The sequence below is a fragment of the Thalassoroseus sp. genome (assembly GCF_984380535.1).
Genome location: NZ_CFHRBF010000027.1, coordinates 1 through 55,000, shown reverse-complemented (window position 1 = coordinate 55,000; position 55,000 = coordinate 1). Strand labels below are relative to the sequence as shown.

General features: G+C 54.1%; 49 protein-coding genes and 1 pseudogene (1 of these 50 cut by a window edge). 30 read left to right on the top strand and 20 right to left on the bottom strand.

Annotated elements, in window-relative coordinates:
* From AC5DDB_RS28110 to AC5DDB_RS28100, 3 genes are all read right to left on the bottom strand, one after another.
* A protein-coding gene (locus AC5DDB_RS28110) for a DUF6655 family protein (RefSeq protein ID WP_491743096.1) crosses the window boundary here: on the bottom strand, positions 1-240 show its 5' portion. It extends 657 nt beyond the left edge of the window; 240 of the gene's 897 nt are visible here — the first part of the coding sequence; its start codon is at positions 238-240; its stop codon lies beyond the left edge, outside the window.
* 176 nt (positions 241-416) lie between these two features.
* A complete protein-coding gene (locus AC5DDB_RS28105) occupies positions 417-947 on the bottom strand; it encodes a tetratricopeptide repeat protein (RefSeq protein WP_491743095.1) in 531 nt (176 codons plus the stop codon).
* 264 nt (positions 948-1,211) lie between these two features.
* Positions 1,212-2,108 carry an FAD-dependent oxidoreductase gene (locus AC5DDB_RS28100; protein ID WP_491743094.1) on the bottom strand — a complete coding sequence of 299 codons (897 nt, stop codon included), beginning with the start codon at positions 2,106-2,108 and terminating at the stop codon, positions 1,212-1,214.
* A 313-nt stretch (positions 2,109-2,421) separates the two neighbouring features.
* On the opposite strand from AC5DDB_RS28100, the gene AC5DDB_RS28095 reads away from it, so the two are divergent.
* Together AC5DDB_RS28095 and AC5DDB_RS28090 are read left to right on the top strand one after the other, a co-directional pair.
* Positions 2,422-3,510 (top strand): FG-GAP repeat domain-containing protein, encoded by a 1,089-nt coding sequence (locus AC5DDB_RS28095; RefSeq protein ID WP_491743093.1) that lies wholly within the window; start codon positions 2,422-2,424, stop codon positions 3,508-3,510.
* 80 nt (positions 3,511-3,590) lie between these two features.
* Positions 3,591-5,084: a DUF1501 domain-containing protein gene (locus tag AC5DDB_RS28090; RefSeq protein WP_491743092.1), complete on the top strand. Its 1,494-nt coding sequence runs from the start codon at positions 3,591-3,593 to the stop codon at positions 5,082-5,084.
* A 57-nt stretch (positions 5,085-5,141) separates the two neighbouring features.
* Here the strand turns inward: AC5DDB_RS28090 and AC5DDB_RS28085 are convergent, their stop codons facing one another.
* Positions 5,142-6,407 (bottom strand): hypothetical protein, encoded by a 1,266-nt coding sequence (locus AC5DDB_RS28085; protein ID WP_491743091.1) that lies wholly within the window; start codon positions 6,405-6,407, stop codon positions 5,142-5,144.
* Positions 6,408-7,191: 784 nt separating this feature from the next.
* On the opposite strand from AC5DDB_RS28085, the gene AC5DDB_RS28080 reads away from it, so the two are divergent.
* The gene (locus tag AC5DDB_RS28080) at positions 7,192-7,875 is read left to right on the top strand and encodes a hypothetical protein (RefSeq protein ID WP_491743097.1); all 684 of its coding nucleotides are present in this window, start codon (positions 7,192-7,194) and stop codon (positions 7,873-7,875) included.
* 291 nt (positions 7,876-8,166) lie between these two features.
* Here the strand turns inward: AC5DDB_RS28080 and AC5DDB_RS28075 are convergent, their stop codons facing one another.
* Together AC5DDB_RS28075 and AC5DDB_RS28070 are read right to left on the bottom strand one after the other, a co-directional pair.
* On the bottom strand, positions 8,167-8,688 hold the full coding sequence (locus AC5DDB_RS28075) for a hypothetical protein (protein WP_491743090.1): 522 nt from the start codon (positions 8,686-8,688) through the stop codon (positions 8,167-8,169).
* A gap of 244 nt (positions 8,689-8,932) precedes the next feature.
* On the bottom strand, positions 8,933-10,231 hold the full coding sequence (locus AC5DDB_RS28070; RefSeq protein WP_491743089.1) for an MFS transporter: 1,299 nt from the start codon (positions 10,229-10,231) through the stop codon (positions 8,933-8,935).
* A gap of 300 nt (positions 10,232-10,531) precedes the next feature.
* Here AC5DDB_RS28070 and AC5DDB_RS28065 point away from each other — a divergent pair, with 300 nt between their 5' ends.
* The 5 genes from AC5DDB_RS28065 (at position 10,532) to AC5DDB_RS28045 (ending at position 15,311) form a co-directional block, all read left to right on the top strand.
* Complete coding sequence (locus AC5DDB_RS28065) at positions 10,532-11,548, top strand: DUF1559 domain-containing protein (RefSeq protein WP_491743088.1); 1,017 nt, start codon at positions 10,532-10,534, stop codon at positions 11,546-11,548.
* 400 nt (positions 11,549-11,948) lie between these two features.
* Positions 11,949-12,359: a hypothetical protein gene (locus AC5DDB_RS28060; RefSeq protein ID WP_491743087.1), complete on the top strand. Its 411-nt coding sequence runs from the start codon at positions 11,949-11,951 to the stop codon at positions 12,357-12,359.
* Positions 12,360-12,505: 146 nt separating this feature from the next.
* A complete protein-coding gene (locus tag AC5DDB_RS28055) occupies positions 12,506-13,465 on the top strand; it encodes an alpha/beta hydrolase family protein (RefSeq protein WP_491743086.1) in 960 nt (319 codons plus the stop codon).
* A 268-nt stretch (positions 13,466-13,733) separates the two neighbouring features.
* Positions 13,734-14,675: a DUF1559 domain-containing protein gene (locus AC5DDB_RS28050; RefSeq protein ID WP_491743085.1), complete on the top strand. Its 942-nt coding sequence runs from the start codon at positions 13,734-13,736 to the stop codon at positions 14,673-14,675.
* A gap of 219 nt (positions 14,676-14,894) precedes the next feature.
* Positions 14,895-15,311: a hypothetical protein gene (locus AC5DDB_RS28045; protein ID WP_491743084.1), complete on the top strand. Its 417-nt coding sequence runs from the start codon at positions 14,895-14,897 to the stop codon at positions 15,309-15,311.
* Positions 15,312-15,468: 157 nt separating this feature from the next.
* On the opposite strand, the gene AC5DDB_RS28040 is transcribed toward AC5DDB_RS28045, so the two are convergent.
* Positions 15,469-16,803, bottom strand: a complete 1,335-nt coding sequence (locus AC5DDB_RS28040) for a Gfo/Idh/MocA family protein (protein ID WP_491743083.1) — start codon at positions 16,801-16,803, stop codon at positions 15,469-15,471.
* A 166-nt stretch (positions 16,804-16,969) separates the two neighbouring features.
* Between AC5DDB_RS28040 and AC5DDB_RS28035 the strand changes: the two genes are divergently transcribed.
* The 4 genes from AC5DDB_RS28035 to ispH all read left to right on the top strand — a co-directional run bounded on the left by AC5DDB_RS28035 (position 16,970) and on the right by ispH (position 21,255).
* Positions 16,970-18,148, top strand: coding sequence for a THUMP domain-containing class I SAM-dependent RNA methyltransferase (locus tag AC5DDB_RS28035; RefSeq protein ID WP_491743082.1), 1,179 nt, complete (start codon positions 16,970-16,972; stop codon positions 18,146-18,148).
* The gene (locus tag AC5DDB_RS28030) at positions 18,145-19,215 is read left to right on the top strand and encodes an alkaline phosphatase D family protein (RefSeq protein ID WP_491743081.1); all 1,071 of its coding nucleotides are present in this window, start codon (positions 18,145-18,147) and stop codon (positions 19,213-19,215) included. Before AC5DDB_RS28035 ends, AC5DDB_RS28030 begins: the two co-directional genes overlap by 4 nt.
* Before the next feature lie 10 nt (positions 19,216-19,225).
* Positions 19,226-20,152, top strand: a complete 927-nt coding sequence (gene yegS / locus AC5DDB_RS28025) for a lipid kinase YegS (RefSeq protein ID WP_491743080.1) — start codon at positions 19,226-19,228, stop codon at positions 20,150-20,152.
* Positions 20,153-20,316: 164 nt separating this feature from the next.
* Entirely contained in the window at positions 20,317-21,255 is a 939-nt protein-coding gene (ispH, locus tag AC5DDB_RS28020) for a 4-hydroxy-3-methylbut-2-enyl diphosphate reductase (RefSeq protein ID WP_491743079.1), read from the top strand.
* Between the two features lie 301 nt (positions 21,256-21,556).
* Here the strand turns inward: ispH and AC5DDB_RS28015 are convergent, their stop codons facing one another.
* Complete coding sequence (locus AC5DDB_RS28015; protein WP_491743078.1) at positions 21,557-21,811, bottom strand: GlsB/YeaQ/YmgE family stress response membrane protein; 255 nt, start codon at positions 21,809-21,811, stop codon at positions 21,557-21,559.
* Between the two features lie 216 nt (positions 21,812-22,027).
* On the opposite strand from AC5DDB_RS28015, the gene AC5DDB_RS28010 reads away from it, so the two are divergent.
* The 4 genes from AC5DDB_RS28010 to AC5DDB_RS27995 all read left to right on the top strand — a co-directional run bounded on the left by AC5DDB_RS28010 (position 22,028) and on the right by AC5DDB_RS27995 (position 27,192).
* Entirely contained in the window at positions 22,028-23,206 is a 1,179-nt protein-coding gene (locus AC5DDB_RS28010; protein WP_491743077.1) for an N-acetylglucosamine-6-phosphate deacetylase, read from the top strand.
* Between the two features lie 156 nt (positions 23,207-23,362).
* Positions 23,363-24,382 (top strand): leucine-rich repeat domain-containing protein, encoded by a 1,020-nt coding sequence (locus tag AC5DDB_RS28005; RefSeq protein ID WP_491743076.1) that lies wholly within the window; start codon positions 23,363-23,365, stop codon positions 24,380-24,382.
* A gap of 170 nt (positions 24,383-24,552) precedes the next feature.
* Entirely contained in the window at positions 24,553-25,353 is an 801-nt protein-coding gene (locus tag AC5DDB_RS28000) for a sialate O-acetylesterase (protein ID WP_491743075.1), read from the top strand.
* A 225-nt stretch (positions 25,354-25,578) separates the two neighbouring features.
* The gene (locus AC5DDB_RS27995) at positions 25,579-27,192 is read left to right on the top strand and encodes a DUF1254 domain-containing protein (protein ID WP_491743074.1); all 1,614 of its coding nucleotides are present in this window, start codon (positions 25,579-25,581) and stop codon (positions 27,190-27,192) included.
* Positions 27,193-27,285: 93 nt separating this feature from the next.
* On the opposite strand, the gene AC5DDB_RS27990 is transcribed toward AC5DDB_RS27995, so the two are convergent.
* On the bottom strand, positions 27,286-28,599 hold the full coding sequence (locus AC5DDB_RS27990; protein WP_491743072.1) for a PQQ-binding-like beta-propeller repeat protein: 1,314 nt from the start codon (positions 28,597-28,599) through the stop codon (positions 27,286-27,288).
* 12 nt (positions 28,600-28,611) lie between these two features.
* Between AC5DDB_RS27990 and AC5DDB_RS27985 the strand changes: the two genes are divergently transcribed.
* Positions 28,612-28,734, top strand: a complete 123-nt coding sequence (locus AC5DDB_RS27985) for a hypothetical protein (protein ID WP_491743073.1) — start codon at positions 28,612-28,614, stop codon at positions 28,732-28,734.
* A gap of 117 nt (positions 28,735-28,851) precedes the next feature.
* A pseudogene (locus AC5DDB_RS27980) lies at positions 28,852-29,217 on the top strand (DUF1214 domain-containing protein); the annotation flags it as partial.
* A gap of 93 nt (positions 29,218-29,310) precedes the next feature.
* On the opposite strand, the gene AC5DDB_RS27975 reads toward AC5DDB_RS27980, so the two are convergent.
* The 3 genes from AC5DDB_RS27975 to AC5DDB_RS27965 all read right to left on the bottom strand — a co-directional run bounded on the left by AC5DDB_RS27975 (position 29,311) and on the right by AC5DDB_RS27965 (position 31,968).
* On the bottom strand, positions 29,311-30,624 hold the full coding sequence (locus tag AC5DDB_RS27975) for a PQQ-binding-like beta-propeller repeat protein (RefSeq protein WP_491743072.1): 1,314 nt from the start codon (positions 30,622-30,624) through the stop codon (positions 29,311-29,313).
* Positions 30,625-30,759: 135 nt separating this feature from the next.
* Positions 30,760-31,317, bottom strand: a complete 558-nt coding sequence (locus AC5DDB_RS27970) for a hypothetical protein (protein WP_491743071.1) — start codon at positions 31,315-31,317, stop codon at positions 30,760-30,762.
* Positions 31,318-31,419: 102 nt separating this feature from the next.
* Positions 31,420-31,968 carry a hypothetical protein gene (locus AC5DDB_RS27965; RefSeq protein WP_491743070.1) on the bottom strand — a complete coding sequence of 183 codons (549 nt, stop codon included), beginning with the start codon at positions 31,966-31,968 and terminating at the stop codon, positions 31,420-31,422.
* Positions 31,969-32,183: 215 nt separating this feature from the next.
* Here AC5DDB_RS27965 and AC5DDB_RS27960 point away from each other — a divergent pair, with 215 nt between their 5' ends.
* From AC5DDB_RS27960 to AC5DDB_RS27945, 4 genes are all read left to right on the top strand, one after another.
* Entirely contained in the window at positions 32,184-33,233 is a 1,050-nt protein-coding gene (locus tag AC5DDB_RS27960) for a rod shape-determining protein (protein WP_491743069.1), read from the top strand.
* A gap of 125 nt (positions 33,234-33,358) precedes the next feature.
* Positions 33,359-34,303: a rod shape-determining protein MreC gene (mreC, locus tag AC5DDB_RS27955; RefSeq protein WP_491743068.1), complete on the top strand. Its 945-nt coding sequence runs from the start codon at positions 33,359-33,361 to the stop codon at positions 34,301-34,303.
* A 78-nt stretch (positions 34,304-34,381) separates the two neighbouring features.
* Positions 34,382-34,888: a rod shape-determining protein MreD gene (mreD, locus tag AC5DDB_RS27950; RefSeq protein ID WP_491743067.1), complete on the top strand. Its 507-nt coding sequence runs from the start codon at positions 34,382-34,384 to the stop codon at positions 34,886-34,888.
* A gap of 2 nt (positions 34,889-34,890) precedes the next feature.
* Positions 34,891-37,053: a peptidoglycan D,D-transpeptidase FtsI family protein gene (locus AC5DDB_RS27945; protein ID WP_491743066.1), complete on the top strand. Its 2,163-nt coding sequence runs from the start codon at positions 34,891-34,893 to the stop codon at positions 37,051-37,053.
* A gap of 65 nt (positions 37,054-37,118) precedes the next feature.
* On the opposite strand, the gene AC5DDB_RS27940 is transcribed toward AC5DDB_RS27945, so the two are convergent.
* The gene (locus tag AC5DDB_RS27940) at positions 37,119-37,592 is read right to left on the bottom strand and encodes an HD domain-containing protein (protein ID WP_491743065.1); all 474 of its coding nucleotides are present in this window, start codon (positions 37,590-37,592) and stop codon (positions 37,119-37,121) included.
* A 127-nt stretch (positions 37,593-37,719) separates the two neighbouring features.
* On the opposite strand from AC5DDB_RS27940, the gene AC5DDB_RS27935 reads away from it, so the two are divergent.
* Entirely contained in the window at positions 37,720-38,577 is an 858-nt protein-coding gene (locus AC5DDB_RS27935; RefSeq protein ID WP_491743064.1) for a MerR family transcriptional regulator, read from the top strand.
* Between the two features lie 88 nt (positions 38,578-38,665).
* Here the strand turns inward: AC5DDB_RS27935 and AC5DDB_RS27930 are convergent, their stop codons facing one another.
* On the bottom strand, positions 38,666-39,550 hold the full coding sequence (locus tag AC5DDB_RS27930) for an alpha/beta hydrolase (RefSeq protein ID WP_491743063.1): 885 nt from the start codon (positions 39,548-39,550) through the stop codon (positions 38,666-38,668).
* A 191-nt stretch (positions 39,551-39,741) separates the two neighbouring features.
* Entirely contained in the window at positions 39,742-41,373 is a 1,632-nt protein-coding gene (locus tag AC5DDB_RS27925) for a DUF4153 domain-containing protein (protein WP_491743062.1), read from the bottom strand.
* A gap of 322 nt (positions 41,374-41,695) precedes the next feature.
* On the opposite strand from AC5DDB_RS27925, the gene AC5DDB_RS27920 reads away from it, so the two are divergent.
* Both AC5DDB_RS27920 and AC5DDB_RS27915 read left to right on the top strand, forming a co-directional pair.
* Entirely contained in the window at positions 41,696-42,685 is a 990-nt protein-coding gene (locus AC5DDB_RS27920) for a DUF1559 domain-containing protein (RefSeq protein WP_491743061.1), read from the top strand.
* Between the two features lie 127 nt (positions 42,686-42,812).
* Positions 42,813-43,247: a carboxypeptidase regulatory-like domain-containing protein gene (locus AC5DDB_RS27915; RefSeq protein WP_491743060.1), complete on the top strand. Its 435-nt coding sequence runs from the start codon at positions 42,813-42,815 to the stop codon at positions 43,245-43,247.
* Positions 43,248-43,309: 62 nt separating this feature from the next.
* Here the strand turns inward: AC5DDB_RS27915 and AC5DDB_RS27910 are convergent, their stop codons facing one another.
* Together AC5DDB_RS27910 and AC5DDB_RS27905 are read right to left on the bottom strand one after the other, a co-directional pair.
* Entirely contained in the window at positions 43,310-44,842 is a 1,533-nt protein-coding gene (locus AC5DDB_RS27910; RefSeq protein WP_491743059.1) for an HTTM domain-containing protein, read from the bottom strand.
* 120 nt (positions 44,843-44,962) lie between these two features.
* Entirely contained in the window at positions 44,963-45,610 is a 648-nt protein-coding gene (locus AC5DDB_RS27905; RefSeq protein WP_491743058.1) for a hypothetical protein, read from the bottom strand.
* 447 nt (positions 45,611-46,057) lie between these two features.
* Between AC5DDB_RS27905 and AC5DDB_RS27900 the strand changes: the two genes are divergently transcribed.
* Both AC5DDB_RS27900 and AC5DDB_RS27895 read left to right on the top strand, forming a co-directional pair.
* Positions 46,058-47,008, top strand: a complete 951-nt coding sequence (locus AC5DDB_RS27900) for a sugar phosphate isomerase/epimerase family protein (protein ID WP_491743057.1) — start codon at positions 46,058-46,060, stop codon at positions 47,006-47,008.
* Between the two features lie 90 nt (positions 47,009-47,098).
* A complete protein-coding gene (locus AC5DDB_RS27895; RefSeq protein WP_491743056.1) occupies positions 47,099-48,229 on the top strand; it encodes a dienelactone hydrolase family protein in 1,131 nt (376 codons plus the stop codon).
* 9 nt (positions 48,230-48,238) lie between these two features.
* On the opposite strand, the gene AC5DDB_RS27890 is transcribed toward AC5DDB_RS27895, so the two are convergent.
* Entirely contained in the window at positions 48,239-48,742 is a 504-nt protein-coding gene (locus AC5DDB_RS27890) for a hypothetical protein (RefSeq protein WP_491743055.1), read from the bottom strand.
* A gap of 125 nt (positions 48,743-48,867) precedes the next feature.
* Between AC5DDB_RS27890 and AC5DDB_RS27885 the strand changes: the two genes are divergently transcribed.
* Positions 48,868-50,085 (top strand): 2,3-bisphosphoglycerate-independent phosphoglycerate mutase, encoded by a 1,218-nt coding sequence (locus AC5DDB_RS27885; RefSeq protein WP_491743054.1) that lies wholly within the window; start codon positions 48,868-48,870, stop codon positions 50,083-50,085.
* Between the two features lie 102 nt (positions 50,086-50,187).
* Here the strand turns inward: AC5DDB_RS27885 and kdsB are convergent, their stop codons facing one another.
* Both kdsB and AC5DDB_RS27875 read right to left on the bottom strand, forming a co-directional pair.
* Positions 50,188-50,946 (bottom strand): 3-deoxy-manno-octulosonate cytidylyltransferase, encoded by a 759-nt coding sequence (gene kdsB, locus AC5DDB_RS27880; RefSeq protein WP_491743053.1) that lies wholly within the window; start codon positions 50,944-50,946, stop codon positions 50,188-50,190.
* Between the two features lie 202 nt (positions 50,947-51,148).
* Complete coding sequence (locus AC5DDB_RS27875) at positions 51,149-51,403, bottom strand: hypothetical protein (protein ID WP_491743052.1); 255 nt, start codon at positions 51,401-51,403, stop codon at positions 51,149-51,151.
* Positions 51,404-51,418: 15 nt separating this feature from the next.
* On the opposite strand from AC5DDB_RS27875, the gene AC5DDB_RS27870 reads away from it, so the two are divergent.
* Both AC5DDB_RS27870 and AC5DDB_RS27865 read left to right on the top strand, forming a co-directional pair.
* Positions 51,419-52,915, top strand: coding sequence for a hypothetical protein (locus tag AC5DDB_RS27870; protein WP_491743051.1), 1,497 nt, complete (start codon positions 51,419-51,421; stop codon positions 52,913-52,915).
* Positions 52,916-53,023: 108 nt separating this feature from the next.
* Positions 53,024-54,754 carry an Nramp family divalent metal transporter gene (locus AC5DDB_RS27865; protein WP_491743050.1) on the top strand — a complete coding sequence of 577 codons (1,731 nt, stop codon included), beginning with the start codon at positions 53,024-53,026 and terminating at the stop codon, positions 54,752-54,754.
* Positions 54,755-55,000: the final 246 nt, after the last annotated feature.

Here is a 55,000-nt window from a genome sequence, read left to right as displayed (position 1 = left end):
TTTGAGCAGACAACGGGCAGCAACTAACTGCTGGCGGATCGAACTGATAATGTAATCCGCATTAACAAAACCCGTTCCTTTGACGTTATTCAGGTAGGTCGTGTCAAAGTAGACCGATTGTCCCGCGAGATCGGTAAAGTCGAACCCGGATACTGTTTGGTCGACAGCATCGGACGTGAGCAATTGCTCGGTCGCGGTGCGTTGCAAGCTATTGCCGCACCCAAGAATTACACACAACATCAACCCGAGGCCCGTCCTTTGGACTCTGGTTCGGATTGTGTGATGTTGGACATTCAACCGGCCCACCGCCTATCTCCTCCGTGAGTTGAGGACTTCAAATACGGCGGGTTTATAGCGAATTGCCGATATCGGCGGAATGCGAGTTCAACAGCGACAGTCATGGAAACGGACAAGACTTAGAATCGCGGCTTTTTCGCAGGCTTCACGTTGTCGATCGAATCCAGGCAAGCATCGAGCGACCAATCTTCCAAACCAGCTTGCCATTCGGTGACGTCAAACTCGATGGTTTCTTCGGTGTCATCGATTTCGTCTTCGGAGTCGAACAGTGACTCGTTTTCGACCAGTTCGGGATTCATTTCCGCAAACATTTCAGCGACTTCCGCCAAAACGGGTTGCCCGTCTCGTCGAAAACACTCACCTAACGACGACCAAACCGTGCGATTGAACGGTGCCGGCATGGTCCGGGCGGCTTCGTGAAGCGAATTGATTGCATCTGGGAAAAGTCCGAGGTCTTTGAACGACTCACCAGTGAGGTAATGCACGTACGGCTGAAGTTCGTTCGTTTCTTCCGTTTGTGGGATACATTCCAACTCAGCCAGGGCTCGCTGAGGAAGTTCCAGTTCCAAATACCCTTCGGCAGCCACGAGATGTCGAACGGCTTTTTGGGCGACGGACCAGTTCAGGGTGTTCATATCGGAGAATCGCATGGGTCGAACCTTGGTGATGGAGATGAAGTTGAACAGGAACGACTGGCAGCAAAGCAACCACCGTGCCAAACCTGATCCGACCGAGACACCGAAAAACACCAAACGCCATAACCTAATACAATCAAACGACTAACGTCGCCATTTTTTCAGAGGCCTCAACTCGAAATGCTCCGTCTTCCGAGAAAAAAACGCCTTGAGAATTGCCGATTCGACAATCCTTAAGGCGCTAACTCATTCAATGCGATCGTTTCGAGAACAGCTGATTCAGTCCGCTTTGACCCGGACGGTTTCGAGCATTTCCCCCGCAAACAAACGCAAGTGAGGCGTCGGAACATGGGGATGCTTGACGGGCTTTCCAGCCATCCGTCGCACGAACCGATTGATATCGGTCTCATGTCGCATCGTCTCCGGATAACCGACCACCGATCCGATGGCGAATACCGACGACTCCCAAGTTTGTCCGTGAGGATCGCACCACAAACGACCCCGCTCGTCTGCCATCAGTCCGATTTGCTCAAGATTCAGCATTTCGATGTTGCCCACGCGTCCCACGGCGACAACAACAACTTCTGAGCGAATCGGCAACTGATTGCGAACATACACAGACACTCCCCGCCCTTTTTGCGAGCGGATTCCAACCACCTCGCTTTCGAACAGACAATCCACACCGGCAATCTGGGCTTTCCGAGCCAACTCGGTCGCCCCCCTCGAGAGCCACCGCTGTGGATGCTGTTCCAAAACCTTCACCGTACATCCTGCTTTGGTCCAGTCTTGAGCGATTTCCAACCCGGTTTGGCTGGCCCCGATGATAATCGCCGACCGCGGAGGTAAATCCTGCCGCGCTTCGTTTGCATCAAGCACTGTCGTTCCATCAAAGGGAATCCCCTGCGGACGCAGTGGACGTGAACCAGTCGCGATGACAATGCGTGCGGAATCGAGAACTACCCGATCCTTGCCCTGCCCAATCGCAACTTGATTCGCCGAGATGAACTCGGCATTTCCCCAGAAGTGATCGATTCGGGCATCTGCCGTCATCGAATCGGACCAATCGTTCAGGTCGTTCTTGTGAACTAATGCTGTCCACAATCCCTGTCGAGCCGCTTCCAGGGCGACTTGCGGCGCGATCGGGTCGCCACCAATGACAATTAGATCATGAGACATCTCACCAAACCCCGCAAAAGTTTCACATGAATTCCCAAACCACCTAATTGTCATCGTCCACCAAGACGACCACACAAAAGGCAAAGGCTAGAGAAGATTGGAAACCCAGCAAGACCTCGCAAGATGTAGTAACTTATCCCAATTTACCGATTGCCGCGATTATCGGGAGCAGTAAGAATGCGTATGTTCTTTGAAGTCACGTGTTGAATCCGACTTGCGATCACGTCTAATTCAATAGATAACCTCGGGAAGTGCCACCGGCTTCGTTTGCCAGGCGCCATAAATTGATTCAAATCAAACCACGGAAATTGACATGTTTAACCATCTGCGACAGTCTTGGGATCGTTTAACCTCCACTTCACCGTCGCGTCGTCGGAAGACACGTCTTCCAATGGCGGCGGAAGTCTTGGAAAGTCGGGTGCTGCTTTCGGCAGATGGACTAACCACGATCAACACCAATCCAGTGCCGACCGATCTGATTGGCAATAACATCTATCTCGGAGTGATTTCCGGCGACTTCAACGGCAACGGTTCCGCGGACTTGATCTTCTGGGATCCGCCGAGTGGACGGAACTTGTTGTATACAGACTCCGGCGCTGTGACCGTCAATCCCATCGCTCCGACAGCGATCAATGGCAATGCCTACACGCTGTTTGCCGCCGGCAATTTCAATGGTGATGGCATTGATGATGCGTTCTTCTGGAATCCGTCGACGGGTGAGAATCGCATGGTCGCATTGAGCACGATTTTCACGAACGTGATCGCACCGGGAGCGATCAACGGGAATGACTTCACCCAAATCGTGACCGGCAATTTCTCGTCGCAAGAAACGAGTGACTTCTTCTTCTGGAATCCGTCTACGGGTCGGAACCGTTTCGTGACGTTTAACGACACGAACGCTGCCCCCGCCGTCAACACGGTTCAAACGAACGCAATTTCCCCAAGTGCAATCAACGGGAATGATTTCCTCACCGTCGTTGTCGGGCAGTTCAATGATGACAACGTTGACGACCTCTTCTTCTGGAATCCCGATTCCGGTCGCAATCGTACCATTACGATGCAGGTGACCTTGGGCACGATCAATCAATTGGGGCTATTTACTAATACGATCTCTGCGTCGGCACTCAACGGGAATGACTTCAATCGCCTGACCGTGGGCGAATTCGATGGTTCCGATGACGCAGAAGACTTGTTCTTCTGGAACACCGACACCGGTCGCAACCGTTTGGCGACTGGTTCTGACGCAGCTGCCAACCCGACATTTACGATCGAAACGAACTGCGTAGCTCCTGGTGCGTTGAACGGTGCTTATGCTGCGGTCGTCACTTTGGAAGGTTCTTCCGGCTTCGACTCGCTCTTCTTCTGGGGTCGCACACCTGGATCGAACCGCCTCGTGACATGATCCCTCATGCGGCGAGCATTTGCATCAGTTTGGCTCGCGGCTTAGATTGAAGTATCTCGATTTTTTTATGAGGTTGCTTCATGTCTGCCGATTCGCCATTTATCGATCATGCTCGCCGAGATTTCTTAACGACAACCGCCAGCGGATTGGGAGCGATCGGACTGGGAGCAATGCTCTCCCAAGATGGCGTTCTCAGTCCGCGTTCTGTTTTGGCGGACGACGCAGCGGTCAATCCGTTGGCACCGAAAGCTCCGCATTTTGCGCCGAAAGCGAAATCGTGCATCTTCATATTCATGGCCGGTGCCCCGAGCCATCTGGATTTGTTCGACCCAAAACCGAAACTCAACGAAATGAACGGGCAGAAATTGCCCGAGTCGATGACCAAGAACGTCCGCTTTGCGTTCATCAAGAAAGACTCCGCAAAGCTGATGGGCACCAACCGCACGTTCAAGAAGTACGGTGAATGCGGCACAGAGTTTTCCGATTTGTTGCCACATATTGGTTCGAAAGCCGATGACATCCTCCTCGTGCGGAGTATGCACACCGATCAGTTCAACCATCATCCTGGCCAACTGCTGATGCAATGCGGACGAGCCGCGTTCGGCCTTCCCTGCATGGGAAGTTGGCTAACCTACGGACTCGGTAGCGAATCGCAAAACCTTCCGGGATATGTGGTGCTGACAGCGGGACGTGGCTCGAGTGGTGGTGCGACACTCTGGCAAAGCGGTTTCCTACCCAGCGTTTATTCCGGTGTGCGGTTCCGCAACGAAGGCGACCCGGTGTTGAATCTCGGCAATCCTGATGGGTTGCCTCCAGAACTGCAGCGTGCCGGTCTCGATGCACTTCGTGAAGTCAACCAGTCGCGTTACAACACCATGCGAGATCCGGAGATCGCCAGTCGGATTGCCAGTTACGAACTCGCGTTCCGCATGCAGTCGGCCGCACCGGAGTTGATCGATCTGGGCGGCGAAACAAAATCGACGCTCGAAAAATACGGCGTCGACCGCGAAGACCTGAAAGTCAAAGCGTCACGCGGTGGCGGTCCCGGGCAATATGGAATCTTCGCCCGCAATTGTTTATTGGCTCGGCGGATGGTTGAGCGTGGCGTGCGATTTGTGAACATTGTCCATGCCAGTTGGGATCACCACTCCAACCTCGACAACGAATTGCAATACAACGCCGGCATGGCCGACCAACCGATTGCCGCGTTGATCCAAGATCTCAAAGATCGCGGCATGCTCGACGAAACCCTCGTTGTTTGGGCCGGGGAATTTGGACGAACGCCACTTGGCGAGAACCGCAACGGCAACCCGAACGCCACTGGTCGCGATCACCATCCGTTTGCGTTCAGCATGTTTCTGGCGGGCGGTGGAATCAAAGGTGGACAAGTTTACGGTGAGACCGACGAAATCGGCTGGGCCCCGACGAAAGACCCCGTCCACGTCAACGATCTCCAAGCAACCATGCTCAACCTGTTCGGCTTGGACCACCTGAAACTCACCTACCGATTCCAAGGCCGAGATTTCCGCCTCACCGACGTCGCCGGCAACGTGATCGACCGGTGGATTGCATAAAAAAAGCCCCGAAGGGTAATCCTTCGGGGCTTGGAAATTGTCGTGACTGAAAGAAAACTACCGCGAACCGGCGACTGACAGGGCTGGGCCGGTGAGTTGTGGTCCGGTGGTGTTTGCTGGTTGAGTAACTCGGGGAGTTGCCCGCACGAAGGACGGAATCCGATCGGAGAACTTCGGTCGTTGAATCGATTCCTGAACTGGCTTCGTGTCCGCAGGTGTGGTGTTCGACTTGCGTTCCAACGCTCCGTGGTGAGCGGGAGGAATCACGTCCAATGCGGGCGGTTCGGGCATAGGGATCGGCAAGGTCACACCGGAAGCCGGCATAATGTTGCGATCGCGATGAATTGACGCGCCCGGTTTGAAGGGTTCCGGGTCTTTCTTGAAGGTGCCGTTGTCGGTATCACGACGAAACTTTTCGCCATTCCGCGTGGGAACTTTTGAACCGGCAGCGTCAGCCGAGCGGAAAGCCGGGTCCGAAGATGGAGCCAAAGCGGTCGACGTATTGCCCGAACGAGCCGCCATCGCGGTAGCTTGTTCCTCAGTGACCCAAGCTACCGAAGTCGAAGGGACGCTGCGGTAAACCGTCACCGGCACTTGGCGTGTGACTTCTTCAGCAACCATACGGACTTTGTTGACCGCCACGCGACGTGTGGTCTGATGAGGTTCATACTTCGTCACATTGTAAGTAACTTGGCGAGTTCCCGGGATTGCGACGGTACGGTTCACGGGAACGGTTTGCGTCACCATGTTGGGGACGTATTCACGATGCGTACGAACGTTAGGCGTGAACGATGACCGCATGTTGTAGGCGGTTCGGTTCCACCAACCAGCGAAGCCAGGACGCGGATCGTACTCACATGGCGAAGGTTTGCAGACCGCCTCGCGTCGCGTTACCCATTGGCCCATGTCCCGGGTGACTGTTTGACACTCGGAGACGGTTTGGTAAGTCGTGTGCGGGACTTGTGCAGTGCGTTGTTCCACGACCGGACGGTACTCCGTCACTGGTTGTTCAACGTATTCGGTTTCCACAACCGGACGTTGCACAGTCACCTTTTGTTCTTGGTATTCCGTCACTGGGACGTTGCGATAGGTGGTTTGTGGAACCGGCACCAACCGTTGCACGACTGGCTGCACACATTGGACCGCAACCGGTTGGACGCATTGCATCGCGACCGGCTGGACACAGGGGTTGGAAACCATTTGTGTGTACTGGGGAACAACGGCTTGCGAGTACTGCGGGACCCCGCAATCGCAGGAACTGCCGTAACCGGCGGGCGTGGCATACGAACCGTTTCCGCCCACACCACCATAGAATTGGGCCATTGCTGGACTCACGGTTGCAAGCCAAACAAAGACACCGCATGCGCGGATCGCGCGAGGGACGCTTTGATACATGGATAAGATCCTGTCTGACGTTCCGAGATGGAGAGAGTGATGGGTGCCCCTGAACGACTCCGATGGGAGAACACCGGCCCGCTGACTGCTCAGGGCGGGCGGATTTTTACGATAATCGAAAATTTCGGTCAAGACCGACTGGCCAAAGATCCGATAGGCCCGCTCTTCCCCTTCCAGAGCGATCTTTCCTGATCGTCAAAGGCGGACAAAGTTCCCAATTCGCCACGCTTGCTCGGCCCGCTTCATCCATTTAACCCGTTATTTCTGCGCAGTCCGTAACGCTAGTCGTAAGCCGGACGTCTCCCGAGTTTTCTGCCCGACCTCACGGGTTCGAACAGAAGCCTTCTCTCGGCGCATGCTACAGTTCTCACGACATCACTCTATGGAGATTCTCACAGAGCCGATGTCGACGGGCCTCATTGCAGACGAAAACTTCCGATTGGCGGCTTGTCATGCAAACCGCTGGGAGTCTCGTCATTGAAGACCGGTTTTATCCACCCAATCGGCACAATCCAAACTCTCTCTTGAGACAGATCGAATTGTGGCGTGTGGAAGGACGAAATCGCTCGCAGGTCGTGAGCTGCGAAGGGATGTACCGGAAGCGTCCGGTTCGCAGTGTATGTGGAAAATCGAACGTCGTGTTCAGATTGAATTGAACTCGACAACGGACGAAGGCCCCACGAATCGGGGCTGCCAAGGGGATAAAGGTCACATGGGGTTTTTACAGCGTTTCCTGAAGAATTCCGGACGCGAAGAACCAACTGCCGTCACACCGAGCAGCTTTCAGCACCTCAGCGACGAGGACTTGGAAGCCCACTTGGGAGTCGCGCGCTACGGTCAGTTTGTTCTGACGGATGCCGTCCGGCCCAGCTACGATTTGCAAATCGTGCCCCGAGCCGGCTATCGCCACGATATGTACCAAGATCGCGATTCCGGCGTGCAGATTCCCGTCTTGATGGCAGCCGCCTCTCGGGAATGCGTCATGGATGTCTTCATCGATATGCTCGATCCACTCGGTGACGATGTGGATGTCGTTCTGGAAACCAGTCACGAGCGAACCAGCGGCGGACACGACGACCTATACCGCGAACACATCGATTTGCCGGTCCTCAAAAGTATTCTTTATGACTTTGAAGACCTATTACTCGACGACGGTTGCCTAGGCATCGCCGTGCTGAACCCGCGAATTCCGCTGGAAGTGCAGTTCGACGAGCACAAATTGCTCATTATGTACGGACAGGAATTGGAAGGGTTCGAGAACGTCTTGGCTGATTTCAACTTGAAATGCCATGAAGACATGCGGTTCATCACCGAAGCCGAGCACGTCCATTCATCCAGCGATCACCACTTCGAAGAATTCGAGCAACTGAAATATCGCCTGGGCATCGACGATTAAACTGCACACCCTGGACTACCGAGTCCGCGATGAGTGAGTGATTGGCCCACCCGACAGTATCTGTCACGATAAGACACTCTCGGGTGGTGTGCTACTGCCGGAAATTGCATCCGTTCGGCGAAGAACACCACAAACCGTTGACCACCTGACAAGGGTGCCACGGCTCTGTGAGCCGTGCTGAGCAATGAACCCGAGAAAACACGGCTCACAGAGCCGTGGCACACTGATTCGTGACTCGCTCGTGCAATCCGGGGTCACCCGACTTCTTGTCGATCTCAAGCCCGGCTGAATCTATGCCGGTTGACGTGCGGTGATTGTTTGCAATGCCGACAGCGTTTGAACCGAAGCGTCGCGGGCTTCGAGAATCGTACGACGGAAGACATCGGCACGACTCACGCCTTCCAAGGTCAATAATTCTTTGCCGCCGTTGTCGCGGATGACCAAATCGGCCGCGTGAAAGAACGCTTGGCCGGATTTTTGATCGACTTCCACGGAGCCAATCTGCGAAAGCGGTGCTTCGCCGTGGAGAGAATGACCGATCGCTCCCCAACTTTTGACGGCGTGCGTCGTCAATTCGTATCGTTGACCGAAAACCTTTTGCAGCAGATACATCGTCGCCCCAAGCGGAGCCAACGGCAAACCGAACAGAATCGCCGAGACGTTGAGATTCCCAATGCGGCAGCAATTCAAAATGGAGCCGATCAACCGCCCCAATCCGCCCGCCGCGATCGACGGGTAAATCACGGTAATTGAAGTTTCACCAGGCGTGGTCGTCGTGTTGGCCATATCGAGAATCCGCGTGAACAGGTCCATCGGAAGTTTTCGGAGACGTATCGTAACGCGACCCGCATTCGGGTTCCAGTCGTCGGTGTCCTCAAAACTGTCAGCAACTTCGCGACACTTTCCCCACTCGGATTCGAGGATAGAGAATGGAGGCGGGAGAATGGCAAGCCGAATCGGATCGCAATACTGTCATCTTCAATCCGTCATCCTCCGTTCTCCCAGGAAACTCGCATGAGCGACGGAGCCAGGAAGCCGTTTTTTCGACAGTTTTTGCTCAACTTTCGGCGGTTTGAATTGGTGGTGTGGATTCCACAAAGTCGCTGCCGCCTCGGGCGTGGATCATCACAAGTACCAACGCCATGCCCATCAACGCGGCTCCGGTCCAGAATGGCAACGGGGCCGTCACCGCGAATAACAAGTAACACACGCCGTGGCCAATAATCCGAGCCAATGCGCTAAGGCTCTGATTCAGGCCCAAAATTCCGCCCTGTTGTTGCGGATCACTTCGCCGAGAGATCAACGACTGAATCGGTGCCGGCACAAACGCAATGCCGCTGGCTTCCAAAATCGCTCCGACGATCAAGATTGGAAGCGACCCCATCGACGTTCCCACCGCCAGAATCACGAAGCCGATCACAGCCGCGAGCGTACCCGCTCCCGCGAGTTTGGCTTCCGAAACCCGTTTGGAAAACTGCCGAACGAACCCTTGGGCAATCGCGTTGACCAACCCGACCACGGCGAACATCATCAAAACGATTTTGATGTCGTACCCAAATCCGCCTTCACTTTCCGGGCGTTGCAACAGGTACGCCATGATCGCCTCGAAATTCGAGAACGCCAAGTTCGTCATGAACAAGGTCATCAGCAATCCGAACACCGTCGGCAACTTAACCGCTGTTCGCAGCGCCTGAATATCGAGGAGTTCACTCTTCGCATTCTTGCTGCCCGCCGTCAGGGTTTCTGGAAGTTTGAAGAAGGCATAGAGCAACGCCATCGCTGACAATACCGCTGCCGCGTAACCGGGAGCTGCACTCATTCCGTCCGCACCGGCCATGTACATGGAACCGGCCGCGAGTAACGGCCCGAAGGTAAAGCCCAACCCAAACGCCGCCCCGATGATCGCCATGCCTTTCGTGCGAGTTTCTTTCGTCGTGACGTCGGCAATATACGCTTGAGCGGTCGGAATCGTCGCGGCGAACAGTCCGGCTCCGATGCGGCTGACGAACATCCAGGTCAAACTTCGAGCTGCCGTCGCATAACCGAAGATGGTGTAGAAGATGACCGACCCCAACAGCCCTAATAACAACACTGGTCGACGACCAACACGGTCCGACAATCGCCCCCACAACGGCGAGAACAAAAACTGCATCCCTGGGTGCGTGATCGCCAAGAGAGCGACGATGAATGTGCCATTCTCACCTAACGCAAGTTCCTTGCCGTAGATGGCCACCAACGGAATGACCATGCCGAACCCCAGCAGGTCGATGAACACCGTCAAAAACACGGCGAGTAACGCTCCTTTGGTGGGAGTCGGTACAGGCGAGGACGCAGGCGGATCGGTTGGCGAACTCATATCGGCAAATCATTTCGGAAAAAACGGTCGGTCAGAAACGAATCCGCAGAGTAATACACGCCATCCCGGTCTACAACCCGATGCGGCCACCGGATCGACGTCTGCGAGACTGTGAAGCGTCCGATTGCCCCGACACTCGGAACCATTCGTTGATCTGTTCCCCTTGTCCTGCTCGAAAGTCAAACTTTCGGCATTACTCATTTCACCTTCCGAAAACCTTCACTTAAGTCTCTCTAATGTGATGGCACGAGCGAAACACCGCTCAGATTCCGTATCTCTTTTGGAAGAAGGTTTTCTCAGATGTTTGGAAGTCGACAGCAGTTGCGTCGTCAGGGGTTCACGTTGATCGAGTTGCTTGTGGTCATTGCGATCATTGCAATTCTCATTGCTCTGTTGTTGCCGGCGGTGCAACAGGCACGCGAGGCCGCTCGCCGAACCGAGTGCAAGAACAAGCTGAAGCAAATCGGCATCGCGATGCACAATCATCACTCGAACAATGGATCGTTCCCGCCGGGCATCACCTCGGCCAACCCAGCATCCACTTTGTGGAATCTCGGGGGAATTCAAGAGCCGAGCTATCATGGACCGAACTGGGCGTCCAACATCTTCGCCGAGATGGAACAACCAGCGTTGGAAGAGGATATCTGGGAATGCGTCAACAACTGGAACAACACGTCGGACTACTGCGAATTCCTGCCATCGCGGTTGAGCACCTGGACACCGAAGATGTACCTTTGCCCCAGTGCCGACCTGATCGAAGCCCTCTACACCGGTTGGAACACCGACGAACAATCCAAAGGCAACTATGCCGCCAACTATGGTTCACACAACCTCTACTCATTCAAGAACTCTGCGACCGCAGGCGTTTTCGGGATCACCGAAGTTGCTTCCACCGATGGTCTGGCGGAAATGGGACGGGGCAAAGGGACCCGCTTTCGTGACGTCCGCGACGGAACATCGAACACCGTCATGATTAGTGAAGTCATCGGTATTGATAGTACACGCGACAGTCGAGGCGTGTGGTTCGGTGGATGGATGGGTGCTGCAGCATTCTCCGCACACGACGGCCCAAACGCCAAAGACACGGACGTTGTCCCCGGTTGTGACAACGGTGCTGTCGACGCGAACAGCGGACTGGGATGTACCGAAAACTATACCGATGAAAACACCTGGGCCGCAGCTCGTAGCGAACACCCTGGCGGCGTGAACGCAGCCATGGCCGACGGAAGTGTCCGATTCATCTCCGATTCCATTGAACTCAGCATCTGGCAATCTCTCAGCACACGCGGCGGTTCGGAAATCATCCAAGAGTTCTAAGACCTGACGTCTGCATAGCACTTCATTTTCGCAGTGTTCATGCCGGACATACCATCCTGCCAAGAAACTACATTACCACCCTAACCTATTGCGAGACCTGTTTGCCCTAGACTGCACGACCGTCTTCTATGCCATGAAGTCCCAAGGAGAAGTTGTTTTCTGACATCCATGAGACAGAAACCACAACGACTAAGAAGAAACTGTTCTAGCAAACGCCATCGCAACTCACCGCAAAAACGTCTCAACGAGACGTGAAATCCAACATCAAGCCAACGCCTAGGCAGCGAGATGCGTTCTACGTACGTTCGTTGCCGGGCGTGTTTGACATTGTAGAAAGCTCATGACTGAGCTTCGACGCTGTAGAGACTCGATACACCCTCCTTCAACAGGTTTCAAAGTCATGAACTTGCAACCAGCTCGTTCCATTGCAACATGCTTAAGTGTTCTTTTCATTCTTCTAGTCGGTTGTGGCAGCGAACCATCCGGCCCACCGGAATCCACTCCCGAGAACCTCGTCAGTACAAAAGTCAATTCCCTTCCGGACATGGCCATGCTCCCCGCCGAGTTCGCGAAACTGTTTGTGGACGGGCAAATCCCCGCGGGCTATTCGCCAAAGAGCTACGCACCACTCACCTGCGAAGCCAAGTCAGTTGAAATTGAAGGTGACACCGCTACCGTTCAAGTCGCGATTACGAAAACCGGAGCGGAAGTCTCGGACCCGGAATCGGTACCGACCTCGGAATGGACGCTAGTTAAACAGGGTGACGACTGGAAAATCAAAACGGCTCCGTTACCGAATTCGAACTCGTAATCGTCATCAACAACGAAATCAGCAGAACCGGAGACACTTTCGAGTAGTTCATCGAAACCATCGTCGGGCAACCCAGGTAGTTCTGATGACAAGGCCTCTCTCACGCCGTGTCGACATCACTTCTCCAAAACTCCGGGATTCCCGTCATGTCAAGCCTTTCGAAAGTGTGTCTCCTTCTGACTTTGATTCTTTGCGTCTCCCCAGGAATTGCGAAGTCAGATGAGGTCCACACACTTCGATTCGAACCGGTTGACCGAAAACGCGACCGAACGGTTCCCCTGAAAATCTACCGCACGGATTCAAAGCTGCCGCAACCCGTAATTTTGTTTTCACATGGGCTGGGTGGGTCGCGAGAGAACAATGGCTATCTGGGAACGTACTGGGCAGCCGCTGGTTATACGGCGGTGTTCATGCAACATCCGGGGAGTGACGAAACCGTGTGGAAGACCGCCAAACTCCGCGAGCGATTCGATGCCCTCAAAGCCGCAGCGAGCATGAAAACTGCCTTACAACGGTTTGCTGATGTCCCGTTCGTGATTGACCAACTCGAACGATGGAACGAACAAGTCGATCATCCGCTGTATCGCAAACTCGACTTGGAACACATCGGAATGAGCGGACATAGTTATGGTGCCGTCACCACGCTAGCTGTTGCCGGACGCAAGTTCCCGTTCAATCAGACTTACCACGAAAAACGAATTGATGCGTTTCTTGCAATGAGTCCTCAACCGGGGAAAGCCGGTGATGTCTCTGAGACTTTTGGACACTTACAGCAACCGATTCTTTGCATGACCGGCACCCGCGATGGTAGCCCAATTGATCCGAGCATGCAGCCGGAAGATCGTCGCAAAGTCTATGCTGCTTTGCCGGCGGGTGACAAATACCAGTTGGTCTTGCATGACGCGGAACACTCCGCATTCGGCGACGGTGGACGACGACTAGCGGGGCGACAAGACCCCACACACCACCCTGCCATCCAGAAAATTAGCCTGCATTTCTGGGACGCTTACCTGAAAGACGATGCCCCGTCCAAACAGTGGTTACAGTCGAACCAAGTCATTCCCAAGACCGGCCTCAACGATCAAAACCTCTGGGAGTGGAAGTGACCGTTTTGCGAAATGCGTGTTGTATTCTCAAGCAAATACTCCGAGAATCTCAAGTTTTGCTGGGGAACCCGGCATTCATCGCTCGGTTTTGATGCAACCAGTCGTGTGCTTCAAGACATTTTCGCATCGAACCTGTCGTAACTTACAGGGGATTCCCTGAAAACTAAAATCTCTTCCCCTTTGGCACTCGGATTGCTTCGGTCAAATTCCGACGCTCTTCCATTCATCGGCTCTCATTCTCCGCCCTAATTCGCCAAAAGGGAATTGCATGGTTCGGTATCGTCGTCGAGGCTTCACGCTCATCGAACTGCTAGTCGTGATTGCGATCATCGCAATCCTCATTGCCCTACTCTTGCCTGCAGTGCAACAAGCTCGTGAAGCAGCCCGCAGAACTCAGTGTAAGAACAACCTCAAGAATGTGGGGCTTGCGCTTCACAACTATGCCGACGTCAACAAGAAGTTCCCGCTCGGGCAAACGAACGGTATTGGGACTCCAAACTGGCGTGTGCGAATTTTCCCCTTTCTCGAACAAGAAAATCTGTACGAACAACTCAACTTGACAGCACTTCAAGCCGACCCGTTGTTACGAGATTTGATTCTATCCGTTTACGAGTGCCCATCGTCGGCCGCCCCAGTGACACAACCGGACTCTTGGACAACCTGGTGGACGAACTATAAACATCAGGTACCAAGTTACATTGGGATTATGGGAACGTATCCTGATCCCGCGGGTCGCACATCAACGTATTCCGCATCTAACTATGGTGGCTATTGGACGAATAATGGAATGCTAGCCTGGAACGAAGCATTTGATTTCTCGGCCTGCTCCGATGGAACCACAAATACCATCATCGTCGCCGAGCAATCAGGATTTGTCGGTACACAAGATTTACGCAATGGCTATTACACTCCGTGGGGTGGTGTGACGAATGGTTCGTCGCGTGGCGTCAGTACCTGCGGATCGGGTGGCTGCGGCGACCTATGGGGTTGTGGTCTAACAGCAGTCATGCAACCGCCCAATGCCAAAACAGCCCTCACAGGCGGGAGCACTTCCTACAAGGGCAACACGCTCCTGAATTCGTTCCACCCCGGTGGTATTCAAGTCTGCCTAACCGACGGTTCCATCCGATTCATTTCCGACAACATCGACTTTCTGACCTTTCAACAACTCTGTGTAAAAGACGACGGCCAAGTCATCAAGGAGTTCTAGAGTCGTTGACGATTGGTCGGTGCGGTTTCTGTGTTGTGGAAGTTAGAAAGCAAAGACCTATTCGCTCTCACCGCGGATTCAGAAGACTGTAATACAGTCTCAACGACATCACCGTTCTTTTAGATTCGCGGCGATTCGAGGTTTCAATTCGAGTCGCCGCGTTTTTTCTGCCACGAAGTTTCTCACTCATAACCCGTCGAGTACGAAGGTCGACCATTGATGAATAACTGCGGTCTCCAATTTCCTATTGGCTGTTTATGCTTGCTTATTGCTACAAGCACGTTGCAGGGATGTTCTTCGAGTGAAGATCCCCAGGGAGAAATCTCTGGATCAGTAACTTACAAGGGTCAGCCACTCACAACTGGTGACATCAACTTCTATCAGCGATCGACTGGCGAGGCAGCGTCGATCCCAATTGACGAAACCGGCCATTTTGCGTTGGCAACGCCTCTAAAAACCGGCACCTACACGATCTCGTTTACACCTCCAGAACCAAAACAATTGCCCCCAGGAAGCCCGCCTCAAAAAGCCGACGAGTTCCCAGTCCCCAAGAAGTATTTCGACATAGCGAACTCTGATTTAACTCAAGAAGTCATCGACGGTGAGAACACAATTGAAATCGTAATACCCGAATAAGAAACTAGCAAAGATCAGGCGTGCTCATCGAGACTGAGCACGCCTGATTTGTTAACTAAAGTCGTCTACTATTCAATGTAGTGGTTTCTATTTTGTGGAAGTCGGAAGACAATGTCTTCGCCGCATCTTGCACGAACCTAGACGAGTGCAACCCGGTCTAAAGCCCTTCAACTTCCCAACCCTCGCGGTAGTCTTGCTTGACGAAGCTATTGGCTTTCTCAGAGTTGGTGAAGCGAAGTTTTCTGGCGTCCCATTTGAGTTCTTCGGAACCAACACGCGAAGCGACAACACCGAGTAACACTGTCTCTGTCAACGGTCCTGCATAGGCAAAGCTACTATTCGGCGTGCTACCATTTTTGATGCCTTTAACCCATTCTTCGTAGTGGTTCAGTTTCGGGACTTCGATGAGTTGAACAGGTGCAGGCGGGTAAACTTGAGGCATGCCGCCGTGGGGGCAAACAAGCGTGCGTTCTTCGCCGATCATCAATACGCCGTTCGAGGGCAACTTGGTACCGGGCGGAAGATGCGAGCCTTCGATGCTTGGTAGTCGTCCGCCGTCGTACCAGGTCATTTCGATGGTGTCTTCCGCAGTATGACGAGTGCCGCCAAACCGGTAACGAATGGTTTCTTCTTTCGGGAATGTTTCCGCGTTGGGCGTGGGACCATCGTATTTCACGGACAGAGCCGGTCCGAGTTCCAAGGACCACACGACCGGATCGATAATGTGACATCCCATGTCTCCCAAAGCACCCGCGCCGAAGTCGTACCAACCCCGCCACTTGAATGGGTGATACACGTTGTCGACAAAGGGACGTTCAGGAGCAACGCCCAGCCAAGCATCCCAGTCCAATCCCTTTGGCACCGGGTCGGAACCTTGCAGGCGATCAATGCCCTGGGGCCAAATCGGACGGTTAGACCAGGTGTGCGCAACTTTCACCTTGCCGAGAACTCCTTTCTGCACCCAATCGGCGAGGGTTCGATAACCGGCTCCGCTGTGGTTTTGGTTGCCCATTTGCGTGGAGACACCAGCTTCGGCGGCCGCTTTGGTCAGGGCACGAGACTCGTGAATCGTACGTGTAAGCGGTTTCTGTGTGTACGTCGCGATGCCGGCTTGCAGGGCGGTCATTGTGATCGGCGCGTGCATGTGGTCGGGCGTACTCACGGTGACGGCATCGATCTTGCCGGCCTCTTTATCGAAGAGTTCTCGCCAATCGCTGTAACGTCGGGCTTTCGGATACTTCTGGGCGGCTTGTGCAAACCCGCCGCGACGCGTGGTGTTCGTATCGACATCACAGAACGCCACGACATCGCAGAACTCGGCCGCCCCTGTGAGATCGGACCAACCTTTTCCGCCGACGCCAATGCTCGCCAGTCTCACGCGTCCGTTGGGTGACGCCGACTGAAGAACCGCCGGTGCTGCCAGTGGAATCGTCAGTCCCGCTGCGGTAGTAGTGAGGAATTCACGGCGATTGAGTCGGGAACGCTGCGTCATTGGTCATACTCCTGAAAATGTTTCGGAACCCGACTCATCGTAACCTGCTCGATGTCGAAACTTCCACCAACACATCAGCAGGAACTGTTTCCACCGGGCCGCTCGATTCGAGGGTAGCAATCTGTTATGACCGTTGGTAAAAGCTGACTTCCACACCAGAGCACCCATGACCGATACCACACCACAACTCGACCTCATCGCGACTATGCCTTTCGGATTGGAATCCGTCGTCGGGCGTGAATTGGCGGCTCTTGGGTATACCGATCAGACCACGAGCGATGGCCGCGTGCAGTTTCGGGGGGATTGGTCGGCGATCTGTCGGGCGAATTTGTGGCTGCGGAGTGCCGACCGTGTCCTCTGGAAGATCGCCGAGTTCCATGCGGACGACTTCGACACCCTCTTCGAGATCACCACGCTGCAGGATTGGCCAAACATCCTCGGTAAGACCGCCGCGTTTCCGGTGCGGGCGAAGAGTGTGCGATCACAGTTGCATCACACGCCGACGATTCAGTCCATGGTCAAAAAGTCGGTCGTCGAATCCTTACAACGTCGATTCGGCGGCACTTGGTTCGATGAATCGGGACCAACCTACGAGATCGATGTGTCGATCCTGAAAGACAAGGTCACGCTGGCCGTCAACACCACCGGCGCCAGCCTGCACAAACGCGGCTATCGCACGTTGGTGGGAAGTGCACCGCTCAAGGAAACACTTGCGTCGGCACTTGTGCAGTTGAGTTTCTGGAACCGAGAGCGACCGTTGATCGATCCATTCTGCGGTTCGGGTACGATCCCGATCGAGGCCGCAATGATCGGTCTCAACCGTGCCCCCGGCATGCACCGGGAATTCGCTTGCGGAACTTGGCCGCAGATTACCGCGGACTTGTGGACGGCCGCCAAAGAGGAAGCGAAGTTGCAAGAAATCGAAACTCTCGAACATCCGATTTTGGCGACTGATATCGACACACGTGCGATTCAATTGGCCCGCACCCATGCCGCTGCTGCCGGTGTTGCTGACTTCATTCACTTCGAACGCAAACCGTTCGCTGAGTTAAAAACTTCACGCGAGTATGGCTGCATCATTACGAATCCGCCCTACGGAGAGCGATCGAGTTCGCAGCGTCAAGCGGAAGCGACTTATCGCGAAATGCCCGCAGTGTTCGACTCGTTGCCAACGTGGTCGTTCTACGTGTTGGCTTCGAATCCGAAGTTCGAGCAAACCATCAATCGCAAAGCCGACCGACGACGGAAACTCTACAACGGTCGTTTGGCTTGCACCTACTACCAATTCCACGGCCCGCGCCCGCCTCGTTCCACCCCTGCCCCAACGAAGGAACCTGCCGAATGATTGCCTGTGAATTGTCTCGCCGATCGCTACTCGCGATGTTGGTCGCGTGTACTGTCGCGACAACGACACATGCGGATGACAAGCCGTTGAGTCAGATCGCTTTTGGATCATGTGCGAAGCAGGACCAACCACAGCCGATTTGGAACGCCATTCAGGTCAGCGATCCGCAACTATTTCTGTTCGTCGGCGACAGCATTTACGGTGACACCCGTGATATGGCGGTGTTGAAATCGAAATGGACGAAGTTGGGTGCTCAACCGGGTTATCAGAAACTCAAGGCTAATGTGCCGATCTTGGCGACATGGGACGATCACGATTACGGCGAAAACGATGCCGGAAGTGAATACCTGAAGAAAGTGGAGTCTCAGCAAATCTTTCTCGACTTCTTCGAAGAGCCGGCCGACTCCCCTCGACGAAAACGCGAAGGCGTGTATTTGGCGAAGATGTTTGGCCCCGAGGATCAGCGGGTGCAAGTCTTGTTGTTGGACACGCGTTACTTCCGGAGTCCGCTTATTCCGCAGCGGTGGCAAACCGAACCCGGTGCTGGCGAGCACGGCGTGTATCTGCCGAACACAAACAGCGATGCCACAATGCTCGGCGAAGCCCAATGGAAGTGGCTCGAAGAGGAACTTCAGAAGCCGGCAAAGGTGCGTATTATTGTGTCCAGCATTCAAGTCGTGGCCGATCAACACGGCTGGGAAAAATGGGGGTTGATGCCCCACGAACGCGAACGGCTGTTCGAACTGATCAAGAAGACCAAAGCGAACGGCGTGATTTTTATCAGCGGCGATCGACATCATGCGGAGATTTCCCGATTGCCTACCGTCGTCGTCGGTTACCCGATTTACGATGTCACGTCCAGCAGTTTGAACACACCGAGCGAATGGCGGAACGAACTCAACGAACACCGCGTTGGCGTAGTGTACAATCCGGTCAATTTTGGCATGATCCAGATTGACTGGCAGGTTGCCGACCCTACCATTCGTCTACAAGTTCGCGACCTGCAAAACAAAGTCGTTCTGCAAGCCAAAACAAAGTTGAGCGAACTTCAACACCCCGCAAAGTGACCCGGCCATCATGTCGACATTGCCATCGCCCGACCGTTCGCTGTGCTTGATCATCAATGGAAAATGTCGAGACGATGAGGAACTCGTCCGCGTCGTCGATTTACTGAAGTCGCAAGGGCGACGGATCGAGGTCAACGTCACTCAGCAAGCCGGTGATGCTTTTGAAATCGCCAAGGATCGTTGCACGACCGATTGGGACGCGATCGTGGCCATCGGCGGTGACGGCACTGCGAACGAAGTTGCTCAGGGCATGCTCGCTGCGGATGAGATCAAAGCCGCGTTCGCCCTTGTTCCCTTCGGTACCGCCAACGATTTCGCCACCGCATGCGGGATTCCGGCGAATAATCCAGATGTCGCGTTCGAAATGCTCGACAAAGCCCCCCGCAAAGCGTTGGACGTGGGCAAAATCAACGATCAGTACTTCATCAACATGGTCAGTTGCGGTTATGGCGCGGAGATCACCGCCGAAACACCGCCGGAATTGAAACAACTGCTCGGCGGATTCGCGTACTTCCTCACTGGAGTGACTCAAGCGGCCAACATTCAACCGCGACATGTTCACGTGAAGGCGGATGGGTTCGAGTGGACTGGCGATGCCCTTGCGATCACGGTGGGGAACGGGCGTCAATCCGGCGGCGGTTACAAACTCGCGCCACACGCTGTCATCGATGACGGGCTGCTCGATGTCACCATTGTCAAAGACTTCCCACTGACGCAGTATTTCGGGGTGTTAGCCGAGCTGAAGGAAATGACCACTCACTTCGAGAGCGAACACCTAATGTACCACCAGACGGATCGACTCATCATCGAAGCTCCCAAGGGATTACAGTTCAATCTTGACGGCGAACCCGGCGAAGGCACCCATTTGGAATTCGAGTCGCTTCCTCAACGTCTCCCGTGTTATTTGCCGATTCGAGCACCGTTCCAGGAGTTGTAGGGCAGGATTTGGGGTTAGGAATTAGGTATCAGACGCAAGAAGAACGAATCCGGTCTGCCCGAAATCCTCATCTCTATCCTCTAAATCCTCACCCCAGCCGTTAAACTTCCCGCCGGCTGCGGTTACACTGTGAGACCCAACCGCGAAACCACTGAGGAACTTTCATGGACATTCTTCTAGCCAACCCACGAGGCTTCTGTGCCGGTGTGAACATGGCGATTGACTGCCTCGACGAGGCGATCCGCATGTTTGGGTCGGATATCTACGTTTACCATGAAATCGTGCACAACAAGTACGTTGTCGAACGTTTTACGAAGCAAGGAGTGACGTTCGTTGACGATGTCAGCGAAGTTCCGGAAGGCTCCATTCTGCTCTACAGTGCTCATGGGGTTTCGCCGGAAATCCGTGAACAATCGCGTGCACGGAAACTGCAAACCATCGACGCCACTTGCCCGCTCGTCACGAAAGTGCACATGGAGGCCATTCGTTACGCACGTGATGGGTACAACATTCTGTTGATCGGTCACGAAGGCCACGATGAAGTCATCGGCACCATGGGTGAAGCACCGGAGAGTATCACCCTCGTTGAAACTCCAGAAGAAGTCGCGGAACTTTCATTTGGCCCGGACGATAAACTCGCGTACCTCACACAGACCACGCTTAGTGTGACGGAAGCGGGAGCCGTGATCGATGCCCTACGACAACGCTATCCGCACATCGAATCACCGCCCAAAGAAGACATTTGCTACGCCACCACAAACCGGCAAGACGCGATTTCTCAGTTGGCACCGCTCGCGGATTTGGTGTTGGTGTTGGGCAGCCAGAACAGTTCGAACAGTCGCCGTTTGAAAGAAATCGGCGAAGGTCTCGGCAAACCGTCGTTCCTCATCGACTCCGTTTCCGAACTGCAATCGGAATGGTTCGACGATGTCAAAACAGTTCTGATTTCCGCCGGTGCCAGTGCTCCGGAAGTCGTTGTTGAGGAAGTGGTCGATCACCTCGTCAAAACTTACAACGCGACTATGCGAGAAGAAGTCATTCGGGAGGAACACGTCCACTTCCCGCTGCCGAAAGAACTCCGCCGACTGCAAGTCATCAACTAACAACGCTTGCAAGTCCCCGATGACCTTCGTAGCATCAGCACATCAACATGCGCTGATTTCACTCCTGTTAGTGTCTCGGACTTCGGGGACTGCCTAGATCGCTCGTCATGAACGAGCAAGCCGGCGACGTGACGGACTTCCGTTTCGCCGAAAGACTTGCTCGTGATCATGGGTCATGTCGTGAGCATTGCCCTGCGTCCTGGATCGCATGGGACAACCAGTCGGCGTACTTCGCGATGCTCGTGATTAGAGAACGCGAGAGTTCCCGGATGCAGCACGGACATCGGAGACCGTAATAGGTTTAACTCGATTTTTTGAGCAATCGATACCCCAGTAACAGCAACATGGTGCCGCCAACTGCCATTGCGAAGCTACGAATATCGAATCCTTCCACGGTTCCCCATCCAAGTCGCGTGCCGATGAATCCCCCGACGAATGCACCAGCAATCCCAAGGAGAATCGTCACCAAGCATCCGCCTGGATCATCGCCCGGCATCAACAATTTTCCGACTGCTCCGGCGATCAATCCAAAGATAGCCCAATACAAAAACGCCATTATTTGTCCTTCTTTCTGATGTCTAAGGAGAAAGTCTAGGTTCGATGGCGAACAGTGCAATTCTTGCACCACTTTTGGCTGGAAATCCGGCCAAGTTGGCCCGCACGAATTTCCGCCGTTCGACCTTACGACCGTAAGTCTTTACGACATCGAAAAATACAACAAACCACCCCATCAAACACCACCTGATTTTTGAAGTGTGACGCGAGGTTTACAATGCAGGTTTTTGGTCGGCACTATCAGAACGGTGAACCGATTCGAGTCACCTTGGACGCTGGACGGATCCAACGCGTCGACCCCGTTTGGCCGAACGAATCCGCCACCGATTGGCCTTGGATTGCTCCCGGGCTATTCGACTTGCAGATCAACGGACACTCGGGGACTTGGTTCAGCCAAGAGAATCTGACCGCCGATGACGTATGTGTTGTGGTCGAGAAGTATCTGGCGCACGGCGTGACTCGTCTTTGTCCCACGTTGATTACCAACTCGTACGAAGCCCTTCGCGATGGGTTTTCTGCCGTCGCCGAGGCCTGCGAGCGACACGATTGGGTCAACCGCATGGTGCCCGGATGTCATTTGGAAGGTCCTTATATCTCCGCCGAAGACGGCCCACGCGGTGCCCATCCGTTGGAACATGTCCGAGCCGCCAATTGGGACGAGTTCGCCGAATGGCAGAAAGCCTCTGGCAATCGGATTCGATTGGTCACGGTTGCACCGGATCAGGAAAATGTCATCCCGTTCATTCGGCAAGCGGTGGAGTCAGGCGTTGTAATTTCTATCGGCCACACCGGAGCCAGCCCGGAACAGATTCAAGCAGCGGTCGATGCCGGCGCAACCAAGAGCACCCATCTTGGCAACGGGGCACACGGGACGTTAAAGCGTCACCCGAATTATCTGTGGGAACAACTCGGTGATTCACGTCTGTGGGCGGGCATCATTACCGACGGGCATCACCTTCCACCAAGTGTCGTGCGGTCAATCATCGCAGCCAAAGGCGTCGATCGCACGATCATCACATGTGATGCCTCAGGACTCGCCGGTTGTCCCCCGGGTGTGTATCAAGAGGGTGCCGTCGCGATGGAGGTGTTGGAAGACGGTCGGCTTGTGGTTGCCGGTCAACGACAATACCTGGCCGGTTCCGGACAAGAAACCGACCACTGTGTGGCGACCGCGATGAAGATGGCCCCGATCACGCTTGGTCAAGCCGTTGATATGACCAGCCGCAACCCGGCCTTGCTTCTCGGCTACGAAGAGTGTCGTCTCCGTCGCGGATCCCGAGCCGACCTTGTCCTCTTCCATTGGCAACCCGGCGGATCATTCGACACCATCGCCACTTTCTTAGCGGGTGAACTCAAATACGGCGACGTGCCGGAGCTCAGCGTTTGCTCTTCCTAACGCCATCTACTGCCAACGAGCATTGACGCCAATCCAATAAAATCGGTTAGAGGAGAATTTTTCGAAAATAACTGCACCGCTTTGGGAACATGCGTGTTAATTGTGGGAACTGTTCCAATCTCGCCTCCTGTCACCGCTCGCCCAAGGAGTCTACCCATGTCCGATGCAGCTACCACGAACAATCCCCCCACCTCGAACAAATCAGGCGTTCTACTTGCAATTGTTGGCATGGCCGCCACTTTTGCGGCCGGCTGGTTCCTGTCAACAAACAACAAAGACGTGACCGAGCAGGATATCACTCGCGATCCAGTTGGGATTTCAACTCAACTCGAACAAGTCGTCGCGGGTAAACGGTCCTCCTTTGTCGACACTGGAGCTACCGACGTAACCTTGGAAAAAATCCCGAAGAAAACACGGGTGATGAGATTGTTCCTAGAAAGTCCCAACATTACGGATGCTGGCCTGAAGCATTTGGAGACCCTCCAAGACGTCCAAGCGATCAGTCTCGCGGGGACGCACATTACGGACAAAGGCCTCGCTTCTTTAGCTGAGTTTTCTGATCTGATTGAAGTCAACTTGAATCGCACGGATATTCGCGGATCAGGGCTGGATCACCTAAGCGGTGCTCACCGGTTGCTTGAGTTGCGATTGCGTGAAACAAACATGACTGATGACGAGTCCGACGTGTTGAAGAAGTTCCCGCACTTGCGTCGCTTGAGTTTGCACGGGACGCGTGTGACCGACAAAGCCATGCCAGCGATTTCCGAGTTGACCGATCTCGAAGAACTTCGCCTCGGTAAAACCATAGTGACTGACGAAGGACTCAAGTCGATCAGTTCCCTATCAAAACTTCGTCGCCTTTCATTGATGGGTACCAAAGTCACGGATAAAGGGCTGGATCACCTGAAAGGTCTCACGGAACTCTATGAGGTTCTCTTAGACGAAACTGCAATCACAGATGCTGGCCTGAAAACTCTCGAACAGTTGCCGAAACTCCAGCGAGTTTCGGTTGGCGGCACGAAAGTGACTGGCTCGGGAATTGAATCGCTTTCAGCTAAGGAGTCGCTAACGGCGATCTATGTCGATGAAGATCAAGTCAACAACGATTTGATGCAGAAACTGCAGAAGGAACATCCCGCTCTCCACATTGAAGTCGTTTCTGCAACATATGAATAGAAGACGATTGTAGTATACTTAGGATCGTAGCAGTCTCTGTTTCGTGAATAACGCTGACTATCGAATCAAACAGGCACATTACAGATCTCAAAGACCGTAATGCGGTCTTGTAACTCTTTAGTCAAGAGACTGATACTTTCGATTTCTAACTCCAAGTAAAGACAACACTCATGCAAGCCCGCAAACAATTTTCTTTCCTTTTGCTCACAGCAACGTTGTGTTTACTTGGAGTTCATCTCCCGGCCCAAGATGACAATCAAAACTCGTACACTGGCCCACAAGAGAAGCTGCACGTCTATTTGTTGATCGGCCAATCGAATATGGCGGGACGGGCGCCGTTTAGTGCCGAGCAATCCGGGACAATCGAGGGTTGTTATCTGTTCAACGGCGATGACCAATGGGAGCCTGCGAAGAATCCGTTCAACCGATATTCCACAATTCGCAAGGCACTTAACATGCAGAAGATGAACCCTGGCTATGGGTTTGTCCAGACGATGCGGAAGACGAAAAAAGATACGACCATCGGCCTCGTGGTGAACGCCAAAGGCGGCACGAAGATTGAACAATGGGCCAAAGGCACACAGTTCTATCAAGAAGCCGTCCGACGAGCCAAGGAAGCGCAAAAGACGGGCACACTCAAAGGCATTCTTTGGCACCAAGGCGAAGGCAACGGTGGTAACCCGGATGGCTACCTACAAAAGCTGGAAACTCTAATCACGGACCTTCGCACTGACTTAGACATTGAAAATCTACCGTTTGTCGCCGGTCAAGTTCATGAACTTCCGCCGATCAACAATCAAATCGCCCAACTTCCTGAAACCGTCCCGTATACAGGCTATGCAAGTTCCGAAGGTCTAAAAGTCATGGACCGTTGGCACTTCGACACGCCTAGCATGCAAAAGCTCGGCCAGCGTTACGCCGAAGAAATGCTCAAAGTTGAAGCAAAGCTCGACAACGAACCTGTAAACTAGTGGAACGTCAGATTTGAATTGACACGTCAGTAATTTGTGTATGCACACTGATATGCGTGCAGCCTTGCGCAGCGATCATCCATTTCTGAGGGAACGCCCACTAACAGACCCGACTCTTTCGCCACAAACATGAATTCTTTGTAAAGAGCTTCGCTTTGAGGTGAGAAACCGGTATGCTTCTCGTATCGATCTCTCACCTACTGACTTCGTATTGGGCGAAAATTCATGAACGTCGGAAACACTTGGTTGGCCGTCTGTTTGGGGATATTTGCCATTCATGCCGGACCGGAACTAGTCGCCCAGATTCCTGAATCGCTGTCGACACCGGATTCCGTTGAGTCGTCAATTGGCATGCTCGAATTTCAAGATGGGGTGCCAACCGTCGAGACCGCCAGACGTGTTCAGGACCATCAGACCCTCGTCCGCGCTATCGATGTCTACAATAATAGTTTCCGGGGTGCTTCGGCATTAGCCATTGCCAAGGGATTGAATAGCATCGGTGCTGATGACAATAGCGTCGTCATCTTTTCGAAATTGATGGATGCGAATTCGTTGTTTCTCACGGCCAACTGCGACACGGTTTACTACATGTCGGTCGTGAATCTCACTAAAGGACCGATGGTCATTGAGCAACCGCCGTTGGGGTTGGGCACCATCAATGACATGTGGTTCTCGTGGATTATTGACATCGGTCGCCCTGGACCTGATCGCGGCGAAGGTGGGAAATACCTACTCGTTCCACCGGGATACGATGGTCCGCTCCCCGAAGGTGGTTACTTCGTCGCACATTCCAAAACGAACCGGGTGTTGTACGCGGCTCGTTCGTTCTTAGTGGACGACGATCCGGCACCGGCCGTCAAGAACATCAAACAAAACCTGAAGATTTACCCGTACAAGCCCGGCGGTTTTGGTACCAGCATTGCCACCGCCCTTCAAGGGGAGGTGAAACTTGGCCAAGCTCCGCCACCCCCTGAAACCAAGTTCATCGAGGGCAGCGGCAAATCGTTTAACACGATTCCCCCAAGCGACTACAATTTCTTTAAGTTGATTAACGAAACCGTGCAGCAGGAACCGGCGACTAGTTACGACGTCGAACTAGCCGGTCAGATGGCGGCGATCGGCATTGTCCATGGACAACCTTTCAAACCCGATGCCCACACAAAGAAGATCCTGACCGATGCGGCGGCTATTGGCAATGCGACGGGACGCTGTTTGAACTGGCGGTTTCGCGTATCGCATCCCGATTGGGCATACTACGAGAATTCACAATGGGGCAATATGCTCTTTGAAGGTGGAGCGTTCTTCGAGACCCCGCCGCCACAATTTACAGCCGAAGGCATGTTCAAGCCCTATCCACCGACTGGCGCGCGAACGCTCGATTCGCGGACTGCATTCTACTATGCCTACACACTTGATTCGCCCGGAATGATCATGCGGATTCCAGGTGTCGGCTCACAGTATCTTATGAGTTTCTTAGACGCTGATGGCAACCCATTCGACGGTGCCAAGACCTACAAAGTGACCCTCCCCAAAGGCATTCCCGCGCGGGCGTTTTGGTCCCTGACTTTGTACGACAACCAGTCCCGTTCGATGCTGGCAACGCCACAACATTACCCTCGTGCCGGTAGTCAGGAATACCCGTCGCCCGCGGCGGAAGCTGAGGCGGACGGTTCAACCACCGTTTACTTTGCACCTCAGCAGCCTGAAAACGTCAAGCGTGGCAACTGGATTCAAACCGATCCCAAGAAGGGCTGGTTTACAATCCTCAGGCTCTATAGTCCGCTGCCATCGTTCTTCGATAAGAGCTGGCAACCTAGCGAAATTGAACTCGTCAACTAAGCCTTAAAGTCATGACACGCTGGCATTTGAAATCTTAGCACGAATACCAAAGTATGGGTTACACTCCACTAACCCGGCCTATTTGATTCCTAACTAGTTCGCGGCCAAGTCGAGACACAAAAACTCTTTGTCATTGCGAAGATAGACTTTGCGGTTGGCCCATGCGGGAGGTGACCAGACGACGTCTCTTCCAAAGGCGTTGTTGGTGGGCTCGATGACTTTGACGCGGTCAATTTCTTCGTAGCCTTTGGGGGAGAGTTTGGCGATGAGTAGTTCGCCATGTTCGTTGAACATCCAGAATCGTTCACCGTTTTTGACGATAAACGCCGTTGCGGAGTTCGAGGGGCGTTCCGTGTTGACCGGCTTCCCGGACTGCCACAGCCGCTCGCCGGTTTTCAGCTCCACGCCGTACATCAGACCATTTTGATCGAAGCCGTAGAGTGTTCCGTCTTGCAAAAACGGTTGCACGTTGACTGGTGAAATGGCTTTCTTTGAGCGATCTCGCCAGAGCGTTTTTGCAGCGGGCTTGTCTTGGTCGAGTTCAATCAGGATGTTGGTGTTCGAGAAGCTGCCAGCAAACAGTAGATTGTCTTCATGGACCGGCGTCATGATAGCTGCACCGTTAGTCGCTTCGTAAGGCACTGACCAGTACAACTTCCCGGATTCGGGATCGACAGACGCGACTGCGGACGGGTGGAACAGAATGAGTTGTCGAACGCCACCGGCTTCGATGATAGACGGTGGCACATAGCCTGTTTCTAGTGTTCGAAGCGCTCGCCAGATTTCATCGCCCGTATCCTTGTCGAACGCCACCGCATGAGCGTCGCGGCCGCCAACGATACAAATCAGTCTATCGCCATCGATTAACGGATGAGCCGCGAATCCCCACAGCGGTGTTTTGGCTTGATAGTCACTCGGAAAATTCTTGGACCACTCGACGTTCCCGGTTTGCGTATCCAAACACAACAGATCGCCTTCGGCTCCGAGCGTATAAACTTTTCCTTCGTGAACGGTCGGCGTGCAACGCGGACCGGCAGGATAGGAAATGCGATACCGCACCGGGTATTCGTGTTTCCAGATTTCTTTCCCGGTCGCTTCATCCAAGCACAAGACACGCTCGGTTCCGGAAAACTGCTTACGATCGAAGTTGTCAACTTTGACGTTCTCTTTCGTCACATAATCGGTGAGGTAAACCCGGCCGTCGGCAACCGCCGGTCCCGAGTACCCACCAGCCACCGGAACCCGCCACACCACGCGAGGACCGTCGTCAGGAAACGCTTCCAGAATCCCCTCGTCCCGCCAAACATTATCACGCTTCGGCCCCATCCACTGCGGCCAATCGTCCGCGAAGAGACTGGTCGTCATGAACACCACGAAGAACATCGGCAGTAATTGTTGCAAACACATGGAAGGACTTTCGTGATCAACGTTGAATACGAGTTAGACTGGGATCAACGTACCGTCAACAAGTGTCAATTCCAACTTCGCGTGCAAGCACTCAGCGGAGAGAACACGTTTAGTGCCTCGTCAGGCACAGCCTGACCTACTTAACTATTGCCAACAATGATAGATTCCAACCTCCCCAGCAAGAATTCGGCGGTGGGGGCACCTTCCAAACCTTGTCTAGTACTTTGACAGACGCAGCCTGACCTACTTAACTTAGACGCTGATGGCAACCCATTCGACGGTGCCAAGATTTACAAAGTGACCCTCCCCAAAGGCATTCCCGCGCGGGCGTTTTGGTCCCTGACTTTGTACGACAACCAGTCCCGTTCGATGCTGGCAACGCCACAACATTACCCTCGTGCCGGTAGTCAGGAATACCCGTCGCCCGCGGCGGAAGCTGAGGCGGACGGTTCAACCACCGTTTACTTTGCACCTCAGCAGCCTGAAAACGTCAAGCGTGGCAACTGGATTCAAACCGATCCCAAGAAGGGCTGGTTTACAATCCTCAGGCTCTATAGTCCGCTGCCATCGTTCTTCGATAAGAGCTGGCAACCTAGCGAAATTGAACTCGTCAACTAAGCCTTAAAGTCATGACACGCTGGCATTTGAAATCTTAGCACGAATACCAAAGTATGGGTTACACTCCACTAACCCGGCCTATTTGATTCCTAACTAGTTCGCGGCCAAGTCGAGACACAAAAACTCTTTGTCATTGCGAAGATAGACTTTGCGGTTGGCCCATGCGGGAGGTGACCAGACGACGTCTCTTCCAAAGGCGTTGTTGGTGGGCTCGATGACTTTGACGCGGTCAATTTCTTCGTAGCCTTTGGGGGAGAGTTTGGCGATGAGTAGTTCGCCATGTTCGTTGAACATCCAGAATCGTTCACCGTTTTTGACGATAAACGCCGTTGCGGAGTTCGAGGGGCGTTCCGTGTTGACCGGCTTCCCGGACTGCCACAGCCGCTCGCCGGTTTTCAGCTCCACGCCGTACATCAGACCATTTTGATCGAAGCCGTAGAGTGTTCCGTCTTGCAAAAACGGTTGCACGTTGACTGGTGAAATGGCTTTCTTTGAGCGATCTCGCCAGAGCGTTTTTGCAGCGGGCTTGTCTTGGTCGAGTTCAATCAGGATGTTGGTGTTCGAGAAGCTGCCAGCAAACAGTAGATTGTCTTCATGGACCGGCGTCATGATAGCTGCACCGTTAGTCGCTTCGTAAGGCACTGACCAGTACAACTTCCCGGATTCGGGATCGACAGACGCGACTGCGGACGGGTGGAACAGAATGAGTTGTCGAACGCCACCGGCTTCGATGATAGACGGTGGCACATAGCCTGTTTCTAGTGTTCGAAGCGCTCGCCAGATTTCATCGCCCGTATCCTTGTCGAACGCCACCGCATGAGCGTCGCGGCCGCCAACGATACAAATCAGTCTATCGCCATCGATTAACGGATGAGCCGCGAATCCCCACAGCGGTGTTTTGGCTTGATAGTCACTCGGAAAATTCTTGGACCACTCGACGTTCCCGGTTTGCGTATCCAAACACAACAGATCGCCTTCGGCTCCGAGCGTATAAACTTTTCCTTCGTGAACGGTCGGCGTGCAACGCGGACCGGCAGGATAGGAAATGCGATACCGCACCGGGTATTCGTGTTTCCAGATTTCTTTCCCGGTCGCTTCATCCAAGCACAAGACACGCTCGGTTCCGGAAAACTGCTTACGATCGAAGTTGTCAACTTTGACGTTCTCTTTCGTCACATAATCGGTGAGGTAAACCCGGCCGTCGGCAACCGCCGGTCCCGAGTACCCACCAGCCACCGGAACCCGCCACACCACGCGAGGACCGTCGTCAGGAAACGCTTCCAGAATCCCCTCGTCCCGCCAAACATTATCACGCTTCGGCCCCATCCACTGCGGCCAATCGTCCGCGAAGAGACTGGTCGTCATGAATACCACGAAGAACATCGGCAGTAATTGTTGCAAACACATGGAAGGACTTTCGCGATCAACGTTGAATACGAGTTGGACTGGGCTCAACGTACCGTCAACAAGTGTCAATTCCAACTTCGCAGGGTCGCCTGACCTAACTTGCGAAGCGATATGTTTGGCTCGTTCTTCGTTGTCTCAAACCAGTGCACGATAGGACTCTTCATCGTGGATCACCAATTCGCCGCCTTCGATTTCACACATCCAACTTAAGTAAGGATAGAAACGATCAGCCCAATCTCGACTATCGAACAGTGCAAAGATTCCTGGATCATCAGTGTATTGCACCAGCCGAACTCGCTCGGGAGCTGAAATGTGCACTTCCCGACCATCCGGATAGATTCTCGTTGTCTTGGAGGTTGAGTTTAGAATTTCAGCCACGAGTTTTGGAACACGCTGTGAGTGTTCCTCGATCAACTCAAAGAATCGATCGAATGCTTCTTGCTCGGAATTCGTCGTTGCGACAATCATGTTGCACCAGCCCGACGTCGACTCTTTGAAGTGGGTTCGGTAAGCCACCCAGTCGTGAAAATCGGGTGGGATTGTTAGGCCTAGTCGATTGTCCTCAATCTGATGGAGACGACAAGCCATTTCGAACCCATGGAGATAACTTTGAAATGACCGAAGCGATTTGTCGCCGATGTACATTGCAGGCCGCAAACGAATTGCTTCGATCAATGATTTCGGTTCGGTCATGACATCCTACTACCGGGCTTAGCTTGCGAGGCAAGAACGAGTCTTAACGTGCACGTCAAACACCAGATGACATCCATTCGGCCGCGTCTGTTCGGCTACGAATTAAGTGCTCGCCCTTCGGGCATGCTTAAGGAATTCCTCGATTGTTGGTGAAGGGCCGGGTCCCAGATTGCAATTTGCGCCTTCTGCTAAAATCTGCCGAAATGTTGTTTGGCCGCCCATCGGAGACTGACCGAGAATGTAGTAAACTGGCTCGCCATCTCCATAGAGGATTAGCGAAAAGTAAGGAGCAAGCACGATTTTCGTGTCCGACCGTAAGAGGGCCATCGGATCGTCTACATCCAGTTCGACCGGTTGCGGTGTTGGATACTCAAGAAGCAAATATTGTCGGGTTTCGTCGAATCCCCCAGAGTGCCAGTGATACAGTTTCGCAGATTCGATTTGCGGTTCGATCCCGCGGGCCTTACATGCCATTGCGTAGAAAAATGGTCCGGCAAATCTCTTGTCTTGGCAGTGCTCAACAAGTCGCGAAACGTCGTTAAAAATGATGTCGGGCAGTAGGAAGTAAGCAATATCGTAGGGTGTCTGCTCTAGCGGAAATTCAATGTCCGCACGTTCCTTTTTCCCACGTAAGAAGTCGAAGAGCGCCATAACGATTCCGGTCCTGATCTCGAAGTTTGTAAGCTTGCTTTCCACGACGGACGGAGACTCCACCAGTGTGGGCAAATTCACGTGAGTCCTCAACCGAACAGATAACATTTGAACATACCCCAAGAACCTCGTCTTGTCAGAAATCCGCGCGCTAAGTACAACTTGCGGTTCTGACCCATTGATTATATTTCCGCCTATTCTGCGAGCCGGCACGGATGCTGAATCGTTTGCGACAATGGCTTTGCCCTGATCTCGCCATCGACCTGGGTACCGCAAATACCCTAGTTGCGGTGCAAGGGTATGGTGTGTTGGTGAACGAACCATCGGTGGTCGCGTTGCAAAAGGGAAGTCGGCGGGTTTTGGGTAAAGGAACGGCGGTGGGGAAGTTGGCCAAGCAGATGCTTGGTCGCACGCCGGATTCTATCACCGCGATTCGCCCGCTCCGCGATGGTGTGATCACCGACTTTGAACTCTGCGAGGCGATGCTGCGGTACTTTATTCAGAAAGCCCGCAAGAACAGCCGGGGTCTGCGTCCACGGGTGGTGATCGCTGTGCCGGGGGGGATTACACCGGTCGAAAAGCGAGCGGTGTTCAACAGTGCCGAACGGGCGGGAGCCGGTCGTGTGTGGCTGGTTGAAGAAGCCAAAGCCGCCGGGATTGGGGCGGGTTTGCCGATCTCCGAACCGATGGCGAGCATGGTCTGCGACATCGGCGGTGGCACAACGGAAGTCGCGATTTTCAGCCTGGCGGATATTGCATCGTCCCGCTCGATTCGTGTCGGCGGCGACGAACTCGACCAAGCGATTATCGACTACTTGAAACAACACTTCTCGCTGAGAATTGGTGATCAAACCGCGGAACAAGTAAAGATCGCCATCGGGAGTGCGTATCCGCTGGATCAAGAATTGACGGCGGAAGTCAATGGGTTGGATACGATCAGCGGTGTGCCTCGGAAGGCCATCGTGACGAGCGAGGAAATTCGCGAAGCTCTGCAAGACCCGATTGAAGCGATTCTGGGCTGCGTGAAATCGACCATCGAAAGTTGTCACCCGGAACTCGTTGCGGACTTGGCCGACAATGGGCTGATCCTCACCGGTGGCGGGGCACTCTTGCGAAATCTGGACCAATTCCTGTGGGAACGGCTGGGCATTCCGGTGCGAGCGGCGGACGACCCACTCACCACGGTCGCCCGAGGAACGGCCATCTGTCTAGACCACTTCTCACAATGGCGAGACAGCTTAGATTCCGGCGACCGCGATGTGTAAGCAGTTGGCCAATAGGATTTCGGGGTTAGAAATTCGGATTGAGCCGGAAACCAGGGCGGACGATGGTTGTTCCCCAAAACCCTAGCCCCTCATTTCTAACCCTCAAGAGATCGGAGACGTGACCGATGAAAACGGAACTGCGAATCGTCGTGCTGCTCACGATCGTCGCAGTGGGGCTATTGGTAGCTCCGGAATCGTGGTGTCACGCGCTTCGGCAATCGACTTATGATGCGTTGGAACCGGGACTGCAGGTGTCTCGCTCGACTCGGGAAACCGTCAATGCATGGATCGAGAATTGGCAGCGGCCTAGTGGTATAGATCCGAGAGTCGAAGAACTCACTGCTGAAGCCCGACATTGGCAGGAACAAAGTCGTCGTTGGCAAGCCGAAGCCGCTCAGTTGCACGAGCAATTAAAGCTCACCCAAACTCGAGGCGTGGCTCCATGGCCGGTGGCCGAGGCGGAACCGCTGTTCGTGCCCGAGGTCATTTCCGCGAACGTGCTCAGTCGTGAATCCGGGACTTTGTGGAAGTCTGCCACCTTGGTCAATCTAGGCCGGACTCACGGATTGATCGGCGACGAAATCGTGTTGGCGGATGATTCGACGATCATCGATCAAGGAAAAGATTCCGGCGTGCAGGTTGGTCGGGCGGTGTTTGCAGGACGGTGTGTCGTCGGCCGGTTGATGGAAGTCGGCCAATCCGTGAGTGTCGTGCAACGGGTGACCGATGCGGAATATCGCGGACTCGCCCGCATCGTCCGACGCACAACCGACGGTTTCGTCTATGGAGCCGAAGGAATTCTTGCGGGCACGGGTAACAACACCTGCACGTTGCAGCATGTTCCCGCCACGGAACCTGTGAGCGTGGGTGACGAAGTCTTTTCTGCCAATCTCGATGAAACCGGCGGACAGCCGATGTATTACGGGCAAATCGTCAAGGCCGAGTTATCCGCGGACCGGCAAACCTGGGATATCCAGGTGCAACCGGGAACGAGGACTGAATCGTGTAGCCAAGTTACAGTCCTTCGCGAGAAACCAAATCCGCTTCGAACCGCGTCGGCCGAAAAGTAAGCCGAATCACTTGTCCGCAGGAACTGATCCTAGCTCGAAAGAGCCCAGCAGAACAATCTTTCGACTGGCAAAATCGAAATGCAGCATCTTGGATTTTTACTTCTGATCTATACCGCCTTGGTCTGCCAAGTGTCGGGTGTGTTCACCGGTCCGGTCGGTCCGCACTACCTTTTGCTGACGGTGGTCACAGCCGGTCTGACACTTCGTGGTTGGACGGCTTATGTGTGGGCGGCGATCGCAGGACTCCTCAGTGATAGTCTCGTCGGCGGTCCGCTAGGTGTGGACATGCTGGTTGCGGTTTGGACGGTCTTCGGTCTTCGACGATGGCACGCTACACAGTCGCAACGAGAATTCACGCGAGGTGTCATGTCAACGACGAGTGCAGCGGCGGTCGCGATCTTTGTCGCATTGTTCTGCTCGCAAACCGCACGGTTACTCATCACCGGACAGCAATCCGATCATGCGCAAGTTGTGTTAGCGGTCACCGCGACCGGCTTCTGCACATTGGCCGTCGTAATGGTCTTTCTCTGGGGCCAGTCACTCATTCGGCGATTGGTGGTTCAACAACCGACTCGTGAGGTTTGACGGTGCTGAACCAACCACGGAGCCTGTTCGACGATGCCACCGGTCCCGCGACGGAATCGAGTTGGCAAGTCGATGCTCGTCCGATCGGGCGGCTCTACTGGCTCTTCGCAGCGTTCTTGATTCCGATTTTGCTGATCATCACGCGGCTTGCCTATTTGCAATTCGCCATCGGAGCCGACTTCGTCGCGAAGTTCACACACACCACCGAATCCTTTGAAGATATCCCCACATCCGATGGGCGAATCCTGACCAGCGACGGACAAGTACTCGCTGAAGACACCTTTAGCCTCAGCTTGCACGTGCATTACCGCTGGTTGGAAGAACCCGCGAACGATTCGTGGCTGAGGCAGCAGGCACTCGATCGTTTGGACCGTTTGGCACGCCGCGATCCGATCCAAGTCGAAGAGGCGAAACGACAAGTCCTGGCGGAGCGGGAAGAACTTTGGCAACGCATCTCAGCGGAAACCGGCACCCCGCTCGACGAACTCACACGTCGACGAAGTTCTATTCAAACGCGGGTCGAACGCATTGCAAATCATGTGCGTGAAAACCAAGAGCGGAGAGACGGCCCTACCCCACCGAAAGCGGAAGTGTCAGCGAACAGTTCCTGGTGGCAGCGGGTCCTATCGCAAGTCTGGAATGAACTTACGACCGCACCCTCTCGGGATTTACGGGGGCCAATCGTCATCCGTGAGGAATTGGACTATCACCCGCTTTTGGATTCGATCACCCTCTACACGGCGGCCAAAATTGAATCCAACCCCGATCAATTCCCCGGATTGTTGGTGCAACGCACAAGTGCCCGCCACTATCGTGACAGTTCACTCGCTCCGCATGTGATTGGCGTGCGGACGAAAATTCAGGGCGACGAAATCCGACAACGAGCAGAGCAATTTCCGGACGGCGATCCGCTGGCGTATCGGGAAAATAATCGTGTTGGGCGAAATGGCATTGAACGACATCGCGAACTCGTTTTGCATGGTATGCCGGGACGTAAGCGGATTGTGAAGAATCGACAGGGCGAAATCATCGCTACGGAGATCGAACGGCATCCGCGTCCCGGCCAAGATGTCACACTGACGCTACACGCCCCGCTTCAACGCCAACTTCAAACCCTGCTCGCCGACACGCTCACTTCAGAAACGCGGGAAGACGCCGATCCCGCCGCTGGTGCCGCGATTGTCGTGATGGATGTCCGCACGGGTGCGGTCGTCGCCGCTGTATCGGCACCGGACTACGATTTGCAAGATTTGATTTCCCCCGACGCCGACCGTTGGCAGAAACTCTCGAACGATCCCCGACGTCCGTTCTTCGACCGTGTGACGAACATGGCCATCGCCCCCGGTTCGGTGTTTAAGACAGTCACCTCCATCGCATTGCTCGAAAGCGGGCAAATCGATCCCGATGCCCCGTTCTACTGCCAAGGTTTTTTAGACAGCCCGGCGAGTCATCGGTGTTATATCTACCGGCATTACGGAGTCGGTCACAATCACATCGGCCTGGCGGACGCGATCGCGCAATCGTGTAACGTCTACTTCTTCCACGGAGCGAGGACCATCGGCGCGGACCCGATCGTGGATTGGGCGGATCGATTCGGTTTTGGACGCCGAACGGGAATCGATCTTCCCGGTGAATCGGCCGGACATGTGCCGTCACCCTCCGACGAAGGTGCGTGGTACGGCGGCGACACGCTCGGTTTGGCCATTGGTCAAAGTCGATTGGCAGTTACGCCGTTGCAAATCACCCGCATGATGGCTGCGGTCGCTAACGATGGACGACTCGTCACCCCGCATTTCGTCGAACGCATTGGCGACAGCTTCACCACGGAGGAAAGCCCGACCGAGCCAATCTCCGGTCTCACCCCGGACACGCTCGCTCGTATCCGTGAAGGCTTGGAACGCGTCGTCGCACATCCAAGCGGAACGGGGTACAAATCGGTGCGGTCGAAACTAGTGCGGATCGCCGGCAAAACCGGAACCGCGGAAGTCGGCGGCAAACAAGATCACGCTTGGTTCTCTGGCTATGCCCCCGCCGAAAGTCCCCGCTACGCCTTCACTGTGATCCTTGAACACGCCGGCAGCGGCGGAACAACCGCCGGCCCCGTCGCTAAACAAACGGTCGAAACGATGGTCGAACTCGGTTTGATTCACTCGCAAGAGAAATAGTCGCGACAGGTCATCACGACCAAGGTCTATGCCCGTCACTAGCGACCTTCCTAACTGAAGAAACTTTACTCACGATCGCTCATCAGTTTTCGATATTCATCTTCGGTGATGATATCGGTGAGGTATTGATACGAGAGGACATAGCGTTGAATGCGAGCGGTGTCCCGGTCGATTTTGTGGGGCCGTAGCATGACGCGGGCGAGTGTCGAGTTGTCTCGCAGGTCGGAGAGTTTAACTTGCCGAGCGATCGGGTTGGATTTCAAAGCGATGACGTACTCGGAATACGACTGATCCGACTCATGCGTTACGAGCGCTAACGCTTCGACGATTTCGTCTCGAAAACCTTCGGCTCGAATTTCGTCTAGGGTTATCGGCGTGTCTTCGACGACATCGTGCAGCACCGCGACAATTTGAGCCGCCTCCCCTTCCACACCCATCATGACTCGCAAGGGGTGCAAGAGATAAGGCATGCCGTTCTTGTCTTTTGTCCCTGCGTGCGCTCTCGCGGCAATCTCAACCGCCTTCTCGATTGTGGCCACACTTATTCTCCTTGGTTCGTTTTTCCCCCATTATCGCAGATGTCGTGTCCCTGACTCAATCCGACGTCTTTGACGGCTTCGAAAACTTTTTGAATTCACGATTGACTCTCCCGTTAGGGGAGGCCGTATGCTTGTCGCAACGAAGCAGGTTCAACAGTTTCCCCTTGAGGTCGTGCGCGTGTATAGCATTGGCGAGTTCTCTAAGATCACCGGGCTGACGGTCAAAACGCTCCGATTCTACCATGATCAGGGCATTCTAGAACCGTCGCATGTCGATTCACACAGTGGCTATCGTTACTACGACACCAGCAAAGTCGAAATAGCCCACGTCATCGCCGAGTTACGCAAGCTCGATTTTCCCATTGCAGATATTGCGGAAATTTTAAGCAGCTACGAAGACGAATCAGATATCCTCAGTTTTCTCCAACGACAGCGTCACAGCATTCAAGAAAAACTGCGATCTTATCAAGAGATCGATGCCGTGCTCGATCAAATCATTACTAAAGAAAACGAAGCGAGGCAAACCATGCAGACGACGAGTTTTGAGATTGAAGAAAAAGACGTTGCTAGTATGTTGATTGCGTGCGTTCGAATGAAAGGCAAGTACAGCGATTGTGGTCAAGGGTTCTCACAAATCGGACGCAAGTTTGGACGCCACATCAACGGCAAACCATTCTTGCTACACTACGACAGTGAATACAAAGAAGAAGACGCCGATTTTGAAGTTTGCATGCCGATCCGCAAAGGCGAATCCAAGGATGGCATCACCGTTCGCGAACTCGCCGGTGGGCGATGTGTGTCACTCATCCATCGCGGACCCTACGACTCACTCGGCAGATCTTACGCGAAGATTCTCGACTATCTACAAGAACACAACTACAGCACCGAGTTACCGACGCGAGAAGTCTATATCAAAGGTCCTGGTATGATCTTCAAAGGCAACCCGAAGAAGTATCTCACTGAAATTCAGTTTATGATTGGATAACTAGTCCTTAGTGGATCTCATCATGAGTTGGCATCCGTGCCAAAACACTTAGCGACGAATATCTTCAGATTGCGATTGATATCCAAGTCTATTTCGACAGCCGATCAATTAAGTAGACGGTTGACGATTTATACTTCTCGTGTTTTTGACCGGGATGCACGAGCACGACATCAACACCGGCTTCTTCAAGACGTTCAGCAAGCTTGACGCCCATGATGCCGGAGTGTGTCGGGTCTTTGGGCGACGCCCCAACAACAGGAACTTCGCCGCCGTAGAAAAGAGCAATCGGTGGATCATCTTTCGAAACGTGTTCGATCGGCGAATACTCTTTGATCCAAGGCAGTACTTTCTCGCGGTTTTCGATGAGGCTATCAATGTTCGGTAGTCCGAATGCATGTGCTCCGTAACGATAGTTCGGCATCCACTCACGAAGTTCCTTAGGGTCTAGTGAAACCTGTGCCCCATTGACGGCGGCGCAATACAAGCGGGTCGACTCGCGGGCAATCGGATCGTCGCTGTCGGGATCGGCTAAGTCATCGTGAAATGCTAGCCAGAGCGATGAACATGCACCGGCCGATCCGCCAGTGGCACCGATGCGGGTTTTGTCCAAGTTCCACTCTTTGGCCTTCGAACGCACAAACTGCAACGCGCGGGCCGCATCACTCAATGGAGCTTTAACCGGCGGAACCACCTCCTCCTGAACGGCGTTTTGCACATAGCGGTAGTTGATTGCGACGACCGATATACCGTTGTCCAAGAAGGCTTTCGGATTCGTTTTCTTATCGCCACCACGCCAGCCGCCGCCATGAATATAGAATACAACTGGCGTGGGTTGATCTGATTTCGCGGGATAGAAATCCATCACCTGTCGCGGGTGTGTTCCATAAGGAACGTTCTTGAGAGTCGTCAGTTCCTCAGCGAGACTTTGTGTTGCGGCCAAAGTAAGTAGCAACGCAGCTAACAGCAATTTCATCGACAGTTCCAACTTTGAAAGAGACATCAAACTTGCGAGCCAGCAGTGACTCATGGGAGTTCTCAAGATTATGCAATGATGACAGTCGAATTCCTAGTGTGGTCGACTTCCGAGCGAAGTGACCTCTGTTGCAAAAGTTGGAAAGCAACAGCATTTTCGCGTCCCATCACGACCTCATATCGAGTGACAGCTCACCACCACTGCATCGAATACTCATGAAACCGCCAAAGTGCAGCACCGCGTCGCGATTGAGGTGTGAAAGGTTCCCAGAGAGCTTTTGTCTCTAGCAATCGATCGTAAAGACATTGCTCTGCCCCCTGACAGGCAGTCCAGTGCTGTGGAAGTGACATGGTGTCAGCGGTCGCATTGTAATCGAACCATTCGATGGCGGTTCTCGCGTAAAGAGCACGAACTCCGTCTCGAATGATCGGGTCCTCACATTGCAACAATGGCGAGATCGCACAAAGCGCACTCGCATCGAGCGGATGCTCACTAATTTGTACTGAAGGTGCGGGATGTCCTGCCAGTACCCAACGTGTATTGGCAGTATGAACTAGTAAATCGACCGGCAACACTAGATAGAACCAGACGAAGAAACACACAGTCAAAGCCTGCCGCCTGACGAGCCAAAGAAAACTATGGTTCTTCGTAACCTTTCGCAAGACAAGTAGAAATCCGACGATGACCGAACAGATTCCGAGAAGCCCGACAACACGCATTCGCGTCATGCCATTAAACTGAATATAGATTCCCAGCCGATTGAAAACTGCTAATGCGAGCAATCCATTCTCAGCAGACCATAACCACCCCCAGCTACGCAACGTCGGACAGCGGGGGTCGCGAAGAACTTGGCCGCGGAAGATTACTGAAAGCACGACTGTCGACAGTGCCAACGCAACCGTCAACCACGCTGCCCCCTGGTGAGCATAACCAGAGTAGTAAAACCCTTCCGGAAACTCCCGAAACCATAACGTCTTGAACTCGAAGACGAGATACGCCGCAAAGAGAATCACAACTGCTAGCAAACTATTGCGGTATGCCGAGTAGTATTGACTTTGCGATTGTTCATGCGTCTGGGTTTTCGCGTGATCTGATAAATCAGCGTTTTCGTCGTCTAGAATCTCCGTCACTGTGAGCGCGACTGGCAACGGTCGCCAGATTCCGATAGTGACCCAAGCCACTGCGATCCAGAACAGCACTTGCAGCGGTTGTGGCAGAAAATCGGTGAAGGAATCGCCAAACCACTCGACAAACCGAGCCACCTTCTCGCCGATCAGATTGGCCAAGTCGGGGTTGGCCATCACGAAAATCGTACCGAATACGCACACGATACCGATGGGCATTGCCACACCGAGAATCGCCGATTGTGAAACGCTTGAGTTTGGTTTTCCGAAACGTGGCCGGTATTGAAGGAGTCCAAGCAACCCGGCTGGCAGTATTTGCAGACAAAATTGACAGACCTGAGCGAAGAACGGAACGATTCCCGCCAAGGCCATTCCCACGCCCACGACCAACCCGCAACTCATCAGCACCAATCCCACGGACCCCAACCACGCAAGACGTATCGCCGCAATCAGTAGCAATGTGGTCGCGATGAGAAAATCCAAACCGAATCGTGGACGTGGCGAACCGCCAGCCAACAGGAAGGGTATCGCCGCGAACAAGACCGCCCACCCCGAAAAACCGGATCCGTGATACACCGTGACATCGGCCAGTCCGATTGTGAGCAGCAAGATCAGCCATTCCCGCGAACGGACCGGAGCGTCATTCCACCACGGTCTGGCGTTTTGATCTTGCGAGCGATTGTGATCCGAATCGGTCATGCTTTCCCTCCTGCCCTCAATGTGAATTCACTTCACCGTCAAAAAGGACTGAATGCGCTCGATTTTTTCGACTCGAATTTGGTGAGAGTTGCCGCCTCCGATTACGGCAGACATGCACACAAACTCATCACAGCGATCCACTTCGGGCGACTGCCGATCGAAAACATGGAAATTATCTGGCCTATAAGTCCGTGTAACTCACTATCTTACAGGATTTTAGACTTGTTTGCCCAAAACATCCGTGTACATTGATGGGTATGGCATTTGCCTTGCTACTTCGACAGAGTGAACTCTCTTTCTTCTAGAATGCATCGGAATTCTCATGCAAATCTCTCAGCGTTATCGGCGTCGTGGATTCACTCTTATTGAACTTTTGGTCGTGATCGCGATCATCGCGATCCTGATTGCGTTACTTCTTCCCGCCGTTCAGCAGGCTCGGGAAGCAGCTCGTCGCACCCAATGTCGGAACAATTTGAAACAAATCGGACTGGCGTTGCACAACTATCATGACACCTCTCGACGGTTTCCCCCGGCGGGTGTTGGCTATGGTTGGTGCAGTGTCAGCAGTTCCAACCCTGGCGATCAGTATATCACAAATGCCAGTGGCATGTCGTTTTTGCTGCCCTTCCTTGAGCAAAACAACCTCAGCGAGCAGATCAACAGCAACTCAGCTCACCAGGGTTTGAGCACTGGCTGTTGCTGCAGCTACGCCGGAAATACCGACGGAACAGTAGCGGGTGCCCCATCGGATAACGCAGCAGCAATGACCGTCTTGATCGATGCGTTTATCTGCCCCTCAGATGCGGGTCGCACGCACTTGGGGACAGGAACCTGTTATGGCGTCCCATCCGGAAAAGGCGGCGCCAAAACATGTTACGACTTCATCGCAGCCCGTGGAGTCCTGGGAAACTGCACTTATTGGGAGGATGCGGGCGTCAATCGCTACATGTTCGGTCATAATAGTACGACACGCGTGGCGGACGTGAGTGACGGGACGACGAACACATTGATGGTCGGCGAAACCACGCTGGAAGTTGCCAACGGAGAGGCCAACCCTTGGGGATATCGCGGATGGGTCCAAACCGGTGTCGATCCGAACGGCGGACTCAACGTGTGGGACATCCCCAGCGGTTCTACCACTCCCACGCGAGGCAATCTCAACAGTTGGGGCCAGGCTGGCAGCTTGCATCCCGGTGGTGCCCACTTCGCAATGGGGGACGGTTCGGTCCGCTTCCTTTCCGAAAGCGTCAGCAACACGGTTTTGCTCCAACTTGCCCGGATGGGGGATGGATCAGTCGTCGAAGTTCCATAATCCCCCGCGAGACCGTGGGAACATCTTGACTTCAAATCACCCTGAGTTTGCCAACACATGCAAACCTTCAGGGTGATCCTTTTGACAATCGACTCGACGTGGACAATCCCGAATCATGAAATACTTGGTGTCTTTGACAATCTGTACCGTCTGGCTGTTGGGTTGCGGCTCTTCCGATGAAGGCCCAGAGGTGTTCCCCGTCACGGGAACGGTCACACTCAACTCGGAACCCCTCGCGGATGCCGATGTCACGTTCTACCCCACCGGAGACACTCTCGGTGCAGGGGGATTTGGCCGAACCGATGCCGAGGGCAAGTTCGAGCTACAATACAATCGAGGCGGCATGGGTGCGCCGGCCGGGGTCTACCGCGTCCAGGTGAGCCGACGACTGATGCCCGATGGCTCACCAGTCCCTGCGGATGACGACACGCCGCCCATTGAATCCCCAGCCACCGAAACGCTGCCTTGGATTTTCAGTGATCCTGATAACAGCCGACTGAAAGCGACCGTTACTTCGACGGCAACGCCGATTGCCCTTGATCTAACAACCAAGCGAAAATAAAGACCGCCCCACCGTAATGGGGCGGTCTTTTTCGATGATCGGTGTAGAAGCAAGGGGTCGGTTTAACGGCCCGTCATTACAACGGCCGGGTCACCGACGATTCGGAATTGTCGTCGCGCCATTTCGTTTCCGCCGGTGCTCAGCACGACGTCGTAGTTTCCTGCGGGGTAAGCGAACTGCACGGGAAAGAGGAAGTGTGCACGAAATCGTTCGCGTTCCATGGTGACGTGAACTCGTTCCACCGCTCGGCCGAACTCATCTTCGATCGTACAGGTCAACGCCATATCACCATGGGGCGGAATGAAGTTCGCCTGAGCGATCAGTTTATCGCCGTGGCGGAACTCTTGCTTCTGAGCAAGCAAATGCTCGCCCACAATTTGTTCTCCCAAATCGAATGAGTAAACCTTGTCCTGCGGACGAATAGGCTCGCTCGGAGCAATCATCCGACGAACAATTTGAGGATCCAATTCTGCCAATTTCCGTGGACCGTCCGGCCCGCGTTTTTGATATGGATCCAACCAGTGTTCCGCGACCAACCCGACACATGCCAACACGACCAATGCCCCGACCCATGCGGTTCGGCCTTGCCAAACTCGCCGAGAAACTTCTTCTTCAGTCCGCGACCAGACGGGCTTCGCGACGGACCGTTTCGCGAACATTCCCAATCGCCGCCGAACTCGACGCAACCAAGCCGCTGCACGACGAACTTCGGCTTCGTTGAAGAAACTCAGGTAAACCGTGATGCACACGAGCGGAAAAACGTGCAGTCCCAACAGGAAGTACGTCATCAGATGGAAGATCACGCCCAAGCTCAGCATGACAAAACGACTGATCCCACGCCATGCGATAAACAGGAACGTGCCTTCCCAGGTGATCGCGACGTATCCCGAGATGACCACCATCAGCGGAAATTCGGCCATCCAATCACCCAGCGGATGCTGATGATTGATGTAAGTTCGCATCCATTGAATCATTTGGTCGCCGCTGAAGAATGCCGGTGTATGGATCTTCGTGGCAGCCGCTCCGAAGTAGACAATTCCGATCATCAGTTGCATCAGCCGACGCGGCCAAACTGCCGATCGTGGTTGATCCAAACCGTCAATTCCAGGGCAATTCGATCGACGACGGCGTTTCAACCAAGCATCGACCGACCAAACCGCACCGCACTCCGAAAAACTCAGCAACAACAAGACATGGGTCGCCACCACAGAATATTTCGTGATCGTGCTGATCGAGTCGCACAAGTTGAGATACGTGAACAATACCGTCGCAGTGATGAGTGACGCTCGCGTGCACCAACCGATCGCCGCCGTCAGGAACGAAACGATCATCGTCGAGTGCATCAACACAACGACGGCACCTGGCAGGATCGGCAACATTTCGTAGTGACTGTAGGAATCCCACAGCGGTGCCGGTGCCCCATCCAGCGAGTAGAGTTCTCGCGCGTGCGGCCAACGTGGTAACAGCGGAACCATCAACACCAACGGCATGATGATCCGAATCAACGCCAAGCTAAACGGAACTTCCTCGGCGTAGAAAAAGTTGTTGATGCGATCACGAAGCTTCGGCTTCTTCTCTAACGGTTCATACATCATAGCTTGGGCATCCTGCATCAAGCGGGGGTCATCAGGTGGAAGTCAAAACAATACGGGGACACGGGGCTCGCCAATGCTCGACAGAGTCGTTCGCGATGATCTGTGCGACGCAACGACCAACTACTGTCGCAGCGAGAAGTCCCACGGAGCGGATGAAGAAGGTGTCGGCTCGCTCACCGTATAGTTCGCCGGCGAGACCACAAACGAGCGATCCTTCTGAAAATCTTGTCGAAGACGAGGATTTGACGACATCACCAATGCATGCTGATGGTTCAGCCAGTTGGCATTCTGGGTCAGCACGGTGCCTTCGTTATCGAACGCAAATCGTAGATGGTAGTAACTGTAGCGTTCCTTCGGGTCTTCGAAATGTCGCTGCCAGATGGGGTCGGGCATGTTGTATTTCTTGGCCCACAATTCCTCGATCACCAAGATCCGCGTGATCGGTTCATGCTCGGTGTGCTTCAGCGTGTTCTGAGCGATGGTGTAACAATGATGATGCCAAGGATCGTAGTCCTCGCGAGGCAAATCGCCATACGGGTGATACTGTCCCCACGGAGTCGGCGTGATCGCGTAATAGGTGCCACTCTCGCCTTCGGCAATGACATGCGTGCGAGCCGACCAAGCCGACCAACCGCAAAACATATCCCACACCACGTAGTACATCGCGGGGTGCACGGAAACACCAACCCCCAACGTGTGCGACACAATCCCCCACCCCAAACACGAGAGGTAAGCGACAATCGTGAAATGGCAGAGCCAACGCTTCATCACAGGCACCTTCCTTGGTGGACCGTCAATGGAACAACTTCGGTGAATGAAGTCATCAGGAACAAAAATGGAGCGAGCTCAATCAATCCGCCCCAAAATCAACGCTCGAACAAGTCCCTGAACAAACTCCCCCCGGCATCCAACCTGGGTTCACTTGAGAGAAATCCGAGCGAATTCTCAAAATTTCCGGAAATCGGTCAAGACCGATTGTCAATTCTGGACATTCTTGTCGAATATCAAAAAGCTGTCCGCAGCGGAGCGTTCCTTGTTGAGGCGTTACATCGCGTGCCAGGCACCCGCTATCGACATGCCATCATCACCCTTCTGTCTCACCGTCTGAGTGTCTAGCATCCCATGGATCGTGACGTCAGAATGGGATCTGCCCACGCTCTTTGCGTATCAACTCTTTCAGACTCGCTCAGCCGGGTCCCAACAAGGACGCCTATCGTGAACCGACGAGCTTTCATCAAGACGGCAACCGCGGCTTGCCTACTGCAACCGTTGACTTCGGGACCGGCAACGACCAACGCCGCTGAAAACACCGAGTCCAAGGGGCAACGTGATCAGCGATTCGCGATCTCTACCTACTCGTTCTGGCAGTTTCGTCATCAAGAACTTCGGGATATCGAACAGTGCATCGACCGCTCTTCCGAGATGGGATTCGATGGCGTGGAGATTCTGCATCGACAAATGACGAACGAGTCCAACGCGTACCTGCAACGCCTCAAGCGTCGCGCGTTCGTGAATGCCATCGACTTGTGTGGCTTCTCCACACACCAAGGGTTTCTCCGGCCTGAACCCGAGTATCGTACGAAGAATGTCGAACACACGATCCATTGTATTGAACTTTGTTACCAACTCGGCATTCCTACGATGCGCGTCAACACCGGGACATGGGGAACTAGTAAAGACTTTGACGACCTTATGAAGAACCGCGGCATCGAACCGCCTATCGAAGGCTATACCGATGAAGACGGATTCAAATGGGTCATCGATGGCTTAGAACGCTGTCTCAAAGCGGCCGAGCGTTGCGGTGTGGTTCTTGGACTAGAAAACCATTGGGGACTCGGCCGCACTCCAGAAGGTGTGATGAAAGTTGTCGACGCCATTGATTCACCATGGTTGCAAGTCACCATGGACACTGGCAACTTCTTAGAAGACCCTTATGATCGCCTGGAAACACTAGCTCCCAAAACAGTCCTAGTCCAAGCAAAAACTTACTACGGCGGCGGTCTGTGGTATCAACTCGATCTCGACTATCCCCGCATCGCCACGATGCTAGAGAAACACAACTACAAAGGCTATGTTTCCTTAGAGTTCGAAGGTAAAGAGAACCCACTAACCGGCATTCCCAAGAGCCTACAAATGCTCAAACAGGCCTTTGATAACCGCGTCTAGCATTTTACGAACATAGATCAAAGCCGCTCAATTAAGCTTTGCAAGGATTGCACCGAACTGCAATTGACATTTCGACTTATGAGTCTACCTATGAAGCATGTTGCGATTTCCATCGTTCTCCTATTGCTGACTTCAACCACTAATGCCCAGAACCGCAAACAGCCGGAACTGTTTGAAGTCCCTGCAATTCAATCGTCGTGGGATGACCTCACCGACGGCATTAAAACGCGTGAGGATTGGGAGAAGCGACAAGAGATTCTTAGACAGCGATATCTCGATCTCATCCGCGATGAATTCAAACCCGAGAAACCGCCGCTCGACTTGAAAGTCCATGAAGATGTCGAAGTTGAAGGAGTCTATCGTCGTCAATTGATTAGTTATGCGGTTGAGTCCGACGAACGCGCGTATGCCTATTTAGGCTTTCCGCTAGACATCAAAGACAAAGCACCGGCAATCGTGGCATTACATGGCACTTATGAGAAAGGTAAGCAACGCGTTGCGGGACTCGTCGACAATCCTGACAAAGCTTATCTCGACCATCTCTGTCGACGAGGCTATGTCGTCATCGCCCCCGAACATTTTGTTTCTGGGCATCGCACACCGACTCAAGGCGCCTATGAGACCGGCGAGTTTCACAAGAAGCACCCCAATTGGACAGCCGTCGGAAAGTTTACCTATGAGCATTCGATTGCCATTGATGTGTTAGAGACTCTCGACAATGTCGACACCGAGAACATTGGAGTCTTAGGCCATTCATTAGGTGGTCATGGATCAATTTTCTTAGCCGCGTATGATCAACGCATCAAAGCAGCAGCTTGTAACTGCGGTGCGTCTTTCTTCCGACATAACCCTAGTGTGCTTTCGTGGTCTCGCGATCGTTGGTACGTCTACTTTAAACCCATCCGCGAAGGACTATTAAAACAAGAGATGCCGCCGATTGATTTTCACGAGATTATCGCGTTAATAGCACCTCGCGCTTTTCTGGATCTCTCTGGTCTCAATGACGGTCATGGCCCAACTCAACGCCAACGTGTTTTGATGCTCACAAAGATCATGGAAGTTTACGAACTCGAAGAAGCGCCACAGAACTTCGCTTTCTACGTTCACGGCCGAGGCCACTCCGTCGCCCACGAATCCCGCCAACTCATCTACGGCTGGATGGACACTCACCTCAAACCGGCGGAAGCCACGAAGACGCGACTCGTCACTGATGACAAGTAATGGTTCCCGCTATTCCGATGGAGTTCGACGTTTCGAACACAGCAAAACGGTCCAGAAAACCCCAATTCCTGTCGCGATTGCAATCCATCCGCGTGGGCCGAACACGACCGTGGCGTTGAAGACGAGGAAGGCGAACACAGATTGGGTGAGGATGTAGAGCCAACGGCGTTTGGGGTGTGCTGTGGGGTCGGTTCGCCACCATGCGATGCAATCGAGAATCCAGGCGAGGGTGAATGCGTAGTTGACCCAGAGTCCGCCGCCCCAATGCCAACCGGTGACGGCGGCGGTTTGATTGGCGGTGTGTTCATACGCAGCGGTGTGACTCCAATCGTGATAGAACTCGAACGCACATGCCACATGAATCAGGTACCAAATACACCCGATTGTCCATAGGCTTCGCTTCCACTTCGCAGCGGTTTCTGATCGCTGACCGACGATGTCCAAGGTCACGCGGCCCAAGTAGCACGCCATCGCAATGCGAACCGTCCAACGGGTAAGGAGTTCGCCGATCATATCGGCGTGCTCTGTTGGCTGAATCTCGGAAGACTTGCGAATTGTGCGAGAGTTGCCATGATATCCGGCGTTAACTGTTTAAGACTTGAAGCGCCCTTCCAACCGACTGGCTACGGACCACCGTCATGACCGATATTCACACGCTGACCCGAGAACTGCAACGCAAGAACGATTCGAAAATCGTGCTGTTGGTCGCGGATGGTCTGGGCGGATTGCCTTTGGAACCGGGCGGCAAGACCGAACTCGAAACCGCGAATACACCTAATCTCGACGCATTGGCTGCTCGCGGCGTGAGCGGGCTCAGCACCCCCGTGTTGCCGGGGATTGCACCGGGAAGCGGTCCGGGGCACCTGGGTTTGTTTGGTTATGATCCGCTGCAATACCAAATCGGCCGGGGTGTACTCGAAGCACTCGGGATTGATTTCGACCTCGGCCCGAACGACGTCGCCATCCGCGGGAACTTTTGCACACTCGACGATGCCGGCAACATTACCGATCGCCGAGCCGGGCGAATCGCCAGCGACATCGGTGCGAAACTCTGCGAAAAGTTAGACACGATCACCATTCCTGGCGTGGAAGTGTTCGTGAAACCGGTCAAGGAGTATCGGTTAGTCATCGTCTTCCGTGCGGAAGGACTTGGCGGGAGTCTCGCCGACACCGACCCGCAACGCACCGGTATTCCGCCACTCGATCCCCAGGCGAACGACAGCAGCGATTCGGCGTCTTTGAAAACCGTCGAGATCGCCGGCGAGTTCCTGAAACAAGCCCGCGAGTTGTTGAAAGACGACGCACCTGCGAACTTCTTGACGCTACGGGGCATCGCCAAACGACCGCCGATTCCGACCTTCGAAGAAGTCTACGGCACCAAACCGGGGGCGATCGCGGTTTATCCGATGTATCGCGGGTTGGCTCGATTGGTCGGGATGGACGTGCTCGATGCCGGCCAGACGCTTGACGATCAGATGGCCTGTCTGAAGGCGAATTGGAACGACTACGATTTCTTCTTTGTGCACTTCAAGTACACCGACTCGACTGGTGAAGACGGCAACTTCGACGCGAAAGTGCAGCGAACCGAAGAACTCGACGCAGCGATCCCGAAAATCATGGAACTCGATCCGACGGTCTTGATCGTGACCGGCGACCATTCCACGCCTAGCAAAATGAAGAGCCACTCCGGTCATCCGGTGCCGACATTGTTGGTGGCCGACATCGCCCGGTTCGACGGGTTGACTGCGTTCGGGGAGAAAGAGTGTCTGCGGGGCGGTTTGGGACAGTTCGAAGCCAAGTACCTCATGCTGCATGCCCTCGCACACGCGGGACGGCTGGAGAAGTACGGAGCCTGATTCTCGCAGAGAAGATGGAGGATAGAGAATCGAGGATGGCAACTGAAGCATTCAATGCTAGTGGCCATCCTCAATCCGCTATCTTCCATTCACTCTGACAAATCACGCGGCTTGTCTCTTGCGGTTGACGAAGCGATCGTAGTCGGCGGGAGTGTCGATTCCGGCCGCATGGTGTAACACATTCGCGACTTGAATCGTGGCGCCCGTTTCGAGTGCCCGCAACTGCTCCAACTTTTCGAGTCGTTCGAGGGACGACGGCGGTTGTTCGGTCATCCGCATCAAGAATGCTCGACGATAGGCGTAGATCCCGAGATGCAATTTCCACGGTGAATCGGCTTTGAGCAATTCATCGTCGTCGACATCGCGGACGTAGGGAATCGGCAATCGGCTGAAATACAACGCCCGACCGTCAGCTCCGCAGACGACTTTCACACAACCGGGATCGTCACGGTCCGCCTTGTTCGTGATCGGTGTTGCCAAGGTGGCCATCTGAGCATGCGGCGAAGACTGCAACGTCTGCACGAGGATATCAATCGCCTTGGGATCAATTTCCGGTTCATCGCCTTGGATGTTGACGAGAATGTCAGCGTCCGGACGATATCGACGAGCGATTTCCGCGACGCGATCGGTTCCGCTGGGGTGATTCGACGTCAACTCGACTTGCCCGCCAAACCGCCGAACACAGGCGGAGATTTCGATGCTGTCGGTCGCCACCAACACTTCGGAAAGTGAGGATGCTCGACACGCTGCCTCCCAAGTGTACTGCAGCAAAGGCTTTCCGGTTTCGTTCAGCAGCAACTTCCTCGGCAATCGGGTCGATTGCAACCGAGCCGGAATCACGCCAATTACTCGCCCCGCCATAAGGACCTCCTTGTCCCTTCGAAGTGGCTCGCATCACGCGTGGCTAGCGAGCCAACAATGTTCACCGCGCATTACAGCCCACTGGCTTCTAGCACAACTTCGCCACCTCGCCAAGACCGTTTCTTACGAGTCGCTTGGCCCCACCGAACGGCGGGAATCACCCGGTTGGAGCGTGACAACGTTGGTCTGGAAAAACCGACAATCAGCCGTTGACTTGAGCGAATTCTGCGACCATGCGGAAATCTGGCGGTAAAATAATCTGATGAATCGTCAAATCCACACCAGGCGGCATCATCGGACTCACGGCTTGGGCTTGGAAATGCCGACGACTTAGAGACAGGGAAACCGTTTGCATGCCCGACGTGCGGCGTCCGTAAACAGGTTTTGCCTCTAACGACACGATGCCCGAGGAAACTCCATGAGCAGGAACCGCAAATTCTGTCTTCGATCGAGGCATGGAATTGCCCTGTGCGTGGCAAGTTTGCTCGTCGGGTTCACGGGATGCTCCAGCAATTTGCACGGACCTTGGCAGACGGCGTTCTCGCGGTTCTGGGGGTTCGATCGGGCATCTGCGACGTTGAAGTCCGCCCCCTATGCGATGGCGGAATCCTTCGAGTCGATGGTGGATTCGATCAACGGTGATCCAAACGCTATGGATTGCAGTCAAGATCCGTTCTTGGACATGCAACTCACGCCGAGCACGCACGCCAATCCGACGGAAAGCAGCACAGTCAGCGCGGTCTCGGACGCTTCGCAGGAACCGGTCGTGCAGACTCTGTTCCAAGAACCGCCTGTGGAGTCGAGGCCATCGACCGATTCGTCAGCGGTGCAATTGGCGCAGCATCAACAGAATGTTGGTGAGATTTCCTCGACGGAGAACAAGTTGCCCCTCATCACACCGGGCCAACCGAATTCGTCGAAAACGCCGACTTCCGGGCAGGAATCCTCGTTGGCGGAATTAAAGAACGCACTCCAAGAAGACGCTAAGACTCGCACTATCGAAAAACCGCCGGCCACCGATCCTGCATTGATCCGCAAGCGGATTGATAAAATGATGCAGATCGCAAACCACGAATCGACTCGCGGCGAATATGCCATTGCATTACGCATGGCGATGGCTGCTCAGCAGTTGGTGGATACTTCGGGTGTTTTCTTCGGCCCGGAAGAACAAAAACCAGCCGACTTGGTCGCCAATCTACGGGACCGAATCAAACGTCGTCAGCAGGTCGGTCAGGCCAAGCCAATCATCACGCAAGCAAACCCCTCTGATCTCGTCCCGACGCCAACGGAATTGGAACCGGGTACCGACAACGAATGGAAGCCGGTCGACGATGTCGCTTCGACCACCGAGACACCGGCACCAGCCGACGCTTCGCCATTCCCTCAGGAAATCGCGGAGCCAATGCTAGAAGTTGTCGAGACCGAACCGGGTTCGGAAGATCCCTTCCTCGCACCACCGACCGATCCACAAATTGCCAGTCGTGAGTTGACGCCGGGATTGCTGAAAGATGTGCCAGTCACTCAACGCGTGCAAGCGAATCAAGGGTCAATCATCGAACTGGAGACGGCTAACACACCGGATTCAGAAATTTGCGAGGCACCACCGTTCCCGTCGCAACTTCCGCTTGAAGGAAGCCCCAAGACTCCGTCGGTCTTCGATCAGGCCTCGGAATTTGCCGCTGTCGAAAAACCGACAATCGATTTCGTGCCACTGACCCCGTCGGCTCCTGAACCGCCATTGCCTTCGGAGTCGATCGACTCGCCGCGAGATTTACTCATCGATCCGTCCGCGCGACAATTAATCGGTCAAGAGCCATCCCGGAATGTGGACTGGCGTGATGACGAGAACTCAGCGACCATTAAACCGTCGCAAGCGGGAAATCCCTGGGTGTTTCCGGCTGGAATCTTGGGGACGGCGATCGTGGTCGCAAGTGTCGTCTTTATGCGAAGTCGACAGCCGCGTCGGTGAACGGATTGCAAGGACGTGGTTTGCGTGTGGCCTACAGGCGGGTTATAACGGGCGGATTCTCTCCCGGAATTTCACCCGTTGTTTGCTTGCCACTCGGATGCGCCACCGATGACGAACCCCGATGATCAATCGCCCCTCGACAGTCACGATACCCTGCCCCCTTCGCAAGACCCTGCTGTCGCAGGCGGTGTGCAGGAACCGCCACGAGAGTTTGGCGGCATTCTGAAGCAGCTCGGTCCCGGGTTGATTATTGCCGGCAGTATCGTCGGTTCAGGCGAACTTATCGCCACGACCAAGACCGGTGCTCAAGCCGGCATCACGTTGTTATGGCTGATTCTGATTGGCTGCGTGATCAAAGTGTTCGTGCAAGTCGAACTTGGCCGGTATGCGATTACGCATGGCGAAACCACACTCTCCGCCCTCGATCGCGTGCCCGGTCCGCGATTGAAAGCGAATTGGATTGTGTGGTGTTGGCTGGCGATGATGGTCTGCGGCGTCGGCCAACTCGGCGGGATTGTGGGCGGTGTCGGGCAATCGATGGCCATCGCCGTACCGCTTTCCGGTGACTATGCCAACGCGATTCAAATGCCCTCCGAGAAGGAACTGCGAAACTATCTGAAATGGCAACCAGATACGGCCGCCTTTCAGGAACTCTCCTCGGATCAGCAAGCTAGAATCCAGAACGGCCAACGCATTCAGGAGGTCCAATTCGAGGAACTGCGGGCAAGTGGTCGTCCAGTCGATGAAGCATTAACGCGAACCAAGAAACTGCTGACCGACGAAGCCGCGTTGAAAGAGAATCCCGCACTCGAACAGGACGTCAAAACGCAACGGAACGAGTTGAGAGCCCTGCTCAATCCGTCCACGAATGACGACAAATACTGGGCGGCGTTCGCGGCCTTGTTGACGGTGGCGTTGTTGTATCGTGGGAAGTATGGATTGCTGCAGAATGTGTCGTTGGTGCTGGTCGTCACGTTCACATTCATCACAATTGGCAACGTGCTGGCTCTACAGTCGACGGAAGAATTCCACATCTCGGCCGATCAATTCCTGAAGGGACTTTCGTTCCGATTGCCCGAATCGATCGGTGGCATCAATCCGCTCGTGACCGCACTGGCGACGTTTGGAATCATCGGCGTGGGAGCGACGGAACTCATCACGTACCCCTATTGGTGTCTCGAAAAAGGCTACGCGAAATTCACCGGCGAACGCACCGACGATGAAAGTTGGGCAAAGCGGGCACGCGGATGGATGCGGGTGATGCACTACGACGCGTTGCTGTCGATGGTGGTTTACACCGTCGCAACGTTGGCCTTCTTCGTGATGGGTGCCGCTGTCCTCTACAGCGAAGGACGCGATCCAGACGACATGCGAATGGTCAGCACACTTGCGACGGCTTACGTGCCGGTGTTCGGCGAGTACGCAAAGTGGCTATTCCTCGGCGGCGCGGTCGCGGTGTTGTATTCGACATTCCTCGTCGCCAACGCCGGTCACTCCCGCATGCTGACCGACGGCCTCAAAGTCTTCGGCTTGATCAACAAGCACAGCGAAACCACGCATCAAAAGAGCATTCGAAATTTCGGTATCGGTCTGCCGTTAACGTGCCTGGCGATTTACTGGGCTGGTGTGAATCCGGTAGCTGCGGTGATTCTCTCCGGCGTGGCCCAATCGTTGTTGTTGCCGATGATCGGCTTCGGCGCCCTCTACTTCCGCAAAACCGCAACCGACCCGCGTCTGAAACCCTCGCGTGCATGGGATATCGCACTCGTCGTCTCATTCTTCGGACTGCTGATCGTCGGTATCTGGGGTCTATACGGGCAGATCGAGAAGCTGTTGTAGCGTCGGGTGTGGAGGTCGAGAGACATACGTAGAGACGGGAAGAACTGCGAGATGTAGAGTGCATCGTGTAGGAAATTGCCTTTGCGAGATCGCAAATAACACACCCTATTACAGTAAAAGAAGTTGTGTGCCACTGCAGGAAATTGCATGTATTAAAGACAAGATTACGTAACATTCAATGCGGTTTGTATTTGGGTGGCATGCCCACCGTTTGGGGTGGGCATGGGCCAGCGATGTTTGAATGTC

Coding starts and splice junctions, on each gene's coding strand:
- AC5DDB_RS28105 (WP_491743095.1), bottom strand. CDS start 947: ATGCGATTCTCCGATATGAACACCCTGAACTGGTCCGTCGCCCAAAAA.
- AC5DDB_RS28100 (WP_491743094.1), bottom strand. CDS start 2,108: ATGTCTCATGATCTAATTGTCATTGGTGGCGACCCGATCGCGCCGCAA.
- AC5DDB_RS28095 (WP_491743093.1), top strand. CDS start 2,422: ATGTTTAACCATCTGCGACAGTCTTGGGATCGTTTAACCTCCACTTCA.
- AC5DDB_RS28090 (WP_491743092.1), top strand. CDS start 3,591: ATGTCTGCCGATTCGCCATTTATCGATCATGCTCGCCGAGATTTCTTA.
- AC5DDB_RS28085 (WP_491743091.1), bottom strand. CDS start 6,407: ATGGCCCAATTCTATGGTGGTGTGGGCGGAAACGGTTCGTATGCCACG.
- AC5DDB_RS28080 (WP_491743097.1), top strand. CDS start 7,192: ATGGGGTTTTTACAGCGTTTCCTGAAGAATTCCGGACGCGAAGAACCA.
- AC5DDB_RS28075 (WP_491743090.1), bottom strand. CDS start 8,688: ATGGACCTGTTCACGCGGATTCTCGATATGGCCAACACGACGACCACG.
- AC5DDB_RS28070 (WP_491743089.1), bottom strand. CDS start 10,231: ATGAGTTCGCCAACCGATCCGCCTGCGTCCTCGCCTGTACCGACTCCC.
- AC5DDB_RS28065 (WP_491743088.1), top strand. CDS start 10,532: ATGTTTGGAAGTCGACAGCAGTTGCGTCGTCAGGGGTTCACGTTGATC.
- AC5DDB_RS28060 (WP_491743087.1), top strand. CDS start 11,949: ATGAACTTGCAACCAGCTCGTTCCATTGCAACATGCTTAAGTGTTCTT.
- AC5DDB_RS28055 (WP_491743086.1), top strand. CDS start 12,506: ATGTCAAGCCTTTCGAAAGTGTGTCTCCTTCTGACTTTGATTCTTTGC.
- AC5DDB_RS28050 (WP_491743085.1), top strand. CDS start 13,734: ATGGTTCGGTATCGTCGTCGAGGCTTCACGCTCATCGAACTGCTAGTC.
- AC5DDB_RS28045 (WP_491743084.1), top strand. CDS start 14,895: ATGAATAACTGCGGTCTCCAATTTCCTATTGGCTGTTTATGCTTGCTT.
- AC5DDB_RS28040 (WP_491743083.1), bottom strand. CDS start 16,803: ATGACGCAGCGTTCCCGACTCAATCGCCGTGAATTCCTCACTACTACC.
- AC5DDB_RS28035 (WP_491743082.1), top strand. CDS start 16,970: ATGACCGATACCACACCACAACTCGACCTCATCGCGACTATGCCTTTC.
- AC5DDB_RS28030 (WP_491743081.1), top strand. CDS start 18,145: ATGATTGCCTGTGAATTGTCTCGCCGATCGCTACTCGCGATGTTGGTC.
- yegS (WP_491743080.1), top strand. CDS start 19,226: ATGTCGACATTGCCATCGCCCGACCGTTCGCTGTGCTTGATCATCAAT.
- ispH (WP_491743079.1), top strand. CDS start 20,317: ATGGACATTCTTCTAGCCAACCCACGAGGCTTCTGTGCCGGTGTGAAC.
- AC5DDB_RS28015 (WP_491743078.1), bottom strand. CDS start 21,811: ATGGCGTTTTTGTATTGGGCTATCTTTGGATTGATCGCCGGAGCAGTC.
- AC5DDB_RS28010 (WP_491743077.1), top strand. CDS start 22,028: ATGCAGGTTTTTGGTCGGCACTATCAGAACGGTGAACCGATTCGAGTC.
- AC5DDB_RS28005 (WP_491743076.1), top strand. CDS start 23,363: ATGTCCGATGCAGCTACCACGAACAATCCCCCCACCTCGAACAAATCA.
- AC5DDB_RS28000 (WP_491743075.1), top strand. CDS start 24,553: ATGCAAGCCCGCAAACAATTTTCTTTCCTTTTGCTCACAGCAACGTTG.
- AC5DDB_RS27995 (WP_491743074.1), top strand. CDS start 25,579: ATGAACGTCGGAAACACTTGGTTGGCCGTCTGTTTGGGGATATTTGCC.
- AC5DDB_RS27990 (WP_491743072.1), bottom strand. CDS start 28,599: ATGTGTTTGCAACAATTACTGCCGATGTTCTTCGTGGTGTTCATGACG.
- AC5DDB_RS27975 (WP_491743072.1), bottom strand. CDS start 30,624: ATGTGTTTGCAACAATTACTGCCGATGTTCTTCGTGGTATTCATGACG.
- AC5DDB_RS27970 (WP_491743071.1), bottom strand. CDS start 31,317: ATGACCGAACCGAAATCATTGATCGAAGCAATTCGTTTGCGGCCTGCA.
- AC5DDB_RS27965 (WP_491743070.1), bottom strand. CDS start 31,968: ATGGCGCTCTTCGACTTCTTACGTGGGAAAAAGGAACGTGCGGACATT.
- AC5DDB_RS27960 (WP_491743069.1), top strand. CDS start 32,184: ATGCTGAATCGTTTGCGACAATGGCTTTGCCCTGATCTCGCCATCGAC.
- mreC (WP_491743068.1), top strand. CDS start 33,359: ATGAAAACGGAACTGCGAATCGTCGTGCTGCTCACGATCGTCGCAGTG.
- mreD (WP_491743067.1), top strand. CDS start 34,382: ATGCAGCATCTTGGATTTTTACTTCTGATCTATACCGCCTTGGTCTGC.
- AC5DDB_RS27935 (WP_491743064.1), top strand. CDS start 37,720: ATGCTTGTCGCAACGAAGCAGGTTCAACAGTTTCCCCTTGAGGTCGTG.
- AC5DDB_RS27930 (WP_491743063.1), bottom strand. CDS start 39,550: ATGAAATTGCTGTTAGCTGCGTTGCTACTTACTTTGGCCGCAACACAA.
- AC5DDB_RS27925 (WP_491743062.1), bottom strand. CDS start 41,373: ATGACCGATTCGGATCACAATCGCTCGCAAGATCAAAACGCCAGACCG.
- AC5DDB_RS27920 (WP_491743061.1), top strand. CDS start 41,696: ATGCAAATCTCTCAGCGTTATCGGCGTCGTGGATTCACTCTTATTGAA.
- AC5DDB_RS27910 (WP_491743059.1), bottom strand. CDS start 44,842: ATGATGTATGAACCGTTAGAGAAGAAGCCGAAGCTTCGTGATCGCATC.
- AC5DDB_RS27905 (WP_491743058.1), bottom strand. CDS start 45,610: ATGAAGCGTTGGCTCTGCCATTTCACGATTGTCGCTTACCTCTCGTGT.
- AC5DDB_RS27895 (WP_491743056.1), top strand. CDS start 47,099: ATGAAGCATGTTGCGATTTCCATCGTTCTCCTATTGCTGACTTCAACC.
- AC5DDB_RS27890 (WP_491743055.1), bottom strand. CDS start 48,742: ATGATCGGCGAACTCCTTACCCGTTGGACGGTTCGCATTGCGATGGCG.
- AC5DDB_RS27885 (WP_491743054.1), top strand. CDS start 48,868: ATGACCGATATTCACACGCTGACCCGAGAACTGCAACGCAAGAACGAT.
- kdsB (WP_491743053.1), bottom strand. CDS start 50,946: ATGGCGGGGCGAGTAATTGGCGTGATTCCGGCTCGGTTGCAATCGACC.
- AC5DDB_RS27875 (WP_491743052.1), bottom strand. CDS start 51,403: ATGCCTCGATCGAAGACAGAATTTGCGGTTCCTGCTCATGGAGTTTCC.
- AC5DDB_RS27865 (WP_491743050.1), top strand. CDS start 53,024: ATGACGAACCCCGATGATCAATCGCCCCTCGACAGTCACGATACCCTG.